The sequence below is a fragment of the Streptomyces sp. NPDC093586 genome, assembly GCF_044764905.1.
In the GTDB taxonomy this organism is placed as follows: Bacteria; Actinomycetota; Actinomycetes; order Streptomycetales; family Streptomycetaceae; genus Streptomyces.
The window spans coordinates 1-57,671 of sequence record NZ_JBIWJA010000041.1 but is presented as its reverse complement, the minus strand read 5'-3'; the positions used below and the strand labels follow the sequence as shown (position 1 = coordinate 57,671).

Genomic DNA, 57,671 nt, shown 5'->3' with positions numbered 1-57,671 from the left:
CCGCACAGGCGCCGCAGGCACCCCGCACCCCACCCACCCAGCACAGGCCGCCGCAGGCACGCCCGCCCACGCGCCGCAGGCACCCGCCCACGCGCCGCAGGACCCGCAGGCACCCGCAGGCACCCGCTCACAGCCAGGTGGCGAACTCCAGCAGCAGCTCCGCGTCCCGCTCGCGCCCGACCCGATGGGCCCGCACGCCCGACTCGACCGCGCGGAACAGCGTCCAGCCGCGCAGCCGTTCCTGGTCGACCTCCAGCGACTCGGCGAGCCGCTTCACCCTCCGCCGGGTCGTCGCGGCGCCGGACGGCTGGGCGATCAGGTCCTCCACCCGGTCCCGCACCAGCCGCGCCAGATCGAAGGCGCTCTCGCCGACCACCGGGTCCGGCCCCACGGCCAGCCACGGCATCCGGTCCCCGGCGAGCACCTTGCTCTGCCGGAACGTGCCGTGCAGCAGCCGCTGTTCGGGCGGCGCGGCCAGCAGCTCCTCGCGGGCCGCCAACGCCGCGTCCACCAGTGCGGCCACCCCAGGATCGGCCGCGGCACCCGCCCGCATGGCCTCGGCCTGCCGTCCGGTCCGCTCGGCCACGGTCTCGAAGGAGTGACCGGCGGGCGGCTCCACCCACAGCCGCCGCAGCGTGCCCGCGGCCTCCAGCAGTGCCTTCGACTCGGGCAGGGACCGCACCGAGACGTCCGGATGCAGCCGCTCCAGCAGCAGCACGCCCTCCGGCGTGTCCCCGTCGAGCAGTTGCACGGCGCCCAGCCCGCCCCAGTGGGCGAGCGCAGCCCGCTCGCTCCCGGGCCGGGCCCGGCGGGGGGCCAGCTTGAGCACCGCCGGCGTCCCGTCGGCCCGCCGCACCAGGAGCACCAGGCTGCTGCGTCCGCCGGGCACCTGCACCCGTTCGACGGTCACCCCGCACAGCGCCACGGCCTCCCGCGCCGTCTCCGGCAGCTTCTCCAGCCAGTCGTCCCCGACCGGTGCCGTCTCACCGAGCGCCCTGACCAGACGCGGCGGCGGTTCGAAAGCCATGCGCGAGCCGTTCCCTTCCCGTACGGGACCTGCCGTACGTGTTACGCAGTCGGTGTCGCCGAGGCCGACGGTGTGCCGGCCCGCTCGGCGAGCCCAGGGAAGGCTACGCTCCCGCCGCGCCAGCGCACGGCCCGGACCGCCGCCTCCCGCAGCGCCCCGGCCGCCGTGGCCCGCAGCTCGCCCCCGGCCGCCCGCACCAGGTCGGAGTAGACCCCGGCCGTCCGGCTCTCCAGCTCGGCCGCCAGCCGCACCGCGGCCGCCGCGTCCGGCACCGCGAAGGGCAGCGCGTACCCGGCCGCCGCGGCGACCGGCCTGCCGCCCAGATCGCCCACCTCGCGCACCAGCGCGTCCCGCCGCGCCCGGTGCGCGTCGTAGGCCGTCCGCGCCTCGGCGCGCCGCTCCTCGCCGATCCGCCCGCCGACGACCCCGTAGCCGTACACCGCGGCGTGCTCGGCCGCCAACGCCGCCTGGAGGGCGTCCAGCACCCGGTCCTTCGCCTCGCTCACCTGTCACCCTCCGTCAGCAGGAACACGTGCGCCGCCCCGGCCGCCGCCACCGACGCCAGCAGCCGTGCCGACTCGCCCGGTACCTCCAGCAGCGCCCCGGCCCGCCGGTCGGCCAGCTCGCGCTCGGCGGCGGCCAGCCCGGCCAGCGCGTCCTTCTCGTTCACCGGCACACCGGAGCCGTCCCCCGGCCCGGCGGCCCGCGCCGAGCCCGACGGCGACGCCTTCGGGGAGGCGGGGCGCGCGCCGCCGAACGCCTCCGCGTGCCGTACGACCTCGTCCCGCAGGGGCCGCAGCCGCGCGGCCAGCCCCGGATGCGCGGCGATCACCGCGTCGTACCGCGCGGCCAGCACCTCGCTGTCCCGCGCCGCACGCGCGCGTGCCCGTTCGTCGGCGGACGGCACGGCGCCCGTGGTGCCGGTACCGGAGCCGCCGGAACAGCCGGCGAGCAGGGCGGCCCCGGCGGCCGAGGCGAGCAGACTCCTTCGGCGCGGCCCCGTGGGCAGGCGCGGCGATGAGGGGAACGACACGGCAGACGTCCTCGGCAGACTCGTACGGAACCGACGGGTGAGCGAGGGCGCGCGGCGAAAGGAGCGGGGACCAGCGGCGCGGCACGCCCGTGATCACGGTACCCGGGCCTCGCCCGGGCACCACTCGGCGGCACCGCCGGTGCCGGGTGGACGGCAACACCCCCCGCGACCGGATACCCTTTGACCAGACACGCGACCCATCCCACAACAGCACACGCGGCCGAGGAGTCACCCGGATGAGCACCACCCAGAGCGAGAGGCTGCGAGAGCTGTTGGAGCCGCTCGTCACCTCCCAGGGTCTGGACCTCGAAGAGATCGCCGTGGACTCGGTCGGGCGCAAGCGCGTGCTGCGTGTCGTCGTCGACTCCGACACCGGTGCGGACCTCGACCGGATCGCCGATGTGAGCCGCGCGCTCTCGGCGAAGCTCGACGAGACGGACGCGATGGGCGACGCGGAGTACACCCTCGAGGTCGGAACGCCGGGCGCGGAACGCTCCCTGACGGAACACCGCCACTACGCGCGCGCCGTGGACCGCCTGGTGCGGTTCCAGCTCCACGAGGGCGGCGAACTGGTCGCCCGGATCCTCGGCGTGGACGACGACGGACTCGACCTCGAAGTACCCGGAGTGAAGGGCCGAAGGGCCACCACCCGCAGACTCGCCTTCGGCGACATCGACAAGGCGCGCGTCCAGGTCGAGTTCAACCGCAGGGACAAGCAGGACCAGAAGGACCAGAAGGACATGACGGAAGAGGAGGAGGCGTAGCCGTGGACATCGACATGAGCGCCCTGCGGGGCTTGGTACGGGAGAAGGAGATCTCCTTCGACCTGCTGGTCAAGGCGATCGAGTCGGCCCTCCTCATCGCCTATCACCGCACCGAGGGAAGCCGCCGGCACGCGCGCGTGGAGCTCAACCGGGAGACCGGGCATGTGACCGTGTGGGCGAAGGAGGACCCCGACGACCTCGAAGAGGGCCAGCAGCCCCGCGAGTTCGACGACACCCCGTCGGACTTCGGCCGTATCGCCGCCACCACCGCCAAGCAGGTCATCCTGCAGCGGCTGCGCGACGCCGAGGACGACGCGACGCTCGGCGAGTACGCGGGCCGCGAGGGCGACATCGTCACCGGAGTGGTCCAGCAGGGCCGCGACCCGAAGAACGTGCTCGTCGACATCGGCAAGCTGGAGGCCATCCTGCCGGTGCAGGAGCAGGTCCCCGGCGAGAGCTACCCGCACGGCACGCGGCTGCGCAGCTACGTCGTCCGGGTGGCGAAGGGCGTGCGCGGTCCGTCCGTGACCCTCTCGCGCACGCACCCCAACCTGGTGAAGAAGCTCTTCGCCCTGGAGGTGCCGGAGATCGCCGACGGTTCCGTCGAGATCGCCGCCATCGCCCGCGAGGCCGGCCACCGCACGAAGATCGCCGTGCGCTCCACCCGCTCGGGTCTGAACGCCAAGGGCGCCTGCATCGGCCCCATGGGCGGCCGGGTCCGCAACGTGATGGGCGAGCTGAACGGCGAGAAGATCGACATCGTCGACTGGTCGGACGACCCGGCCGAGATGGTGGCGAACGCGCTCTCCCCGGCCCGCGTCTCCAAGGTCGAGATCGTGGATCTGGGGGCCCGCTCCGCGCGGGTGATCGTGCCGGACTACCAGCTGTCGCTGGCGATCGGCAAGGAAGGCCAGAACGCCCGGCTCGCGGCCCGGCTGACCGGCTGGCGGATCGACATCCGGCCGGACACCGAGCAGCCCGCCGAGCGTCCCGCGGAGTAGGACGGCCCGGCCGCCCGGCCGGGAACGGGGAATAGATCCAAGCCGCCCGCCGCTGAGATCACGACAGGTTGGTGCACGGCATGTGTTCGATTCTTGCCCCAAAGGGGTGAGGTCGGCCCGGGGAGGTAGACTGAGGAGTGTCTGGCCGGACATCTGGCCGCGCACGCCCTGAGCGCACCTGCGTGGGGTGCCGGGAGCGAGCGGTCAAGAGCGAGCTGCTGCGGACCGTGGTGATCGAGGACGCGTGCGTCCCCGATGTACGCGGTACGCTGCCCGGCCGGGGTGCGTACGTGCACCCCGCCGCGGTCTGTGTCGACCAGGCGGTGCGCCGCAAGGCGTTCCCGCGGGCGCTCCGCGTCCCGGGTCCGCTCGACGTAAAGGCGTTGCGCCGCTACGTCGAGCAGGCACAAGGTTGCTGAAGGCACCATGTGAGCAACCTGGTAAGGAAGACGTGCCGCACGGAACCCCGTGCGGTCTGGTACCTCGCGAGTCGAAAGCAGGTCGAGATTGCGATGAGCACTCGATGAGTACGCGATGAGTACGCCCATGAACTAGCGACGGTCCGGACGCAACCCGGACCTCAGAGGAGCGAAGTGGCTAAGGTCCGGGTATACGAACTCGCCAAGGAGTTCGGTGTCGAGAGCAAGGTCGTCATGGCCAAGCTCCAGGAACTCGGTGAGTTCGTCCGTTCGGCGTCTTCGACCATCGAAGCGCCCGTAGTACGCAAGCTGACAGACGCCTTCCAGGGCGGTGGCAACGGCAAGACCGCCAAGCCCGCCCCGCGCAAGGCCGCCCCCAGGCCCGCCGCGCCCTCCCCGGCGCAGGCGGCCCGTCCGGCCGCACCCAAGCCCCCGGCCGCACCCAAGCCCGCGGCCGCGGAGCAGCCCGCGGCTCCGTCGGCGCCCGCGCCGGCGACCCCGGGGCCGCGTCCGACGCCGGGCCCCAAGCCGGCCCCGCGTCCGGCTCCGGCCGCGCCGGAGTTCACCGCGCCCCCGGCGGCCCCCGCCGCCCCGGCGCCGTCCGCTCCCCGACCCGCCGCCGCGCGTCCCGGCGCCCCGAAGCCCGGCGGTCGTCCCGCCGGTCCCGGCCAGGACCGCGGTCAGCAGGGCGGCCAGGGCCGTCCCGCCGGCCAGCGTCCCGGTGCCCCGGCACAGCGTCCCGGCGGCCGCCCCGGCGGTCCGCGTCCGGGCAACAACCCCTTCACCTCCGGCGGCAACGCCGGCATGGCGCGCCCGCAGGCGCCCCGCCCGCAGGGCGGCCCGCGTCCCGGTGGCCCCGGTGCCCCCGGCGCCGGTCCCCGTCCGCAGGCTCCCGGCCAGGGCGGCGGTCCGCGTCCCCAGGCTCCGGGCGGCAACCGCCCGACCCCGGGCTCGATGCCGCGTCCGCAGGGCGGCGCGGCCGGTCCCCGTCCCGGCGGCGGTCCGCGTCCGAACCCCGGCATGATGCCGCAGCGTCCCGCTGCCGGCCCGCGTCCCGGCCCCGGTGGCGGCGGTCGCGGTCCCGGTGGTGCCGGTCGTCCCGGCGGCGGCGGTCGCCCCGGTGGCGGCGGCTTCGCCGGTCGTCCCGCCGGCCCCGGCGGCGGCGGTCGTCCCGGTGGCGGCGGCGGCTTCGCCGGTCGTCCCGGCGGTGGCGGCGGCTTCGGCGGCGGCGGTGGCCGTCCCGGCTTCGGCGGTCGTCCCGGCGGTCCCGGTGGCCGTGGTGGCACGCAGGGCGCCTTCGGCCGTCCCGGCGGTCCCGCGCGTCGCGGTCGCAAGTCGAAGCGGCAGAGGCGCCAGGAGTACGAGGCCATGCAGGCCCCGTCGGTCGGCGGCGTGATGCTGCCTCGCGGCAACGGCGAGACCATTCGCCTGTCGCGCGGTGCGTCGCTCACCGACTTCGCGGAGAAGATCAACGCCAACCCGGCGTCGCTCGTCGCGGTCATGATGAACCTCGGCGAGATGGTCACCGCGACCCAGTCCGTCTCCGACGAGACGCTCCAGCTCCTCGCCGGCGAGATGAACTACGACGTTCAGATCGTCAGCCCGGAGGAGGAGGACCGCGAGCTGCTCGAGTCCTTCGACCTGGAGTTCGGCGAGGACGAGGGCTCCGAGGAGGACCTGGTCGTCCGTCCGCCGGTGGTGACCGTCATGGGTCACGTCGACCACGGTAAGACCCGACTGCTCGACGCCATCCGCAAGACGAACGTCATCGCGGGCGAGGCCGGCGGCATCACCCAGCACATCGGTGCCTACCAGGTCGCGACCGAGGTCAACGACGAAGAGCGCAGGATCACCTTCATCGACACCCCGGGTCACGAGGCGTTCACCGCCATGCGTGCCCGTGGTGCGCGCTCGACCGACATCGCGATCCTGGTCGTCGCGGCCAACGACGGCGTCATGCCGCAGACGGTCGAGGCGCTCAACCACGCCAAGGCGGCCGACGTCCCGATCGTCGTCGCGGTCAACAAGATCGACGTCGAGGGCGCCGACCCGACCAAGGTGCGCGGTCAGCTGACCGAGTACGGCCTGGTGGCCGAGGAGTACGGCGGCGACACCATGTTCGTCGACATCTCCGCCAAGCAGGGTCTGCACATCGACTCCCTGCTGGAGGCCGTGGTCCTCACCGCGGACGCCTCGCTCGACCTGCGGGCCAACCCGAACCAGGACGCGCAGGGCATCTCGATCGAGTCCCGTCTCGACCGCGGCCGCGGTGCCGTGGCGACGGTCCTCGTCCAGCGAGGCACGCTGCGGGTCGGCGACACGATGGTGGTGGGCGACGCCTACGGCCGCGTCCGCGCCATGCTCGACGACAACGGCAACAACGTCGCCGAGGCGGGTCCGTCGACGCCGGTCCAGGTCCTGGGCCTGACCAACGTCCCGGGCGCCGGTGACAACTTCATCGTGGTCGAGGAGGACCGTACGGCCCGCCAGATCGCGGAGAAGCGTGCCGCCCGCGAGCGGAACGCCGCGTTCGCCAAGCGCACGCGCCGCGTGTCGCTGGAGGACCTGGACAAGGTGCTCAAGGCCGGCGAGGTCCAGCAGCTGAACCTGATCATCAAGGGTGACGCCTCCGGTTCGGTCGAGGCCCTCGAGTCCTCGCTGCTCCAGCTGGACGTCGGCGAAGAGGTCGACATCCGCGTCCTGCACCGCGGCGTCGGTGCGGTCACGGAGTCCGACATCGACCTGGCGATGGGTTCCGACGCCATCGTGATCGGCTTCAACGTGCGCGCCGCCGGGCGTGCCGCGCAGATGGCCGAGCGCGAGGGTGTGGACGTCCGGTACTACTCGGTCATCTACCAGGCGATCGAGGAGATCGAGGCGGCCCTCAAGGGCATGCTCAAGCCGGAGTACGAAGAGGTCGAGCTCGGCACGGCGGAGATCCGCGAGGTCTTCCGCTCGTCCAAGCTGGGCAACATCGCGGGTGTTCTCATCCGCTCCGGCGAGGTCAAGCGCAACACCAAGGCGCGCCTCATCCGCGACGGCAAGGTCATCGCGGAGAACCTCAACATCGAGGGTCTGCGTCGCTTCAAGGACGACGTCACCGAGATCCGCGAAGGCTTCGAGGGCGGTATCAACCTCGGAAACTTCAACGACATCAAGGTCGACGACGTCATCGCGACGTACGAGATGCGCGAGAAGCCGCGGGTGTGACACCCGACTGCTCCGGCCGGCCGACGGGATCCGTCCCGTCGGCCGGCCGGCCGCTGTCTGCGGCACCCCGCGACGGCGCGCGGCCGGCGGGGAAACCCCGTCGAGCCACCGGCCGGATCGGGGTACCGTTCTTGATGTCCCCGCCCACACCTGTGGCGGGGCCATCGATCCCGTACCGGCGGGTCATCCGGATACACACATGTACGTGGGGACGCTGTCCTTCGACCTCCTCCTCGGCGACGTACGGTCGCTGAAGGAGAAGCGCTCCGTCGTCCGCCCGATCATCGCCGAGCTCCAGCGGAAGTACGCCGTGAGCGCGGCCGAGGTGGAGAACATGGATCTGCACCGGCGGGCCGGTATCGGTCTCGCCGTGGTCTCCGCGGACGCGGGGCACCTGACCGACGTGCTCGACCGGTGCGAACGGCTGGTCGCCGCCCGTCCCGAGGTGGAACTGCTGTCGGTCAGACGGCGCTTCCACGGCGAGGACGACTGACTTCCCCAGCCCAAGAACAGAGACAGGAAAGAACGGGAGACGGACCAGTGGCCGACAACGCGCGGGCGAAAAGGCTGGCGGACCTCATCCGAGAGGTGGTGGCCCAGAAGCTGCAGCGCGGGATCAAGGACCCGCGGCTCGGCTCGCACGTCACCATCACGGACACCCGGGTCACGGGTGACCTGCGGGAGGCGACCGTCTTCTACACGGTCTACGGGGACGACGAGGAGCGCCAGGCCGCCTCCGCCGGACTGGAGAGCGCCAAGGGCATCCTGCGCTCCGAGGTCGGCAAGGCGGCCGGCGTGAAGTTCACGCCCACCCTGACCTTCGTCATGGACGCCCTCCCGGACACCGCCCGGAACATCGAGGACCTCCTCGACAAGGCGCGCCAGTCCGACGCGAAGGTGCGCGAGGTGTCCGCGGGCGCCACGTACGCCGGTGAGCCGGACCCGTACAAGAAGCCGGGCGCCGAGGACGACGAGACGGACGACACCACCGAATGACCGCCAAGCACACCACGCCCGACGGCCTTGTCATCGTCGACAAGCCGTCGGGCTTCACTTCGCACGACGTCGTCGCCAAGATGCGGGGCATCGCCCGGACGCGGCGCGTCGGGCACGCCGGCACGCTCGACCCGATGGCGACGGGCGTCCTGGTCCTCGGCGTGGAGCGGGCCACCAAGCTCCTCGGGCACCTCGCCCTCACCGAGAAGGAGTACCTGGGCACCATCAGGCTCGGGCAGACGACGCTGACGGACGACGCCGAGGGCGAGATCACGAGGTCGCAGGACGCCTCGAAGGTCACCCGGGAGGCGATCGACGCCGGCGTCGCCGAGCTGACCGGCGAGATCATGCAGGTGCCGTCCAAGGTCAGCGCCATCAAGATCAACGGCGTGCGCTCCTACAAGCGGGCGCGCGAGGGCGAGGAGTTCGAGATCCCCGCCCGTCCCGTCACCGTCTCCTCCTTCGCGGTGTACGACGTCCGGGACGCCGTCGCCGAGGACGGCACCCCGGTGCTGGACCTGGTGGTCTCGGTGGTCTGCTCCTCCGGCACCTACATCCGCGCTCTGGCCCGCGACCTCGGCGCCGGCCTCGGCGTGGGCGGCCACCTGACCGCGCTGCGCCGCACCCGCGTCGGCCCGTACAAGCTGGACACCGCGAAGACGCTGGACCAGCTCCAGCAGGACCTCGCGGTCATGCCGGTCGCCGACGCGGCGGCCGCCGCCTTCCCGCGCTGGGACGTGGACGCCAAGCGGGCCCGGCTGCTCCTCAACGGGGTGCGGCTGGAGATGCCCGAGACCTACGCGGGCGCCGGTGCCGTGGCCGTCTTCGATCCCGAGGGCCGCTTCCTCGCGATCGTGGAGGAACACCGGGGCAAGGCGAAGAGCCTGGCCGTCTTCGGCTGACCCGACGCCTCGTCAACTCCCGTCCGTGGAGCGGCGGTCACGGGGACTGCCACCGCCGCCGCTCCACGGCCCCCCTCGGTTCCCCCACCCTCTAGGGTCTATCCAACCTCTCCCCTCTGTTCACCCGTCCGGGCAGGCGCTCGGAGTGAACCGGGGGAGTGGAAGGGGGCGCGTTCGCGTGGGGATCTGTCCCGCCGATCTTCACGTGCCTACCGTCGAGCAGAACAGGGGTGTACGGCGGTACGGCGGGGAGGTGCGGCGATGGCGTCGCGGAACCGGTCCCGGGAGGCGGGCGACAGCGCACGGCGGCTGTCGCGGAACGGCCTACCGGGCCCGCACGACGGCGCCCTGCCGTCCCCCGGCGACGCGGACGGCGTCCTCGTCCGCGTCCACGACCTGGCCGGCCGCCCCCGGGGCACCGGATTCGCCGCCGACCACCACGGCACGGTGATCACCAGCCACGAAGCGGTCGACGGCCTGAGCCGGCTCGTCCTGCGCACCGCCGGGGACCGCCGCCTGGTCGTGGCCGCCGCGGACGTGACCCCGCTGCCCGGTCTCGGCCTGGCCCTCGTACGCGCCGGGGGACTCGGCATCGACCCGCTGCCCGTCACCGTGCGGGACCGGATCGAGGCGGGGACCTACGTCCGGATCGCCGCAGGCTGCTGGCGCGAGGCCCGGGTCCTCGGCACCACCGACGTCACCTACACGGCCACCGACCGCTTCCACCGCGTCGGCGGCGCCCTGGAGCTGGCGGTCGGCACCTCCGGGCGGGACGCGCTGCGGCTCGGCGGCGGCGCGGCCGGCGGACCCGTGCTCGACGTCACGACCGGCGCCGTTCTCGGCGTCCTCGGCACCGCCCTGTCCTCCGGACACCGTGACGTCGGCTTCGCCGTGCCGCTGCGCGCGGCCTCCGGCCCGCTCGCCGACCTGCTCGCCGAGAACGCGGAGACGGTCCCGGCGTACGGCGCCGACCTCAATCCGGCGGGGGTTCTGGAGCTCACGGCGACGGCGGTGCGCGGATACGGTCCGGGACCGGCTCCGTCGGACCTCGCGGTGACGGTCCGGCGAGCCGAGGCCGCCCGCGAGCTGGCCGCGTTCACCGCCCGCACGGGCGGACCGACCCACGTCCTCGGGCTCGTCGGCGCGCCCGGGACGGGCCGCACGACCGAGCTGGCGGGCCTCACCGCCCGCCGCTTCCGGGGGCCGGACCCCGCCCCCACGCTGTGGCTGCGCGGCGCCGACCTGCGCGACGACGACGCGTCGGTGGCCGACGCGGCACGCAGGACGCTGGCCCGCGCCGCGCGCCTCGTGGCCGCCTCGGACCGGCCCCGCCCGGCGGCCGGGCTCGGCGACGTCACCCCGGAGCGCCTCGCCCGCCTCGCCGGCTCCGCCGGCCGCCCCCTGCTGATCGTCCTCGACGGCCCCGAGGAGATGCCGCCGGTCCTGGCCCACCGCCTCGCCGAGTGGACCGAGGGCACGACGGCCTGGCTGCGGGAGACGGGGACGCGGCTGATCGTGGCGTGCCGGGCGGAGTACTGGGAGCGGGCGGGGGCGGAGTTCCCACGGGAGGCGCTGCACGGGGCCGGGCGCACGGGGCCGACGGCTCTCCCCGGGGCGGGGGAGCGGCCGGTGCTTCGGCGGGTGCCGGGCGGGGGAGCGGAGCGCTCCGCGGCCGGGAACGCCCCGGTGGTCCTCGGGCGGGAGGCCGCCGAGCGGCTCGCGGGGGGCGGTGCCGGGCGCTGCGAGGAGTTCGGGCACTCCGGCGAAGGGACGGCGGGAGCCGGGGCCCGGCTCGTCCCGGCGGGGATCCCCGCGGGCGCGGACGCGGTGCCCCGCGCGGACACCCGCACGGGGAGCGACCCCCTCCCGCCCTGCGTACGTCTCGGGGACCTGCGCGACGACGAGGCGACGGAGGCCCGGGCGCGGTACGGCGTGGCGGACGGGGTCCTGCCGGACGGCGACGGACGCCACCCCCTCACCCTCCGTCTGCTCTCCGAGGTCCAGGCGGCCCTCCAAGGTCCCTTGTCGGCCGTCCGCATCGACCGGGACGCGGTCTTCGGGGCCTACCTGGACCTGATGTGCCTGCGCGTCGCCACCCGGCTGGCCGCGCAGAACGGCCTGCGCGGCACCGCCGTGCGCCGGCTCGCGGCACGAGTCCAGGGGCAGGTCCACGAGGCCGCCCGGCGCAGCCTCGGCCCCGGGCAGGGAGAGCTGGACCAGGAGGCCTTCGCCGCCGTGTTCTCCTGGGGCCCGGCGCCGGCCCGGCTCGGCGGCGGCACCGGCTGGGCGCACGCCGTACTCGCCGAAGGCCTCCTCGTACCCGCCGGCGACGGCTACCGCTTCGCCCACGAGGAGCTCGCCGACTGGCTCCAGGGCACCCACCTCGACCTGCACGAGGCCCTGCGCGTCCTCGTCCACGGCCGCCACGCCCCGCACGACACCCGCACCCTCCCCGTCCCGCACCACCGCATCGGCCCCGTCGTCGAGGCACTGCTGCACCTCGGGCGCCAGCACGGCATTCCCCAGCTCGCCCTGACGCTGGAGGAGCTGGTGCACGCCCTGGACACCGATCCGCGCTCCTGGTGGGCCGGCCGGCTCCTCGCCGGGACGCTGACGCGCGTGCCCGACGCGACGCCGTACACACAGGTGCTGCGCCTGCTCGCCGACGGCATCGCGGAGCGGCGGGAGGAGGGGCACCCCGTGCCCGCGGAGTTCGGGCCCGCCTTCTGGACGGCCCTGCGGCTGCCGCAGGCCACGCGCCTCGACCTGCTGCGCCGCCTGCTCCTCGCCGACGGCGCCCCGCACGAGCCGGGCCCCCGCCACCTCGACACCGTCGCCCGCCTGCTCACCGCCGCCCCCGCGACCGTACAGCCGCTCCTGGTCCGCTGGTTCGACGACGAACGGCCGCTGCCCGCCACCCCGCACGCCACTGTGGCGACCGCCGCCCAGGCGCTGCTGCACACCCACCGCCACCGTGACCCGGACGGCCTCACCGACGTGCTCGCCGACAGCACGCACCGACGGGCCGACGAACTGCTCGCCGTCCTGGCCGAGGAGGAGCCGTCCGCCGTCTGCCGGGCCGTCGACCGGTGGGCGCGCGACGAGCGGCCGGCCCGGCACACGGCGGCCGTGATCCACGGGCTGCGCGTCGCGCCCCACGCACGCACCGCCGCCGACCGCACCCTGCTGCGCCACGCCGCCCTCGTCCTGCTCACCCGCCCCGCCGACGGCCCCCTGCACGGCGGCGCCCTCGCCCTGCTCGTCCAGGACCCGGGCAGCCGTGACCGGCACCTGGCGCGGGCGCTGGCCCGCTTCGCCGCGGGCGACCCGTATCTGCCGCCGAGCGCGGTGGCCGCCGCCCTGCCGACCCACCCCGACCCGGTCCTCGACGCCTTCCGGGCCCGGCTGCACGGCCCCGACGCCGGGGAGGCGCTGCGCAGACTCGTCGACGCCACCACACCCCGGCTGGCCCGCCGGGTCGCCGCACTGATCGGGGAGGCCGTGGAGGAACGGCCGGAGACCGCCGGACACGTCGCCGCGTACACCGACCGGCGCCTCGACCAGGGCCCCGCAGCCCGCGACGTACTCCTCCCGCTGGTCACCGGACTGCTGGACGGCGGACCCGAGCCGGTGCGGGCCGCGCTGGCCGGCGTCCTCGCCGGCGACGGAGCCCCTGCCTCCGGTTCTCTGCGCCGGGAGCTGCGCGAACACCTCCTGGCCCACGAGGACGACCCCGCCGTCCTGGACGCGCTGCTGCGCGCCGCCGCCTCCCAGGACGATGACGGCCGGCGGACCCTCGTCCACCGCACCGCCCTGCTCCTGGTCCGCACCCCGGACGGCGCCACCCGCCTCGACCGCGCCCTGGTCGATCTGGCCCGCCACCTCCCCGGGTTCGCCGGGCGGGTGGCCGGCTGGCTGGTGGACGCCCCCGAACAGTGGGCGGCGCTGGTCGGCCCGAGCGCACGCCGCACGATCGAGGGCCTGGCGGGCACCCGCGTTCCCGCCTGATCACGGCCGGGGCACGGGAGCGGGGTGCGGCCGGTCACAGCACCCATGCCGATGCGGGCGCCCGGCGCCCGGCATGGCACCCTTAGACCTGCATCACAGGCTTCGACTCCGACGAGTGTGCGACAAGGAGCAGACACAGTGCAGCGCTGGCGTGGCTTGGAGGACATCCCCGAGGACTGGGGGCGCAGCGTCGTCACCATCGGCTCCTACGACGGAGTCCACCGCGGACACCAGCTGATCATCAAGCACGCCGTGGACCGCGCCCGCGAGCTGGGCGTCCCCGCCGTCCTCGTCACCTTCGACCCGCACCCCAGCGAGGTCGTCCGCCCCGGCAGCCACCCGCCGCTGCTCGCCCCGCACCACCGCCGCGCCGAACTCTGCGCCGAGCTGGGCGTGGACGCGGTCCTGATCCTTCCGTTCACGAAGGAGTTCTCGAAGCTGTCCGCGGCCGACTTCGTGGTCAAGGTCCTGGTCGACAAGCTGCACGCCAAGGCGGTCGTCGAGGGCCCCAACTTCCGCTTCGGCCACAAGGCCGCCGGGAACGTGGACTTCCTCGCCGAGCAGGGCCGGATCTACGACTTCGAGGTCGAGGTCGTCGACCTGTACGTGTCCGGCGAGGCGGGCGGCGGCGAGCCGTTCTCCTCCACTCTGACCCGCCGCCTGGTCGCCGAGGGCGACGTCCGGGGCGCCGCCGAGATCCTGGGCCGCCCGCACCGGGTGGAGGGCGTGGTCGTCCGCGGCGCCCAACGCGGCCGGGAACTGGGCTTCCCCACGGCCAACGTCGAGACCCTGCCGCACACCGCGATCCCCGCCGACGGCGTCTACGCCGGCCGGCTGCACGCCCAGGGCGAGGCGATGCCGGCCGCGATCTCCGTCGGCACCAACCCGCAGTTCGAGGGCACCGAGCGCACGGTGGAGGCGTACGCCATCGACCGCGTCGGCCTCGACCTGTACGGACTGCACGTCGCCGTGGACTTCCTGGCCTTCGTGCGGGGCCAGGCGAAGTTCGAGACGCTGGACGCGCTCCTGGAGCGGATGGCGGAGGACGTCAAGGAGTGCCGCGAGATCATCGCGGCGGACGACAAGCGGGCCTGACCGGCAGGCCGACGACCGGCGGCCACCCCACCAGGGCGACGGCGCTCCGGGCGGCCGTGCGGCCCGCAGCCGCTTCCACGGCCGACGGCCCACCTTTCCCGTACGGGCCGCCCGGCGGAGACCATGGACACCTTGCCGGTGAGAGTGCGGCGTGTCCCCACCGGTTCTGACCGTGAACGCGCGAAGGCCCGCGCCGTCGGGTGACGGCGCGGGCCCGGTGGCCGTCGGCCTACTGCTGCGGCGGGAGCGGGGCCTGGCCCTGCTGGGGCTGGGGCTGCTGCGGGTACGGCTGCCCGGGCGCCTGGGGGTACGGCTGTCCCGGCTGTTGCGCGGGCTGCCCGTACGGCTGTGGCTGCGGCTGTCCCGGCTGGGGCGCGTACTGCCCAGGTCCGGGCTGCCCCGGGTGAGGCTGTCCCGGATAGGGCGGCTGACCGGGCACGGGCTGACCGGGCATCCCCTGACCAGCGAAGTCGTGGCCCGGCATGGGCGGCGCGGCGACCGGCGGCGGGTTGCCGTCGGACGTCCACAGGCCGTGGGACTGCTGGTGGCGGACGAAGTCCTCGGCGACCATCGCCGCGAGGTTGAAGTACGCCTCCCGCACCTTCGGCCGCATCATGTCGAGGTCGACCTCGGCACCGGCCGCCAGGTGCTCGTCGAACGGCACGACGACGACGCCCCGGCACCGCGTCTGGAAGTGGCTGACGATGTCCTCCACCTTGATCATCTTGCCGGTCTCGCGGACCCCCGAGATGACGGTGATGGACCGGGAGACCAGGTCGGCGTACCCGTGCGCGGACAGCCAGTCCAGGGTCGTACTGGCGCTGCTCGCACCGTCCACGGACGGCGTCGAGATGATGATCAGCTGGTCGGCGAGGTCGAGGACCCCGCGCATGGCGCTGTACAGCAGACCGGTGCCCGAGTCGGTCAGGATGACCGGGTACTGCCTGCCCAGGACGTCGATCGCGCGCCGGTAGTCCTCGTCGTTGAAGGTCGTGGACACGGCCGGGTCGACGTCGTTGGCGATGATCTCGAGCCCGGACGGCGCCTGGGACGTGAACCGCCGGATGTCCATGTACGAGTTGAGGTACGGGATCGCCTGGACGAGGTCACGGATGGTGGCCCCGGTCTCGCGGCGCACCCGGCGGCCGAGCGTACCGGCGTCCGGGTTCGCGTCGATCGCGAGGATCTTGTCCTGCCGCTCGGTGGCGAGCGTCGAACCCAGCGCGGTGGTCGTGGTCGTCTTGCCGACACCGCCCTTGAGGCTGATGACGGCGATGCGGTAGCAGGACAGCACCGGCGTGCGGATCAGCTCGAGCTTCCGCTGCCGCTCGGCCTCCTCCTTCTTCCCGCCCAGCTTGAACCGCGAACCGCCGGCCGCGGGGCGGCTGCTCTTGGCCTTCTGCTTCTTGTTGTTGAGCAGCCGGTCCGACGAGAGCTCCACGGCCGCCGTGTAACCGAGCGGTGCCGCACCGGGGTTGGTGGGCTGCCGCTGGTCGTGCTGGATGGGCTGCGGCCAGGCGGTACCGAGCCGGGGGTCGACCGGCTGCTGGGGATGTGCCTGTGCCTGTGCCTGGGGCTGGTGGGGCGGCTGCTGGTGCTGCGCGGCGTGCGGCGGCTGCGGTTGCGGCATCTGACCGGGGTGCGCCTGCGGCTGCGCCTGGTGCGGCACGCCGGGGACCGGCTGACCCTGGGGGAAGCCGTAACCGCCCTGGGGAGAGGGAGAGTTGGGCTGAGGCTGAGGCTGAGGCTGAGGCTGTGCCTGGGGTTGGGGCTGAGGGAAGCCGTAACCCGCGGCGGGAGCACCACCCGGCTGCGGTCCCGGAGCCTGGGGCACGGCCGGGGGAGTGGCTCCCTGCGGAGGGAAGCCGTAACCGGCCTGGGCGGGAGCCTGGTCCGGCGTCACCGGTGAGCCGGCCTGCGCGGCCCACGCGGCGGGCGCCGGCTGAGGTGCCTGCGGCTGGAAGGGCGGCTGCTGCGCCGGAACGCCCGGCTGCCCCGGCACACCGGGCATCGGCTGCGGCTCGGCGGGCCACTGACTCGCCGGCGCGGGCGCGGCCGGAGGGTACGAGGGAGGCAGCGGCGGTACCGGGCCCTGGGCGGCGGGGGGCGCACCGGCGGGCGGGGCGTCCTGGGGCTCGGTGGCGGCAGCCGGTCCGGGTTCGGCGGCGGGTGCCGACTCGACGTCGTCGTCGGCGTCCGGGGCATCGGCGGAAGGGACTTCGCCGGCCGCCGCCGACTCACCTTCGTCCTCGCCGCCCTCGGTCTCGCCGGCGTCGAGGTCCGCGTCGTCGTTCTCCGCCGAGACGTCATCGGCGTCGGCGGCCGCGTCGGAGGGGACCGCGCCGGCGTCATCCGCCTCCCCGGCGGAACCCTCGGACTCGTCGGCGGCGGACTCGGGCCGTTCCTCGGCCGAGGGCCCCCGCCGCACCTCGTCGGCGGCGGCGGCGAGCTCCGCGAACTCCCGCTTCAGGGCGGCGGCCGAGAACCGCATGGTGGCACCGCTCTCGAGGTCACCGTTGTCACTCTCGGGCTCGACGCGCGACTCCGAGGGCACCGACGGCTGCTCGGGTTCCGCCTCGGGCCGGGGCTCTGCCGCCGCCGACGGCTGCTGAGGCTCGAAACCGCTCCCCACGGGCAGACGGGGCACCTCGGCGTCCGGAGGCGTGGTCGGGACGGAGGAAGCGTACGGCGAAGTCGTCATCGACGGAGGCGGCGGCGTGAAGGGTGCCGCGGGAGCCGGGGGCCGAGGAGCGGAAGGGGAGGGAACGGTCCCCGCCGAACCGGTGTCCTGCCCGGAATCCCCGGACGCGTTCTGCGTGTACCAGGCGGGCGGCGCGTAGTCGATGGTGAACTCGCCCGTCGTCTCGATTGCGGACTCCGCGTCGGGCTGGTCATCGCCGGGTGTCGCCCAGCCCCCGCGGTTCCCGTCCCGATCGCTGTTCACAATTCCTCCTGGTGTGGTCGAGCACCCTCATGCCGTGCTGGGGCGACCCTTGCTCGTCGTTCGCCGTTGTCCGGGGCCGTTCGAGGTCGTCCGATCCACCGGCTCTCCCCCCGGGACGCCGGCACCCCGTCCACGGGGTCCTGGCGTCGCGCCGGGGCCCAGCCTAATCACCACAGGCACCACCCCGGCAGCCCCGCCCACCACTCCGCGTCCGTCACATGCCTCACAGCCTGCCCCCGAACTGCCGTGCACGACCCCCGCATCCACGCATGCTCCCCAGGACTTCCCTGAACAAGCCGGGTGGAGCACCGGTGAAATGCGTCGGAACCCGGCGTTTCCACCAGCGCTTCGCGCAGTGCTCCTGCCGGCGCCGAGCGGCCACCTCCGTGGGTGATCATGGAACAAGGCATAGTGGCGGTGATCTCCGTCATCCACTCCCGCAGAGAATCCCCGGAAAGAGGACCCACGCGTGAGCTTCGGCCCACCCCCCGCCATGCCTCCTCAGTTCCCGCCGACCGCGAAGGGCGGGAAGGGAAGGCGCTCCCGGAACGTGCTCCTGTGCCTCCTTGCGCTCGTCGTGCTCGCGGCGCTGGGCGTCGGGGGTTGGCTCTATCGGGACGGCGGGGGCGAGGAGGGGAACGTCTCGGGCAAACCACAGGCGGAAGAGGGGCCGGGCCCGCTCGATGTCCGCGAGACGGTCGAGAAGCGACCCGCGAGCGCCGTCGGACAGCGTGCCTTCCGGTTCTCCGTGGACGACATGAACCCCGGGGACCACTTCGAGATGCCGGGCATGTGGGCCACCGACCGGATCCTCGCCAAGGGCATCAACAAGACGATCGTCGGCCTGCGCATCGGCACCGACGCGTCCCCGGGCGACGAGAAGTGGGCGCTCGGACTCGACGGCCCGATCTGCGGCTACACACGCCACGTGACCGGCGACAACCGCACAGCGGTCCTCTTCCGCGCGAACGACCGGGAGAAGGACGCCTACTGCAACCAGGTCGGCCTCGTCGACCTCGACGACGGCCGCCTGGTCTGGTCGGCCCGCTTCCCCAACTCCCCGGCCGGCCCCGCGACCGGCTTCACCGAGGGCGCCACCGGCTCGGACAGGCCCGGCGTGACCCTGACGCACGGCACTGTCGCCGTGACCTGGGGCGGCGGCACCATCGGGTACGACATGGAGAAGGGCGCGAGCCGCTGGTCCAGCAAGGCCACCGCCCCCTGCCAGGACCTCGGCGCCGCCGGCGGACGCGCGCTGATCATCCGTCAGAAGTGCGGGGGCGCCGACGACAGCGTGCCGGACGCATCCTCGCGGGACGTCACGTACAAGGTGCGCAAGGTGGACCCGGAGACGGGCCGGACCTTGTGGACGTATTCCGCGGCCGACGACGTACGCGACCTCACCGTGCCGTCCACCGACCCGGCCGTCGTCGCCGTCGCCGAGGGCGCCACCGAGCTCACCGGTCTGATCTCCCTCGACGACAAGGGCGCCACGCGCGCCACCATCGGACTGGGCGGCGGCGCGTACATCGCTGACTGCCCCACCACCGACTATCTCGTCGTCGACGACTGTCCGACCATCGCCGTCGGCGCGGACCAGGTCTATGTGCGCAGCGCGAACCAGCCCACGAAGCACCTTTCCAACCGGATCACCGGCTTCGACCTGGCGACGGGCAGGGCCACCAAGGAATTCCGCTCCGGTGAGGGCTCGCTGCTCCGCCCGGTGCGGATGAGCGGGGACCAGCTCCTCGCCCTGAGCCTGAGCAACGACCACGTCGCCCCGAACGCGCTGGTCGGTCTGGACCCGGCGACGGGCAGGGAGATCCCGTACCTCTACTTCGACCTGCCGAGTGAGGCCGAGACGCTGACGACGGTGTACGAGAACGACGTCGTCGTACAGAACGGCCGCGTCTTCTTCGGCACCAAGGCCGCGACCCGTCCGGCCGAGGACAAGGGGAAGCGACTGATCCACCTGGTCCTCGGCGTGGAGAGCAACGCGAAGGACAAGCCGTGACGCGGGTCCGCCGCAGCCGCTCCCGATGCGGTACGGAGCGTCCGCACGACGGGTGAGTCAGTCCATGCGACGCGGTGCTCCCAGCAACCCCGTCTCCGCGTCGGTGGGCTGAGCCATCACGTACTGATGGTCCCGGTCGGCACACCAGAGGGTCATGCCGTCCGGGAGCGTCGGCAACGACTCCACCTCGGCCGGAGACAGGGCCATGACGCGCCCCAACTCCCTCGCCTCGTCCGGGGAGACACGCTGGATGCCCGTGAGCCCCGCCTGCCGCATGAGCCGGGGAGCGACCGGGCTGAGATACGGCAGCAGGGTGAGCACCGACTGCCAGGGCGCCGACGTCACCCGTCCACGCGGCGGACGCATACCGCAGTCCCGGATCACCAGGACCGGGCTCATGGCCGAGGCGCCCTGCGGCGGCACCCGGCCCACGTCGTGCACGGTCATCCCCGACTGGCCGCCACCGACCGCCTGGACGACCTGGGCCCAGTGGCCCGGCCGGCCGGTCTCCACCGTGACCCGCGCACCGGTCGCAGCCGCCCGCAGCGCCATCACCTGCGCCGTCCACAGACCGCCGATGAACAGGATGTCGAACGGCGTCGGACGGTTCACCCCGAGAACGGCGGGCCGGCCCCCGGCGTCCACGCCCACCACGACACCGTCGTCCCCGACGGGCAGGGCGAGCGCGTCGACCTGGGAGAGGGACAGCGTGTGCCGGGGATGCCGGGGTCCCAGCAGTCCGAAACCGGCGCGCAGCCGCTCCCGGAGCCCGGCGGCCGACCGCGTACCGGCCTCCGGACCGGTGGGCCCGGTCGATGTGGTCACGGCCATCAGCGGGCACCTCCGAGCGGCAGAGTGGCGAGCACACCGGGCAGTTGTTCACGGTCGAGGCGCACGATCCCGGTCCGTGCCTGCCGCGCGGCGCGCTCCAGGGCCCGGCGCGCGTCGGACAGTTCGGTGCTGCTGCGACCGGTGACCCGCAGATGCCCGGTGACCGACACGTCCTGCTGCCCGCTGCGGGCCAGCGTCAGACTGAACGTCGTCGCGAGCGCCGGCACCGCCGTCAACTGGGCCACCAACTGCGGCAGCCCGGGGTGGGAGCCACCGAGCTGGGGCCAGCGCCGCACCCAGTACGTGGTGTGCCGCCGGTTGTCGCAGCGCCAGCTGCGGCTGGACTCCTCGGTCCGGCGCCGGGGCGCGTCGCCCTGCCCCTGCTGGGAGGTCACCATCGGGTTGGCACACGCCGAGGTGGCGAGCGCCGCGGACAGCTCCTCCTCCGTGAGCACGTTCGCCCGGAACCCGGCACCGGTCAGCCTGCTGGCCAGATGCCCCGCCGAGCGCACCAGGCACTTCTGCGCGCCGAGGAGCCCGCCGCCGCGCGCGGCCACCGCCTCCGGGCACAGCTCGGGGTCGAGCTTCAGCGCGATCCACATGATGCGGACCGCGGGGGAGACCGTATCCGCCTGGAGCTGCGCGTAGTTCGTCACCACGACCGACTGCTGCGGCAGATGGGGTGCGGGCGCGGGCTGCGTGTGCACCACGACCTGGGCCGACTCCAGCCGGATCCCGTCGACGTCGAGGACGTCCCGCACCAGGGCGAGCGGCAGCGGTGTGCGCCCGCGCTCAGCGCGCAGGGCACCGGCACCGGCCTCCACCTGGAGGACGGCGGTGAGGAAGCCCCCGTCGCCCACCATGCCCACCGGGCGCCGGTCGTGGTCGTCGCGGTGGCTGTACTGGTACGTCCGCAGGTTCGGCTCGCACTCCACGGCGGGGACCAGGCTGGAGTCCACTCCCGGCGGCAGGGGCGTCTCCGGGGCCCTGCGCAGTCGGGCACGCAGCGCCAGCTGACTGCCCAGCCACTCCGGCAGGGAACGCCCCCGCCGGCGTACGACGGCGAGCAGTACCAGGACGCCGGCGACCACCCCCACCGGCACCAGGGCGGCGGGACCGACGAGCCAGCCGCACACCACCAGCGCGGCGGCCAGCTCCAGCATCACCAGCCGTTGCAAAGCGAAGGAGCCGCCACGACCCGAACGCGCCTGGAGGTGCGGCGTGACGGAACCGCGAGCGGTCGAGGAACCGCGTGCCCTCGCGGCACCGCGAGAAGCCGCGGAACCATCAGTGGTCGGCGCCGCGTCGGCCCGCCGCGTCGCGGATTGCGATCGCGACCGGGTTCGCGGTGCGGAAGCCATCACTGCAAAACCCCCGAACTATCCCGAAAAACACCGCACTCAGCAGGCGGCGAGGCTTCAGCACCCTACCCGTGCCGCGCGCACCACGGTGCAACAGGCATAGTAGGTGCGGGTCTGACAGCCGAGGTTCCAGAGGCGACCGGGACGGGGCGGACACCAGTGGCCCGCATCACCGTTCCGCCGGTCTCCATGGCTTCGTACGGGGAGAGAACGAACACAGATGGCATCACGGCGCGATGAACTGAACGCCTACACCTTCGCGAAGCGCCGCACTCTCGCGTCCTTCCTGCAACCCTCTCCGTCGGGCTCGGAGGAGGGGGCCCCCAAGCCGCTCAGAGCGGTCGTGCCGAGCCTCGTCGTCGGGGTGGTCGTCCTCGCCGTCTTCGGCGCGATCGGCATGTTCAGCCCGACGGCCCCGAAGGGGTGGGACGAGCCGGGGGCGCACGTGATCGTGGCCAGCAAGTCCACGACCCGGTACGTCGTACTGAAGACGGGCGGGGAGAAGCAGCTGCATCCGGTCCTCAACATGGCGTCCGCCAAACTCCTCCTGGACCCCGAGAAGGACAGCGTCATCACCGTCGCCGAGGACGTGCTGGACAGCGGCGAGCCCCCGCACGGCGCCACGATCGGCATCCCCTACGCACCCGACCGCCTGCCCTCGCCCGAAGAGGCGGAGAAGGCCATGCGGTGGGCGGTCTGCGAGCGTCCCGGACCGGGCGGCCGGGCCATCCAGAAGGCGGCGTTCGTCCTCGCCCAGAAGGAGTGGTCCAGGACCGAGGGCGCGGACAGGCTCACCGGAGGTGAGCTGATGTACGTCGTCGGCCCGGACGGCAAGAGCCAGTACGTGGTCGACTCGCGCGGATACGCCTACCCGCTGGCGGATCCGACCGACAAGGAACTCCTCAAGGCCCTCGACACCCAGGGGCGCGCCCCCCAACGCGTCTCCCAGGACTGGCTCGACACCCTCCACAAGGGCGACCCGGTCGCCATCCCCGACATCAAGGGCACCCCGGGCGCGGACGCGGGAGCCTCCGACATGCTCGGGCAGTACGACAAGGTCGGCATGGTCATCAAGGCCTACGACGGCCGGCGCATGCAGTACTACGTGGTCCTGCAGGGCAGCGTGGCGCGCATCTCGGAGTTCACCGCCACCCTGCTGCTCAACAGCGGCGACCTCGTCCGTGTCGGGCAGGCCGGTGAGGCGCAGCAGGTCAGTCCCGGCGCGGTCGTCGACAGCACCGACTTCGACGGACAGCGGACCTGGCCGTCGTACCGGCCCAAGACCGTCAACGACGGCTCCTCCGCCACCGCCGGCCGCAACACCGTCTGCAACGTGCTGCGCTCGGTGAACGCCAAGAACGGTACGACGACCCTGTCCACCTGGGTGGGCGAGGACTTCCCCGCCAAGCTGCCCACAGGTTCCTCCAGCGCGTACGTCACCCCGGGCTCCGGTCAGCTCTACCGGCAGTTCCAGGGCACCGAGACCAAGGCGGGCGGCGTCTTCCTGGTCACCGACACGGGACTGCGGTACGCGCTGCAGTCCAACAGCGACAGCGCCACGGACGACAAGGGCATCGGAACCTCCGACAAGCAGCGTGAGCAGCAACTCAGTGAGGCCCGCATCGCACAGACCCGCCTCGGTTACGAGAAGGTGGACCCGTCCCCCGTTCCGGTGAACTGGTCGACGTTCCTGCCCACCGGCCCCCGCCTGTCGGAAGCGGCGGCCCGGCAGCCGCAGGGCTCGTAGCGGTCGTGGCCCCCCAGGAGAACGAGAACATGCTGCACGAAAGCCGCTTCGGCGGGATCCCCCGTACGGCGACGACCGTCCTCGCGGCGGCGCTCCTCGCGGGGACGGCGGTGTGTGCCCTCCCGGCGCCCGAGGCCAGGGCCGAGGACGGCGGACAGTGCACGTTCCCGTCGAAGAAGTACGAAGGCCGGCCGTGGTCGCTGCAACGCGTCAACCTGGACGAACTGTGGGAGCAGTCGAAGGGCGCCGGCGTCCGGGTCGCGGTGATCGACACGGGCGTCGACGTCAAGAACCCCCAACTCACCGGCGCCGTCGACGCGTCCAAGGGCAGGAACTACCTGCCCGCCAAGAACGGCAAGGGCGAGGAGATCGACCGGGGCAACGCGCAGGGCACCACCGACACCGTCGGCCACGGCACCCGCGTGGCCGGCATCATCGCCGCCCGCCCCGCCAAGGGAACCGGCTTCGTGGGCCTGGCCCCCGAGGCCACGATCATCCCCGTCAAGCAGAACGACGCGGAGGGCAACGGCACCGCCAAGACCCTCGCCTCATCGATCCGGTACGCCGTCGACGCGGGTGCCGACGTCATCAACATCTCCCAGGACACGGCCAACGCCGTCAGGCCCGCCCAGAGCCTGGAGGCCGCGGTGGACTACGCCCTGTCCCGTCAGGTCGTGGTCGTGGCCTCGGCCGGCAACGACGGCCTCGGCGGCAAGGAGCAGATCACCTACCCGGCCTCCTACGACGGCGTCCTGGCCGTGGCGTCCTCCGACCGCAACAACGAACGCGCGCCCTTCTCCCAGTCCGGCGAGTTCGTCGGCGTGGCGGCCCCCGGCGTCGACATGATCTCCACGGTCCCCGGCGGCGGCCACTGCTCGGACAACGGCACGAGCTTCTCCGCGCCGTACGTGGCGGGGGTGGCGGCCCTTCTGAAGGCCAAGTACCCCAAGTGGACGGCCGCCCAGATCGTCGCCCAGATCGAGCAGACGGCCGAACGCTCCATCCCCGGCCACGACCGCCTCGTCGGCTGGGGCGTCATCGACCCGGTCAAGGCCCTCACGGACGTCGACCCGGCCCACCCCGTGCAGTCCCCGGCCCCCGACAAGGGCGTCGTCCCGGCCGAGGCCCCCTCAGTCCCCCCGGTCCACTTCGGCGAAACGGCCCAGGAACGCAACACCCGCGTGGGCACGTACGTGGTGGTCGGCGGCCTGGTCCTGGCGGCGGGCCTGGGCGGCACGGCAGTGGCGGTGAGGGACGCGCGGCGACGGGGCGGGGGGCGGTGAGGCCTTGGCGGGCGCCTTCAGCGTGCGGTTCCGCGTGTCCGCGAGTGCGGTCACGGAGCCCTTTCAGCGTGGCCACTGACCGGGTGACGGGCCGGTGCCCACAACACACGAGGCTCCTGTGCCGACGAGAGAGATCTTCGGTGCCTCAACTCATCAGCACAGGAGCCTCATTGGTCCCCTGTCCTGCCGCACTCGACCTGCCTCACGCCCTGGTCGAGTGGGTCACCATCCTCATCGCCACCCGTGAGGGCGACCGCCGCTGCAAACTCCCGCCGCACCAGCAAGCTCTCGTCGGCCTGCCCTACCTCCGCCGACGCGACCCACTTGCGTAGACCGCCGCCGACTTCGGCATATCCGGCGGCACCGCCCACGCCTGCGCCACCGCCGTCGTCGACCACCGTCCCGTCGGGTGCCCGGACTGCTGCGGGCCCTGCGGGAGACGGATCCCGACCAGGTCCTGCTCGAGAGCACACTTGCCGAGTGCGACCGGGTCGGCGACAGCGGACGGTCGACCGAGTCCTGTCGGCAGCTCGAGCGCCGGTCGATCACCACCGTCCTTACCCTGGAACGTCAGCACTGAAAAGGATCATTCAGTAGTTCCCTCGACTTCTTCAGTACAGGACGTGATACGACGCTTCATGGCGTCGGATGCGTCTGGTGGGAATCAGCATGAGGATGACTGCTGGACTGAGGCTGTGTACTCAGTGATCAGCTTCTTCATGCTGTCCGCGTTGTGATGCTCCGAGCCGGGGAATTGGATGGCAGTGTAGAGAACCTGACCTCGGTGGTCCTTGTTGTCGCATCCCGTTGTCTTGCCGAAAGCCTGATTTTCTGAATAGGCGTACAGGCCGTCTTCCGTCTGGCGCTTCGGGGAATCCAGGGACAGGCCTCGAGAAAATTCGAGAATACCCATGCTGTCCCACCACTCCTGAGAAACCTGGGCGACCAGCTTACCGTCGACGGAAACCCCACATTTGGTGACATTTGGTGATGGGGTGGAAGATTTAGTGGTCAGTTTGTCGCCAGGAGGAAGGAACGGAGAGAAAAGCGCCGCGTTGATTTTAGTTCCGCAAATCGAATGTGGTACCGAGTAGTCTTGATCGTGCTCCTCCTCGCCGCATGCCGAAAGCGTGAGCAGCAGCACAGTTACTACGGCAGCGGGAAAGCGCTGCCGCCGTCTGGCAGTGCGTGAAAATTCCATGCCCTTCACCGGGATCTCATACTTGTTATCCGACGTTGGTTGTGCTGCCTGGGGCCTGCCCCTCCAACAGGGCCTGTGCGTTGATAAATCCTTGGCGTGCACCCCCGCGAGCCCAAGTTTCAACGTCCTGTGAATTTTTCAGGCCGTATTCCTCGGCTGCGGTCCTTGCTCCTACGCCGACATAGTTGTTGTTCTGCATGAGAGCTGCCTGCCAGCGGTCTCCCATTTCGTCGGAAGCCTCCTCCAGAGCATGGCCCTCGGCATCCTTGAAAACTTCTTCCAGTACGACGCTTGTCACAGTTCCGGCTGCGCCGCCCGCTAGTGCGCCGACCCAGGGCGTCGCGACAAATGCGGTACCGACTCCGACAGCTGTTCCGGTGACACCTGAAATGCCGTTCTTGTACTGAGCGATTGAGTGATCGTAGGATTTATCCTTCTCGTCTGCTGCCGGCCCGGCAACCTCCTCCTGTCGACCGAGCCCAAGCGTTCCGGAGATCTCCCCGGACCGTTCCGTGATGGTGCTCACCGTTGTTTCCAAGCTTTGTGAGAAGCGCTGGTCAGCGGGGAGGCTGGGATCAAGGTGATGGGCCATCAACTTAGCCATGTAAGATTGCTGGCCGACTTCTACTGCGGCATACCCTTCCTCGTTCTGCCCCACAGCGAACAGGAACTTCGTGGCGTCTGGATGATTCAGTTCTGCTTCAGTCCCTTGGACCGGGAAGAGCTTTTCGATGGCGTCCCAACTCTTTGAGTCGTCATCCCTTGGAACGTCGCTCATGGCCCGGTTGATGTCGGGTAGGTATTCCGATGCAATCTGCCCCATACTGTCGGACATGTAACTGTTGTCGGTGAGGCGTTCGGGTTTGTCTGCGATTGAGGCCACCAGGCTCTCCATCAGCTTCGCCTGTTGTGCGTTGTGGGCCGGTGTGTCGGCCGTGGGCATCTCACCTGCCGGATGACCTGTCGTCGCAGCTTCCAAGGCCAGCGCCAGGTTGTTCTGCCCAGTGTGCAGGTCATCACCTTTGGAGTTGGACTCCTGCGGCCACTCCCGTTCCTCGAAGAGATACTGGAAGTTGGAAAGAGAGACCTTCTCGTTCTTTCCTTTGCCGTCCGGGTCTCGCTCGAACGGGTTGTCCGAGTCGTCCTTCGAGACAAATTGCTGGTTGAAGAAGTCGGTGGCCGCGTCCGGGCTATTGGACAGGCCCTTCAGATAGCCCGTGAGCGGATCTGAACCGCTGTCGTCTCCGATCCGGTTCAACAGCGGATTCCCCGCTTCCAGGGTCCATGCGCGGTTGGGATACTCCCCGTTGCCGGTCAGCTTGCGCTCGGTGGCCATGAGCTTCGTGCCGTAGTCCGTAAGGAACCGGTCGTCGTAGTCACCGGTCCGCATGAGGTTGCTCATGACCTGGAAGCCCATCGGTCCGCCGTGGTTGCCGTACAGCGGCTTGTCGCCGATGTCCACCATCGTGCGCTTCCAGTCGGCCATCGCCATCGAGTCACTCTGTGTGGCGTTGGCGAGTGCCATGCCCAGACTGCGTTGCAGGTCGTCGAACTGATCGCGACGCTCGCGGTCCAAGTCCCAGTTCCCACGCTGTGGGTCAGCGACTCCGGCCCAGAACTCCAGTGTCTTCTTCGGCCCGAGCGCAGTGGCGAACCGCTCGGCGAACAGTTCGTCGCCGGCGTACTTCTTCAGCCCCGCGTTGAGCTTGTCGAAGTCCTTGACGCTCAGGTCGTCAGGGTCCTTCTTCGCGAGGGCGGCCAGCTCGTCGGCCTGCTTGAGAGCGTTGGCCGCGGTGTCCCGGTCCTGGTAACTGGCGTCGGAGAATCCCACCTTGCTCTGGTCGGCGATGGCTTGGAGAACGGCCGAGGCGGAGGTGTCGCTTTCGGTGGCGTTCTTGAGGATGCCCTGGATCTCGTCACGGAGCGCGGTGATGTCCCCCTTGTTGTCCTGGTCCATCGTGCTGCGTGCTTCCGGGGGAGCATCCGTGGTGACCGTGAAGCTGCCCTCGTACCCGATGACCTTGAGGTTTTTCTTCCGGCCGCGGTCTATGGCCTCGACGAGCTGCTTGTGGTAGCTCTTCAGTTCACCCAGCGTGTCGCTGAGGATCTTGTGGATGCTGTCGGCCTGAGCGTGGGCATCGGCGAACTCGCCAGCCGTTTTGCCGATGAACTCCTTGGAAACCTTGGCGTTCACCCCCACCCAGTCGGCCTTGTTGGCGCCCTTGTGCAGGTTGTCCTCGGCATCCTTCTTCAGCTCTTCGAGGTTTTTGACAAGTGTCGACCAGTCCTTGACGGCGTCGTCGAGCAGCTTGAAGTTGGCATCGCGGAGAGTGTCGAGTTCCATGGATCACGTCCTTGCGGGAAGCGGGCAGCGAGTCGGAGCAGCCGTCGTGACAGGGCGGATCCTTACTTGTCCTTCTTCTTGCTCGGCTCTCCGTAGATCGGGTTCTTCTCGCCAGGCGCACCGCCCCGCTCGTCGAAGCCGGCGTCCAGCGTGGCAATACTGCTCATCTGCCGCTGGATGTAGCCCTCGTCCCCGTCGTGCACCTTCTTGGTGACCCGCATGTGGTTCGAGATGTGGGCGCACGCGTCCAACAGGGACTTCAACTGCTCGTCCCAACGGGTCGACACGTGTGCGAGTCCCGCGCCCAGTGCGAAACCCTGCTTGGACAGGTCGGCGGCCGCGGACTCACTGCTGGGCACGGAGACCCGGGCCTTCTTCCACAACTGGTCGTAGAGCTCGAACGCGGCAGTACCGATCTTGGTGAGGCCGTCATTCGCGACCTTGAGATCCCCGTACTGAACAGGCTTCGAAGGACCGCCGCCGTCCACCTGGTTCAGCTGCATGTGCACAGACCCCTGTTGGCGTCGCAGCGTGTCGGCCTTGAGCTGTTCCCACTCGTTCCATGCCATGGGCAGCAACCCTCCCCGTGGGCAGGATTGCCTGCGGCCTGTGCCGACCGGTAGGCGCCCTGCGGTGTCCGGACTCCGCCACAAGTTAGCAACTGATAACGGAAGGGCAACCGGCTGCGTCCGGCGTGAGGTGATTGCGGAGGTGAAGCTTTCGGAGAGAAACGTCGCTCGGCGGAGGGCGGAGCAGGCCTCATGCGCGATACGGCGGTCGCGTGCTCGCAACGCACCCCGGCGGGGGACCTCGGGCAACACTGCGCGAGTGCACTACTTCGAGTGACGACGGTCCGCGCTCGAGCGTCCGACGCAGTGACGCACCGTTCACGTTTTAACCACATGACTGCAGACGTGGTGCGCCTCAGCTGTTGCCGATCTGCCTCGGTGCGAGTATGGCCCGACACTGACCAGCAGATCGGTCAAAGTGTCATGTCCGGGGTGCATTTGTAACTGGGCTAGCACACATCACGGTTGGCCCTGTCGTACCGGGTGACTACAGTGGTGATCGCGCAACGCGTGCGACTCGCTTTGCGATCGCGGGGGCGAGTGGCCGGTCGGCCACAGTGATGAAGCTACGGGGAACGGGGAGGGAGCGACGTGCTTCCAGTGGACATGGTGGGGGGCGTGTCGGCAGCCAGGGCGGCGAATCTGGAGGTCACCGGCGAGGCGCTGAGCACGTTCGTGAAGAGGGTGGACGCGGTCCTGACCAACCTCGAGGGATCGCCCGGCAACCCGACTCGAGTCGGCGCCCAGACGATCAAGCCGACATCGCTGGCGACGGACCCGGCCGCCTTCCCCGAGGCGCATGCCCTGTACCTGCAGTACAACCAGGTGCACGAGAAGCTCACCTCTCTGTCCAAGACCCTGCACCTCCAGATCGAGGCGATCGGCATCGCCGTCCGGGGTGCGCACGTGGGCTTCGACAACCTTGAAGAGGAGCAGCGGCGCCGCTTCTATGCGATCCAGATGCAGATCAAGGACCTGCAGGGCGCGGGAGACGGCAAGCAGCGCATTGAGGGCGACAAGACCACCGGAGGCCTGCGGTGACCGACAAGAAGCACGAGCAGGATCTGGAGCGGGTCTCCGCGCAGAATACGTTCACGGACTTCACGCGGCATGCCGAGCACCCGGGTAAAGGTGGCGGCTTCCTCCGTCAAGCGATCGACAGCATGGTGCGTGAGGCGGCGAAGAAGGGGCCGTACGTAAACGCGGTACACGGTCGCACCCACTTCGAAGAGCACTCCCTGAACGCCATGATCGACCTGGTGGAACAGACCAACCCGGAGGACCTCGAGTCTTCCGGCAAGGCCCTGTGGGACGCGCGGGACGCTATCGCGGAGGCCGCCAAGGAGTTGGACGGCCACATCGAGAACGTCCACTGGGTCGGTGAGTCGGGCGAGGCCTTTCGTAAGTGGGGGCGCTCGCTGGTCACCAGCACGTATGGGCTGAGCGACTTCGCCGGCGGGGCGGGGGACCAGATCACGGCTGCTGCCGTGGGCCTGGCGGCAGTACGCAAGGCCATGCCGCCCCGCGACACGAGGCCGCCCGGTAAGGAGGACGTGCGTCCCAAGGCTATTCCGATGCCCATGCAGGTCGAGGGCAACGCCGAGTACGCCGAAGCGGTGCGCGTGGAGAAGAACCGGCAAGAGGCGATCAACCAGATGAATCGGTTGTCGTCCTACTATGCGGTGGCCAACCTGCAACTCCAGGAGCTGCCGCTCCCCGAGTTCAAGACCATGCCGGACGTGGGCGTCCCGAAGCCCTCACCCAGCTTCGGTGACAACATCTACGTTGGGGAGGGCGGTGCGTCGGCGGCACACCAGTCGAGTGTGAGGACGGTCGGCCTTGGTCACCAACCGCCGATCGTCACAGAGGGCCGCGCCGAGACGGGCGGCTCAGCTGACGTACCACTGCGTCCGACTGACACGGCGCGGCCCCCTGTGGAGCCTGGCATCGCCGTCGGAACAACTATCGACAGCATCGGGACCTTGCCTTCCGTAACGCCCATTGCCCATGGGGAGATTGCTCCGGCCGTCGGTGTTCCTGGTGGGAGTAACAGTACGAACAACGGGCCCAGTAATCCCTATGGGCCGATCAATAACCTGCTCCCGAAGAAGGGTACGAGCGGGCCAGGTGGTCTCAGGGGCCCAATCACCGCAAACGGGCGAGCCGGTACGACCGGCATGACCAACGGAGGGCCGGGACGCACAGGCAATGGTCCCCTCAGCCAGATGGGTCGTACGGCGGCGACCGGCCAGCCGATCGCCAAGGGCGCCTCTCCAGGAGCGAAGTCCCTGCCCATGGGCCCGGGAGTCACCGGTGGTACAGCGAAGCCGGCTGGAACGTTCGCTTCAAAGTCACAGGGTGGCAGGGCGACTGGTGCAGGCCATGCGAATGGCGTGGTCGGGGGACGGCCCGTGACCGGAGCAGCAACACCAGCGAAGAACGGGCCAAAGGTTCCTCGAGGCACGGTGATCGGTGCTGAGGCTGCATCCGGCTCCCGGTCAGCCGAGCGGCGTCCTGGGCAGAGCGGTGTCTTTGGCGGACCGACCTCCGCCGGGAAGGCGGGTTCCGCTACCGGGAACAGGACTCGAGTCGGCCCGACCACGTCCAAGTCCATCACTGGCAGTCCCACCGCACGCAATTCCGCAGCCAATGCCGAGCGGAACGGTATGACTCGTGGAGGCGCCGGCCTCGTGCGTGGGCCGGGCGGCCGCGCAAAGTCGGGCGACAAGGACGCGGGCAGCGACAAGGAAGGGACGCCGCGAGCTACCCATGTCACCGAAGACGAAGAGACCCACCTGCCCGATCAGCAACGGCGCGGCGTGCCGCCGGTCGTCAACTAAGTGCTAGCGAGGACTCACAACGTCATGAAGCCAGGGACCAGCCGACTGGCCGAGCGGAAAGGCATCCACGGGAGCCACTGCAAGCGACGCGTGCGTGCCGTTAGCGCGGTGGCTGGCGCCTTGGCGGCTGCGAGCGTGGGATTCGCTCCGCATGCTATGGCGTCCGACGTTCAGCCGGAACAGTGGTATCTGCAGCCGATGCAGGCAGAGCAGATGTGGAAAGACAGTACGGGCAAGGGCGTCAAGGTAGCTGTCATCGACACGGGAGTGAATCCCCATACCGATGCGCTTGAGGGGCAGGTTTTGGTGGACGATGTCCCTAAAGCTGTCGCGTACGGTGCTTCCGACGACTACACAGGTCACGGCACGAGCATGGCGGAGCTCATCGCAGGCACGGGCGCCAATGGCAGTGTGCAGGGTCTCGCGCCTGGCGCGAAGATCGTTCCGTACCGCATTCATCTGAATGGCCTGACGGGGGCCGAGGACAAGAAGAAGACTGCCCTACCTGCCGAGGCGATCAGAGCCGCGGCTGATACTGATGCGAAGATCATCAGCATGTCTTTCAGCCTCCCCTACCTCGATCTGGACGTGGAGGAAGCGGTCACCTACGCCGCTTCGAAAGGCAAGATGCTGATCGCTGGCGTTGGAAACGACGGCACTACCGGCGAGAACAACATTGGCTACCCGGCTGCGGCTCCGTATGTACTGGGTATCTCGTCGATGGACAAAGACAACAACATCTCGGAGTTCTCCTCGCACGGAAACTACGTCGACCTCGTAGCACCAGGTGAGGGCATGCCTGGCTACTGCCGACCCAGCTTCGAGTCGTACTGCCATGGCCTGAAGGGAACCAGCGCCTCCACGGCCATCGCCTCGGCCTCCGCCGCCCTCATCTGGTCCGCCCACCCCGACTGGACGGCGAACCAAGTCACCCGGGCACTCATCGACACCGCAAGCCGCCACTGGCCGAAGGACGACCCGACCCAGTACGCCGGTTACGGCACCGTTCGCCCCTACAAAGTGCTCGAGAACCCGAACTTCGACGCCGGCCCCGCCTACTCCGATCCCCTCGCCAAGTGGAACAAGGAGAAGGGGAAGAAGTTGGTCACGGAGATCCCGCCTGCTTCCGCGGCTTCCCCCTCCGCAACAGGCTCGTCACAAGCACCGGGAGACTCTTCAGGTACCGACAAGGCCGCAGCAGGATCAAAGGCGGACAAGACGGAGAACGTGGCAGCCGAGTCCTCGAATGACGACAACAGCACGCTGTGGATCGCCCTCGGCGCTGCCGCCGCCGTCGTCGTGATCGGAGGCGGAGCCTTCGTCGTCCTGCGATCGCGTCGCTCCGCGTGACGTCGGCCGCCCGGGCCCTGAGCCGCTAGGGCAGGACATGGAGAACGTGCTCATCGCCGCAGGGCATTGAGCCGCACAGTTGGACCCCGAAACGAAAAGGGAGGGCAGGCGGAACATGGCCGTCGACCAGAAGCTCGAAGATGCAGCGGTAATCAAGCTGCAGAAGGACATGTACGAGAAGTTCGACAGCATCCGCGCGCGGGTGCACAGCCTGCAGGGTGTCATCGACAGCCTCGAGGGCCAGTGGCAGGGCATCGGCCGTGCCGCGTTCGACACCAAGCAGTACGAGATCAACACGTCGCTGAAGAACATGGGCGGCATCCTCGCTGAGGTCATCGAGGCGATGACCGCGACGCGCAACATCAAGGACACCAAGGAAGACGAAGTCCGCGCGGCCGTGAACAAGATCAACGTCAAGGACGGTGCCCCCACGGTGTCGCCGTTCAGCTCGATGTCATAACGAGATCCAAGGCGCGGACAACCAGCACAGGCGGAAAGGGATGAGGTAGGCGGATATGGGCACTAATGCGGACGGCCTGCAGGTAACTTACGACGGGCTCGACATCGCGGCGACGAACATCGCCAACCAGGCGAAGCAGCTCGACGAGGACATCCAGCAGCTCCGGAAGATGGTGGAGGCCAGCAAGCAGTACTGGGTGGGCAAGGCCCAGGACACCTTCAAGGAGAAGCTGGACCGCTGGGACGCGGAGTCCAGGGACATCCACCAGGCTCTGATGGGCATCGGCCACGTCGTGGGTCAGTCGGGTGGTACCTACATGGAAGGTGACCTGGCCGCGTCCAGGTACCTGCAGTAGTCACCGGCGGCCGAGGCCGCGGCAGTAACGAGGGTGGGCGTGCACGGGAGACGCCCACCCTGCTGCTGTGTGCCACCTGACACAACGACGGACAATGCGAGGACACACATGACGGGGGCTGAGAGCGGCGCACGGGCGCCCCGTTGCCCCTACACGCCTCTCACTCGGCTCGACGCGCGCGGTCTCGTCGCGGGCACCTCCGCCTCCTGCCCCGTTCCGATGACGCGCTTCATCGCACGCAGCGCCGACGGCGAACGCACCGTCTTCCTCAGCAAGCCCCTGGAGGCCGTCCAGCCGGCGGCGTTTCTCGCCGAGGCCGAATTCTCTCGCTACCTCCTGGGTCCCTGGATCCTGCCGGTCGTCGAGGTGGCCGCTCCCGGAACCGCGGCATGGGCCGCCCACGCCTACGTGCCCGCTCTTCCTCTTCCTGCAGTGCTGGCCCTCCATGGTGGTCCCCTCCCCGAGCGCACCGTCAGGGCCCTCGCCGTTGCCCTGGCCGAGACCCTCGCCGTGCTGCACGGACAGAACGTCACGCACGCGGGAGTGTCCCCCTCGGCGGTACTGATCGCCGCCGACGGTCCCCGGCTCTCCTGCTTTGGCGCGGTGCGCGCCGCAGCGCAGGACGGTGTTCCCCGACACGACGCACCGGGACTGGACACTGGGAGTCTGCCGCCCGAACAGGCGGCGGGCGGTCGGCCCCGCCCGTTGGGCGACGTCTACGCGCTCGGCGCGACACTGGCCTACGCGGCCACCGGGTACACGGCGCCCGAGCTGGACGAACTGCCGCCCTTCCTACGGTCACTCATCGGCCGGAGCCTGTCCAAGGACCCGGCACGCCGCCCGTCGATCGCCGAGATGATCCGTGTGCTGGCCGACGACCCCGCACTACCGAGCCCTACGGGGTTCGGCCCCGTCACGCGTGCCGAGGCCTTCCTCGGTCCTGGCTGGCTGCCCCCTCGGGTCATAGCCGCCATCGCCCACCAGTCGGCGTCCGTCCTGGCCGCAGAAGTGGCGGCGGCGACATAGAGCCACGAGCCGTCCGAACCTGCACGACTGCCCGGTGTTCCGCACGACTTCGATGACGAGAAACCATGCCGACCCCCCTCACCCACGACGACCCCATCGCCCTCGGCCCTTACCGGCTCATCGCCCGGCTGGGCAGCGGAGGCATGGGCACGGTGTACGTGGCGCGCTCGGGCGGCGGGCGCACCGTGGCACTCAAGACGATGCACGCGGCCATCGCCGCGGACCCGGCCGCCCGCACCCGTTTCCGGCTGGAGGTCGATGCCGCCCGGGTCATCGGCGACCGGTTCGGCGCGCGGGTGGTGGACGCGGATCCGCTCGCGGAGACGCCTTGGATGGCCACAGAGTACGTGCTGGGACCGTCGCTCGACGAGGCAGTCGGGATCGCCGGACCGCTGCCCGAGGTCTCTGTGCGGGCGCTGGGTGCCGCGCTGTGCGGTGCGCTCGGCCAGTTGCACCGTAGCGACGTGGTCCATCGCGACCTCAAACCGTCCAACATCCTCGTCGCCGGGTACGGCCCCAAGCTCATCGACTTCGGCATCGCGAGGGCCATCGACGACGATCGCCTGACGCGCGCCGGTGCGGCCGTGGGCACACCGGCGTTCATGTCGCCGGAACAGGCCACGGGGCAGGACCACGAAGCGGCCGGTGACGTGTTCGCGCTCGCTGGAGTGCTGGTGTTCGCAGCGACAGGCCGCGCCCCGTTCGGCTACGGGCAGGCCGCGGATCTCCTGTATCGGGTCCGGTACGCGGAAGCCGACCTCGACGGAGTGCCGGCTTCGCTGGCGCAGGTGCTTACCCCGTGCCTGTCCAAGAATCCGCAGGAGCGTCCCCGCACCGAAGACTTGGCGGCTCGACTCCACGACGGGTCGGGCGAGTTCGCCGACCACCTGCCGGACGTGCTGCTCGCGGACATCGGCCGGCGTGCGGCCGACGTGTGGCAGCCGATGCCGCAGCGCGCGGCTCCGCCGGCGGTCCCGGACACGTACGAGGCGGCTTCCGGAGAAGCACGGCGTGCACCGTCCCGTCGTCGGTTCCTGATGTGGGGCGGAGCCGTGGCAGCGAGCGGCGCGGCCGTGGCCGGAGGGGTGTGGTGGGGGAGCAGGGACACCGACGGGCGTCAGGGCGCGATCGCCGCCGTGCCGACGCGCAACCTCGACCCGTTGTGGCAGTACGAGAGATCGAACCTGATGAAGCGCGAGTGGGGTCTGATTATCCCCCACTCGGCCAACGGTCACATCTACCTCACCATGCATGCCCAGACCGTGCGTATCAACTCCTCCACCGGTCAGCGGCAGGAGACGATGGTGGGGGACTGGGGGGACTGGTGGCAGGTGTCTGCCGTGGAGGACACCCTCTATCGACTCTCGAGCGACTTCGAGCACATAGTCGGGCAGAGGAATCCGGTCGAGGTCGCCACCTTTGACGAAGAGCAGCAATACATCAAACCCACCGGGACCTACTTCGCGGACACCAACTACGATCTACGCGGCCATCAACTCCTCAGCGTCACCGGGACCACCGCGTACGTGGTGCTGGGGCAAGGGCCCTCGAACTACAACGGGTCCTTCCTCGCCTCGCAGACCTGGACACTCCGCGCCGCGGACCTCTCCACCGGCCGGACCCTGTGGAAACAGCCCCTGCCGAAGAGGCCGGACAAGAGCACCCGCCTGTACATCCTCTCCGCGGCGGTCGTCGGCACACGCCTCGTGACGTTCCAGGAGGCGGACGACAAGAAGGCGCGCCTCGTCGTCCGTGACACCCGTACCGGAGCCGTCCTCTGGGACAAGCCCCACGACGTCGAGGACCCCGAGCCCCTGCGCAGTCCGATCGCTGTCGACCAGGAGCGTGTCTACGTCGGAGGCACGGGGCTCAGGGCGCTCCGGCTGAGCGACGGGGCGCAGGCGTGGGCGAGCGGGCAGGGGCGTCGGTACAGCCCGCCGACCGTGAAGGAGAGCGTGGTGTACGCCGTCGCCGAAGAAGGCGGGATCGAAGCGGTGGACGCCGTCCGAGGCAAAACACTCTGGACCGAGAAGACGGACCAGGCACAAGGCGCGTACACCGCCTGGCGTCCCCTGATTGGCGACCAGCGGGCGTACTACCGCAACGGCGTCCACCTGCGGGCCGTGGGCCTGTCGTCCCACACCACGGAGCGCACCTACAAGACGAGCGGCGAGCAGTTCCACGTAGACGCGCGCCTGGGGCTGATCCTCGCCGTGGACGCCGATCACCTGACCGCCTACCGGCTCCTCTAGCCGGCCACACCCCCACGCAGATACCTCCCGCCTCCCACAGCAGAAAGACCTCGCATGGACCCCCTCGGTACCGGAGACCCGATCCGTCTCGGTCCCTACCGCCTCCTCGGTGTCCTCGGAGCAGGCGGCATGGGCAAGGTGTACGTGGGACAGGACGCCGCCGGAGGTCTGGCCGCCGTCAAAGTCCTGCGGCCCGAACTCGCCCACGACACCGACCTCGCCCAGCGCTTCGTCCGTGAGGCCCAGGCCGCACAGGCGGTGCGCAGCCCCGGTGTCGCGGCCGTGCTGGGCGCCCGGACCGAGGCGGCACGGCCGTGGATCGCCACCGAGTTCCTCGCGGGCCTCACACTCGACCACGCGGTGGACACGTACGGCCCCCTCGACGAACCCGCACTCAGAGCGCTCGCGGCCTCCCTCGCCCGCACCCTCGGCGACATCCACGCAGCGGGCTTCATCCACCGGGACCTGAAACCCCCGAACATCGTCCTCACCTCGGCCGGACCACGCGTCATCGACTTCGGTATCGCCCGGCCCGAACACGGACTCACCCTCACCAGCACCGGCCAGGTGCCCGTCACCCCCGGATACGGAGCGCCGGAGCAGGTACTCGGGCGGCGCGTCGCCCCGTCGGCCGACGTGTTCTCGCTGGGCGCGGTGCTCGTGTACGCGGCCACCGGGCAACGGGCCTTCGACGGCGGGCACGTCGCGGAACTCCAGTACCGCGTCGTCCACGGCGAGCCTGTGCTCGACGGCATCGAACCACGGCTGCGGGAACTGATCGCGCCCTGCCTGGCCAAGGATCCGGCCGCGCGCCCCACCCCTCCCCAGATCGCCCAGGCCATGGCGGCATCCAAGGGAGCCGACCGGGTGTGGCGCAAGGGCAAGCTCGCCGACGCCATCAAGCAGCGCGAGGCCGACACGCGTGAGCTGACCAGTCAGGCAGCACTGACGAGCAGTGGTGCCACGCCTTCCGTCTCCCGGCGTCGCCTGCTCACCGGCCTCGTCACGACGGGCGCGGTGCTGGCCGCGGGTGGCGGCGCGACCGCCTGGTGGTTCGGTAGCCGGGAGGGAGCCAACACGACCGACCCCTTCGACATCCCACCCGCCGTGCCGACCCCCGAGGAACCGCTCCTCACGGTCGACCCGGAGGCCACCGATGTGAGCAAGCCCGCGACCATCTGGTCGCTTCAGGAGGAAGCCGACCCCTTCTCACCGAAGCTCCTGCCGGTGCGGGACGTCATCGTCTTCGGCGCCGCCAGCGGCGGCATCGCGGCCTACGACGTCAAGGACGGCACACGACGCTGGAGCGCGCCGGTCATCCGGCTGAAGAGCGGGTATCTGTCGCTCTCGGACCGCCTGGTCGCGGGGGCCGACGACAAAGGCGCGCTGCGCACCTACGTGCCCTCCACCGGGGAAGCACGATGGACCTGCCCCGAGGCCGAGGCGAAATCGCTGCTCGCCGCCGACGACGAGGCGGTGTACGTCGTCACGCAGGACGACAGGCTGCGCAGTGTGCGACGTACGGACGGCAAGGTCGCCTGGACGGTCACCCTGCCCGGCGACTTCCGCAAGAAGCTCAACGAGTCCGCCGTCGTCGGGCGCGGCCGGCTGGTCCTCCCGACGACGGACGGCAACGTTCTCGTCGTGCGCACGAGCGACGGCCGTCCGATGTGGCGCCGTACCGACCGTGTCGGCGTCTCGATACGCCCCGCCATCGAGAACGACGTCGTGTACCTCAACGGCAGAACACTGGACGCGTGCCGCCTCAGCGACGGGACGGTGCTCTGGAGGACGAAGCTCGGCCCGGACGTGGACGCCGCGGACCAGTGGGGACAGCCGGTGGTCACCGATGAGGCCGTGTACGCGGTCGGGGACGCTTATCCGAGACGGCTCGACAAGAGCAACGGCGAGGAGTTCTGGCGGGGAGAGCACGGCGCCTACGTGGCGAGCCCTCTGCTGGTGCAGGGGAACAGTGTCTGGTCGGTCGTGGCGGAAGGCACCCCGGAGGAACTGGTCATCGCCGCCGTCACGGCCGCCGACGGCACATGGGTGTGGCGTTACATCGTGTCGCCCCTGTACCAGTACCGCCTGCGCATGGCCGCCGACGGCAACCGCGTCTTCTACATGAGCGACAGCGCGGTCTACGCCCTCACCTGCTTCTGAGCGACACGGCCTCAGCCCGGCAGCCGAACCCCCGTGCACCCGTGCCGTGCCGCCGACCGCTCGGCGAACGTGCGCAGGGCCGAGCGGAGGAACTCCTGCGTCGGAGCGGCGTAGACCGTCGCGTGGATGCTGAACACGGCCGGGACGGCACTGTCCGGGCAGGACGCCGTCGCCCTCGCGCTGTCGTGCGTCAGGCCTGGCTGCGGCCAGTGCTCGTCATGACCGACGTTCGGCCGCAGCCGTTGGGCGTAGGGGCCGAACGCCGCCTCCAGGGAGTAGAGGACCTCGTCGCGTTCCTTCGTCTCGCCCATGAGGCAGCGTTCCAGCGGGGCGCTGTCCGACGTCTCGGTCTCCATGATCCAGTGGACCCACTGGGCCTCCGGAATCCGTATGCCCGCGCAAGTGCCCGACGCGTTCCCGGGGCCGGTATGTCCCTTCGGAGCCGCGAGCTTCGGTATGCGGCCGCCGAAGTCCGCCTCGCACGAGTGCCGGTCGGCCGCCTTGCGGGCGACGGCGGTGGCGAGCTGTCCCACCGCGCGGCTCCCCTCGGCGCTCCCGTGGGATCCGTCGCCGGCGATGCTCACCACCAGGGACGCGTCCTTGTCGGTGCACGGCAGGACGACGCCCGTGTTCCGCAGATCCGTGTAACCGCGCCAGCCGCCGCCCAGAGACATGGGCAGGTGGTCCGACGATTCGCTGTCCAGCGTCCCCAGCATCTCGAAGCCTGAGCCATGGCGGACCGCGTCGGCGGGGATCAGCCCGACGGACACGATGAGGTCCGCCATCCGGCAGGAGCGGAAGCGGTCCTCTCCGTACCCGTACTCCTCGTCCCGGGCGAGGCCGGCCTCGGTGTCGAGGCCGGTGAGGACCGCCGACTCGTCGTAGGGGATCAGGCCGCCGCAGTAGGTCGCGAGCTTGCCCTCGTAGCGCCATTCCCGGCCCGTGTCGCTCACCCGGTACCAGGTGTAAGCGGCTGTGAGCGCGAGCACCAGCGGCAGTACGCAGAACAGCCCGATCCTCCGGGCGACCTTCACCGCCCGCTCCCGTCCTCCACCAACCCCACCTGAACCAGCGGCTTCCCCCGCCGCCGCGACACGAACACGCCCCGCCCGGGAGGCATCTGGCGCGGGCGCACCCCGCCCAGCAGGTCGCCCTCGGCCGGGTCGCCGCTGAGGACGACGCCCTGGGCGCCGAGTTCCTTGACGCGCTGCATGAAGGCCTCGTAGCCGGCGCGGCCCGCGCCCGCGGTGGAGCGGGCGATGATGAAGCGCACGCCGACGTCCCGGGCGAAGGGCAGCATCTCGGTCAAGGTCGCCAGCGGGTTGCCGCTCGACGTGGCCACCAGGTCGTAGTCGTCGACGATGACGAAGATCGTCGGCCCGTTCCACCAGCTGCGGTCGCGCAACTGCTCCGGCGTGACGTCGGAGGTCGGAGTGCGGCGCTGCATCAGCTCGGCCAGCGCGTCCATGTGGTGCTGCATCTGGTTCGACATCGGCACGTACTCGGCCAGGTGCGAAGACGGCGTCACGCCCAGCAGGGAGCGCCGGTTGTCGACGACGAACAGCTTGCACCGGTCCCCGTCGTAGCGCTCGGTGATGCGCTGGATGAGGAGCTTCAGCAGGTTCGACTTGCCGGACTCGCTCTCGCCGAACACCAGCAGGAACGGGTCCTGGTCGAAGTCCACGAACACCGGCTCGAGGTTGTCCTCGTCGAGCGCGAAGGAGACGCCGAGCCGGGGGAACCGGTCGCCGGGCGGAAGCTGGTGCGCCGGGAACTCCCTCGGCAGCAGCCGCACCGCCGGGGCACCGGGCTGCTGCCAGTGCCGGGAGACCTCCGCACCGAGCGCCTGCGTCGCCTCCGCCAGGTCCGTGTCGGACGACAGGCCGTCGATGCGCGGCACCGCCGCCATGAAGTGCTGCTTCTGCGGCGTCTGGCCCCGGCCGGGCACGCCCGTCGGCACGTTGGCCGCGACCTTGCGGTCGAACTCGGAGTCCATGGGATCGCCGAGCCGCAGCTCCAGCCGGTTCATCAGCTGGTCCTTGAGGTTGCTGCGGACCTCCATGGAACGGGACGCCGTGAGGATCAGGTGGATGCCGTAGCCGAGACCGCGCGCCGCGATGTCCAGGACGTACGGCTCCAGGGCCTCGTAGTCCGTGCGGAAGCTCCCCCAGCCGTCGATGACCAGGAAGACGTCGCCCCAGGGCTGGTCGGTCACGGAGATGTCGCCTCGCGCGCGGCGGCTGCGGAACTCCGCGATGGAGGAGATGCCCGCGCTGCGGAAGTACTCCTCGCGGCGGGTCATGACGCCGTACACCTCGGCCGCCGTGCGCCGCACCTTCTCGGGGTCGAGGCGTGAGGCCACACCACCCACGTGCGGCAGACCCGTCACGGCCGACAGGCCGCCGCCACCGAAGTCCAGGCCGTAGAACTGCACCTCGTGCGGGGTGTGGGTGAGGGCGAACGAGGCGATGATCGAGCGGAGCAGCGTCGACTTGCCGGACTGCGGTCCGCCGAGGATCTGCATGTGGCCGGCCGCGCCGCTGAAGTCCACCCACAGCGGATCACGGCGCTGCTCGTACGGCTTGTCGACGAGACCGACGGGCACCACCAGCCGGCCCGCGCCCTCGTAACCGGGCTGGGTCAGGCCACGGCCCGGCACCTCCGCGAGGCCCGGCAGCAGCGTGTCCAGCGACGGCGGGCTGTCCAGCGGCGGCAGCCACACCTGGTGGGCTGCCGGCCCCTGCGCCTCCAGACGCCGCACGATGACGTCGAGCACGGTGTCGGCGAGCGCCTCGTCCGTCTCGTCCCGCGTCTCCTCGCGCTGCGCGGGCACCGCCAGGTACCGCACCGGCACCTGGGCGGCGGTGAACAGCACGGGCCGGCGGTCGACCGGGAGCGGGCCCCCGTAGGACGCCGCCTGGTGGGCGCTCGTGCGGTACACGCCCGAGACGTACGCGGCCTTGAAGCGGATCATCTCGTCCGTACCGAACTTCAGGAAACCGGAGCCGGGGACGTTCGGCAGTTCGTAGGCGTCGGGGACGCCGAGTGCGGCCCGCGACTCGGCCGCCGAGAAGGTGCGCAGGCCGATCCGGTACGACAGGTAGGTCTCCAGTCCCCGCAGGCGGCCCTCCTCCAGCCGCTGCGAGGCGAGCAGCAGGTGCACGCCCAGCGACCGGCCGATGCGGCCGATCTGCACGAACATCTCGATGAAGTCCGGCTTGGCCGTCAGCAGTTCGCTGAACTCGTCGATCACCAGGACGAGGGACGGAATGGGCTGCAGCGGGGCGCCGGCGGCGCGGGCCTTCTCGTACGCGTGGATGTTGGCGTAGTTGCCCGCGTCGCGGAGCATCTCCTGACGGCGGTTGAGCTCACCGCGGATCGAGTCGCCCATGCGGTCGACGAGGGTCAGGTCGTCCGCGAGGTTGGTGATGACGGCCGCCACGTGCGGCATCTGCGCCATGCCCGCGAAGGTGGCACCGCCCTTGAAGTCCGCCAGCACGAAGTTGAGGGTCTCGGAGGAGTGGGTGACGGCGAGGCCGAGGACCAGGGTGCGCAGCAGCTCGGACTTGCCGGAACCGGTCGCGCCGACGCACAGGCCGTGCGGGCCCATGCCCTCCTGCGCCGCCTCCTTCAGGTCGAGCATCACGGGCCGGCCGTCCTCGCCGACGCCGATCGGCACCCGCAGCCGCTCCGACTGCGAGCGGGGCCGCCAGGTGCGCCGGGTGTCGACGGAGGCCGCGTCCCCGAGGTTCAGCAGGTCGGTGAACTCCAGGTTGGCGAGCAGCGGTTCGTCGTCGTCTCCGCCCGACGCCATGCGCAGTGGCGCGAGCTGCCGCGCCAGGGCCTCGGCGGCCTCGTACGACAGGCCGTCGGGCGTGCCCTCGTAGACCATGCCGTGGGCCGACTCCAGGCGCAGTTCCTTCGGGTGGACGACGATCGAGAGATCACCGCGCCCGCTGGTGAGGCTGCCGGGCACGATCTCCAGCACCGTGACGCCCTGCAGGCCCTCCGGGCTCGCCAGCAGCGACGTCGGCGGCAGCGAGACGCCGTCGAGCACGACGACCAGGTGCGGCTGGTCGGGTACGGGCTGCCCGTCCGGGTGGAAGCGGGGACGCCCCTGGAGCCGGTCGGCGAGCAGGTCCTCCAGCTCGATCGGGTCGGCCGTGATCAGGCGGATGCTGCCCGCGCCGTCCGCGGCGCCCCGGGACTGCACGTGCGGCAGCCACTTGCTCCACTCCCACTCCCCGGCGGTCTCCCGGCCGGTGGCGACGGCGATGACCAGGTCGTCGGGGGAGTGCAGCGAGGCGAGCGAGGCGGTGACGGCGCGGGCGGTGGCGCGCACGGTGCCGGGTTCCCCGCTGACGGTGACGTGGTAGAAGGCGCGCAGCGAGATCGCCATCGGCAGGTCGTCGAGGGTGCTGTGCGTGGCCAGGAAGCGCTGCATGGCGCCCGCGGTCAGCGGCTCCAACTCGTCGACCGGTGCCGTCTCCGGGGGAATCAGGGGAGTGGCCAGGGCCTGCGGGCCGAGGCCCACCCGTACCTGGCCGAAGTCCTCGTCACCGGCGCGCCGCTCCCACACCCGGCTGCCCTCGGCGACCAGTGCCCACAGTTGCTCCGGTGAAGGATGCAGGTAGTACTGGGCGTCGCGCTGTGCCCGCGCGGTCTTCTGGGCGGACTTCCGGGTCTGGGACAGATAGCGCAGGTAGTCCCGGCGCATGTCGGCCATCTGCCCCTGGTTGCCCCGGCGGTAGCGGACCAGCATCGCGATGCCCATGGCGATCGTCGAGGCCACCATCACCATGCCCATGATCTTCATGAAGGGCTGGGCCTGCGGGTTGAAGAAGAAGACCACGGACCCGCCCATGCCGAGCATGGGCAGGATCTGCATCAAGGCGCCTTCCTGCTGCCCCCGCGGGAGTTCGGGCGGTGGCTGCAGCACGACTTCTTGCGTGGGCACGTCCTTCGGCAGCGCCCGCGGTGGGCGCTTGACGACGATGTGGCTCACTTCGCACCAATTCCCTTGCCCGGCTGATCCGTTCCGCCCGCCGCCCCGTGTCCGGCGCACGTCGATCGCGAAGGGCGATCCTACTGACTCCCGTCGGCGACGGCGGACGATAGGGTGCCCGGGAGACGTGTGAACAGTTGCGAATCGGCCGGGGATCGCGGAGGCGCGGAACGGCCGAGCACGATGGCTACCGGCGGGTGAGGCGCAACGCTACCGCGCCCAGCCCGTATTACCGACGAGGGGGAACAGCAGGTGAGCATGACGGCCTCCGCGCCGGCCGGCGGACCGGGCAGCACGGTCCCGGCGGGGTCAGGTACGGGACTCGGCTTCTGCCGGGTCACCATCGTGGCCCCCGACAGCCGCATCGACGTGGCGCTGCCCGACGACGTACCGGTCGCCGACCTCTACCCGGAGATCCTGCGGTTCTCCCAGCAGAGCCCCGCCGAGGGCGCACCGGTCGGCTACCACCTCGTACGCCGTGACGGCACCGTCCTCGACAGCGCGCGGTCCTTCGCGGCCCAGCGCGTCCTGGACGGGGAACTGCTCACCCTGCGGCCCTTCGCGGAATCGCTGCCCCCTGCCGTCATCGACGACGTCTCGGAGGCGGTCGCCTCGGCCGTCACCCGCGACCGCGCCCTCTGGGACGGCGAGCTCACGCGCACCGCCGGCCTGGTCGGGGCGGGCGTCCTCCCCGTACTGCTCGCCTTCGTGGCGTGGAGTTCCCAGGTCCGTCACGACATGCACGGCCTCCAGGGCATCATCGCCGCGGTCACCGGTGTCCTGCTGACCACGTTCGCGTGTGTCCGCGCCCGTGTGTACGACGACCGCGGCTCCGCGGTCGCCCTGGGACTGGGGGCTCTCCCGAACATCGCCGTGGCGGGCTCGGGCCTGGTCCCGCTCGCCGGCGGCCAGGGCATCGGGCGGCTCCAGTTCCTGCTCGCCTGCGCGGCGGTGCTGATCGCCTCCCTGGTGCTGACGCTGGTGTCCCCGGGCGGCGACAGCCCCTTCGTGGCGTTCGTCTTCGCCGCCACGATCGGCCTGCTCACGACGTTCATCGCGATGCTGACCCATCTCGAGCCCATGGAGACGGCCGCGATCTGCGCCCCCCTGTCGGTGTGCGCCCTGGCCTTCCTGCCCGGTCTGTCCATGCGCTTCGCCCGACTGCCCATCGGCTTCGAACTGCCCAACGGCTCGCGCGGCACCTACACGACGGACGAGACGGTCTCCCCGGAACCCGTCGACCCGGAGCGCATCGCGGCCCAGGCCCGCCGCGGCCACGAACTCCTCGCCGGGCTGGTCGGCGGCTGCGCGCTCGTCTCCGTCGGCGCGGCGATCGTCCTCAGCTTCTCCACCGACGTGTGGGCCCAGCTCCTCGCTCTGGCCACCGGGATCGCGATGCTGATGCGCGCCCACCTGTTCCGTTACACCGTGCAGGTCGCCGCGACGCTGGCCGCCGGACTCGGCTCGCTCGTCTTCCTCGGGCTCGGGCTCGCCATGAACCCGCCGGCGGAGTACTGGCGCGACGCGCTGCAGGGGGACAGCGCGGCCCTCGACATCCGCAGCGTCTGGCTGGCGGCGGCCGTCGGCGTGGCCGTCGTCCTGGTCACGGCCATCGGCCTGATCACCTCACGGCGCGGTGTCACGCCCTTCTGGGGCCGCTTCACGGAGATCGCGGAGGCCTTCGTCCTGCTGACCTTGATTCCCCTGGCGCTGGCCGTCTTCGACGTGTACGCGACCGTGCGGTCGATGACGGGCTGACGCGCGATGTCCCGGCGGGCGCGCGTTCCCCACCGTACGCCCGCCGTCTTCACGGGGCCGGGAGACCTGCTCCCTCGGCCGTGCACGAGGCAGGCGGTCGTGGCTTGTCTGCGTGCCCGGCCGGCACCACGGCTCTCCGCCTCTCCGGCGGGAAGACATGGGTACGAGCTTCGGGCCACCCCCGTCCGTGCGACCGCGGACCGCCCCACCGGCTCCGCCCGGACGGAGGTGTTCGACGCCGGGCGCTGCTCGCGCTGACGGCCGTCGTCCTCGCGGCGGCCGTCGGCGCGGGTGGCCGGCCGGTGCGGGGCGGCGGGGACGGGACGGACCGGGACTCCACCGAGCCGGCCGCCGTCGCCGTGGCCTCCGGCGAGACCGGACACCGGCGACATCGTCGCCCGGGACGGGCGGATCTTCTTCGGCGCCAGGCCGCGAACGGCCCCAGCGGCACCGACAAGCAGGGGATCTATCCCGTCCTGGGCATGGGCATCGGCGGCGACGCCGCGAAGAAACCCCGAGGGGCCTCCCGCGTCATCCCGCCCCCTCGCCAGGCGCCGGCTCCAGGTCGAACTCCCCGTCCCGCGCCCCCAGCACGAAGGCCCGCCACTCCGCCTCCGTGTACCGCAGCACGGTGTCCGGGTCGAGCGACGACCGCATGGCCACGGCGCCGGCGGGAAGGTAGGCGATCTCGACGCGCTCCTCGTGCTCCTCGGTGCCGGGCGCGCTGTGCCATTCGACGCCGGAGATGTCGAGGGAGTACAGCTCGTCCCTCTCCCGCTCCTTGCGCGCCTTCAGTTCGGCGTTCTCGGCGTTCTGGGCGTTCTCGGCCTCGGCCATCGGGGCTCGGTCCTTCCTGCGGTGCCAACGGGATGCGCGGCCACCCTACTTCCCGGGGTTCTCCCAGCTCAGCGGTTTGCCGATGTCCGTACCGGCACGAGTGACGACGCGGTCGCCGAGCCCGCGGACAGAGGCGTCCGCCCAGGCTGGTACGCTGTGTGACGGCCGTTTGTGTACGCGCCCCCGGAGCCCAGTGCCCTGGAGGCCGCGCCCAGCGGATCCCCGCCTTCCGAGTCACGGAAGATCCCCCGAGACGCAGACCGGGGGCACTCGAAGGCCAGTCACAGACCAAAGAGGAGTACGCGTGTCGCTCGACGCCGCCGTCAAGAAGCAGATCATCTCCGAGTTCGGTACCAAGGAGGGCGACACCGGCTCCCCCGAGGTCCAGGTCGCGCTGCTGTCCCGTCGGATCTCCGACCTGACGGAGCACCTCAAGACGCACAAGCACGACCACCACTCGCGCCGCGGCCTGCTGATCCTGGTCGGTCAGCGCCGCCGGCTGCTGCAGTACCTCGCCAAGAAGGACATCCAGCGCTTCCGTGCGCTGGTCGAGCGCCTCGGCATCCGCCGCGGTGCGGCGGGCGCCAAGTAAGACGCCGTGGAGGGAGCGGTTCCCATCGTTCGGGGGCCGCTCCCTTTGCTGTACGTGCGCGGTGTCACCGCCGCTTTGTAGTGTGGTAGCACAACACAGGACGTACGACACAGCGTGATGGGTACCGTCCGTAGAGGGCGGGGCACACCACGCACACCGAACGAAACGAGGAGAAGCGCGCCTCGCCGCCGCCGGTCCTCGGTAGTGGCCCCCGGGGAAAGAGACCCGGGTGCTTCGATCGAAGACCGGCCCGCACAGGACGGAGCGCTTCTCCGCCACCGTCCCCCCGCCACACGGGCGAGGAGGGACGAAGACGAGGAGAAAACACTAGTGGAGAACGAGACCCACTACGCCGAAGCCGTGATCGACAACGGCGCATTCGGCACCCGCACCATCCGCTTCGAGACGGGCCGCCTGGCCAAGCAGGCCGCCGGCTCCGCCGTGGCCTACCTGGACGACGACACCATGGTGCTGTCGGCCACCAGCGCCTCCAAGAACCCCAAGGACCAGCTCGACTTCTTCCCGCTCACGGTGGACGTCGAGGAGCGGATGTACGCCGCCGGCAAGATCCCCGGCAGCTTCTTCCGCCGTGAGGGCCGGCCGTCCGAGGACGCCGTCCTCACCTGCCGCCTCATCGACCGCCCGCTGCGCCCGTCCTTCAAGAAGGGCCTGCGCAACGAGATCCAGGTCGTCGCCACGGTCATGGCGCTCAACCCCGACCACCTGTACGACGTCGTGGCGATCAACGCCGCCTCCGCGTCGACGCAGCTGGCCGGCCTGCCCTTCTCCGGCCCGATCGGCGGCGTCCGCGTCGCGCTGATCCGCGGCCAGTGGGTGGCCTTCCCGACGCACACCGAGCTCGAGGACGCCGTCTTCGACATGGTCGTCGCGGGCCGCGTCCTGGAGGACGGCGACGTCGCGATCATGATGGTCGAGGCCGAGGCCACCGAGAAGACCATCAAGCTGATCGAGGGCGGCGCCGAGGCGCCCACCGAGGAGGTCGTCGCCGCCGGTCTCGAGGCCGCGAAGCCCTTCATCAAGGTGCTGTGCCGGGCCCAGGCCGACCTCGCCGCGAAGGCCGCCAAGCCGACCGGCGAGTTCCCGATCTTCCTGGACTACCAGGACGACGTCCTGGAGGCGCTGACCGCCGCGGTCAAGCCCGAGCTGGCCCAGGCGCTCACCATCGCCGGCAAGCAGGACCGCGAGGCCGAGCTGGACCGCGTCAAGGCGCTCGCCGCCGAGAAGCTCCTGCCGGAGTTCGAGGGCCGCGAGAAGGAGATCTCCGCCGCGTACCGCGCGCTGACCAAGTCCCTGGTCCGTGAGCGTGTCATCAAGGAGAAGACCCGCATCGACGGCCGCGGTGTCACCGACATCCGCACCCTGGCCGCCGAGGTCGAGGCCATCCCGCGCGTGCACGGCTCGGCGCTGTTCGAGCGTGGCGAGACCCAGATCCTGGGCGTCACCACCCTGAACATGCTCCGCATGGAGCAGCAGCTGGACACCCTCTCCCCGGTGACCCGCAAGCGCTACATGCACAACTACAACTTCCCGCCGTACTCCGTCGGCGAGACCGGCCGCGTCGGCTCCCCGAAGCGCCGCGAGATCGGCCACGGCGCCCTCGCCGAGCGCGCCATCGTGCCGGTGCTGCCGACGCGCGAGGAGTTCCCGTACGCGATCCGTCAGGTGTCCGAGGCCCTCGGCTCCAACGGCTCGACGTCCATGGGTTCGGTCTGCGCCTCCACCATGTCGCTGCTGAACGCCGGTGTGCCGCTGAAGGCCCCCGTCGCCGGTATCGCCATGGGCCTGATCTCCCAGGAGATCAACGGCGAGACGCACTACGTCGCCCTCACCGACATCCTCGGTGCGGAGGACGCCTTCGGCGACATGGACTTCAAGGTCGCCGGCACCAAGGAGTTCGTGACCGCCCTCCAGCTCGACACCAAGCTGGACGGCATCCCCGCCTCCGTCCTGGCCGCCGCTCTCAAGCAGGCCCGCGACGCCCGCCTCCACATCCTCGACGTGATGATGGAAGCGATCGACACGCCGGACGAGATGTCCCCGAACGCGCCGCGGATCATCACCGTGAAGATCCCCGTCGACAAGATCGGTGAGGTCATCGGCCCCAAGGGCAAGATGATCAACCAGATCCAGGAGGACACGGGCGCCGAGATCACGATCGAGGACGACGGCACGATCTACATCGGTGCCGCCGACGGCCCGGCCGCCGAGGCCGCCCGCGCCACGATCAACGGCATCGCCAACCCGACGATGCCCGAGGTCGGCGAGCGCTACCTGGGCACCGTCGTGAAGACGACGACCTTCGGCGCGTTCGTCTCCCTGCTGCCCGGCAAGGACGGTCTGCTGCACATCTCGCAGATCCGCAAGCTCGCCGGCGGCAAGCGCGTGGAGAACGTCGAGGACGTCCTCGGCGTGGGCCAGAAGGTCCAGGTCGAGATCGCCGAGATCGACTCCCGCGGCAAGCTCTCCCTGATCCCCGTGATCGAGGGCGAAGAGGGCTCCGACGAGACGAAGAAGGACGACGCCGACCAGTGACGTCCCGTGGCTCCAAGGCGACGGCCCGCTCCTCCTCGGAGGCGCGGGCCGTCGCCCGTACCCAAACCCTGATCAAGGGCGCGAACGGCATCGGCACGGTCCGCAAGACCACCCTCCCCGGCGGTCTGCGCATCGTCACCGAGACCCTCCCCTCGGTCCGCTCGGCGACCTTCGGCATCTGGGCGCACGTCGGCTCCCGCGACGAGACCCCGGCCCTGAACGGCGCCACCCACTACCTGGAGCACCTGCTCTTCAAGGGCACGTCCCGCAGGTCCGCCCTGGACATCTCCTCCGCCGTCGACGCGGTCGGCGGCGAGATGAACGCGTTCACGGCGAAGGAGTACACGTGCTACTACGCGCGCGTGCTCGACACCGACCTGCCGCTCGCCATCGACGTCGTCTGCGACATGCTGACCGGCTCCCTGATCCGCGAGGAGGACGTCGACGTCGAGCGCGGCGCCATCCTCGAAGAGATCGCGATGACCGAGGACGACCCCGGCGACTGCGTGCACGACCTGTTCGCGCACACGATGTTCGGCGACAACGCCCTCGGCCGCCCCGTCCTCGGCACGGTCGACACGGTCAACGCGCTCACCGCCGACCGCATCCGCCGCTTCTACAAGAAGCACTACGACCCGACCCACCTGGTGGTCGCCGCCGCCGGCAACGTCGACCACAACAAGGTCGTACGCCAGGTCCGCGCCGCCTTCGAGAAGGCCGGCGCCTTCAAGGACCCCGTGGCCGCGCCCATCGGCCCGCGCGAGGGCCGGCGCACCCTGCGCACCGCGGGCCGCGTCGAGCTGATCGGCCGCAAGACCGAGCAGGCGCACGTCATCCTCGGCATGCCGGGCCTGGCCCGCACCGACGAACGCCGCTGGGCCATGGGCGTCCTCAACACCGCCCTCGGCGGCGGCATGTCCTCCCGCCTGTTCCAGGAGGTCCGCGAGAAGCGCGGTCTGGCCTACAGCGTGTACTCGTACACCTCGGGCTTCGCCGACTGCGGCCTGTTCGGCGTGTACGCGGGCTGCAGGCCCTCCCAGGTCCACGACGTGCTCAAGATCTGCCGCGACGAGCTCGACCACGTCGCCGAGAACGGGCTGTCCGACGACGAGATCGGCCGTGCCGTCGGCCAGCTCCAGGGCTCCACCGTCCTCGGCCTGGAGGACACGGGCGCGCTGATGAACCGTATCGGCAAGAGCGAACTGTGCTGGGGCGAGCAGATGTCCGTCGACGACATGCTGGCCCGGATAGCCTCGGTCACGCCGGACGACGTCCGCGCCGTCGCCCGCGACGTCCTGGGACGGCGGCCCTCGCTGTCGGTCATCGGCCCGCTGAAGGACAAGCAGGCGTCCCGGCTGCACGACGCCGTCGCCTAACCCCTCCGGTAAGGAAGCAACAGACATGAGCAAGCTGCGCGTGGCCGTCCTCGGCGCCAAGGGCCGTATCGGCTCCGAGGCGGTGCGGGCGGTCGAAGCCGCCGAGGACATGGAACTGGTCGCCGCCCTGGGCCGCGGCGACTCGCTGGACGTGCTGACCGACAGCGGCGCCCAGGTCGCGGTCGAGCTGACCACCCCGGCGTCGGTCATGGACAACCTCGAGTTCTGCGTAGGCCACGGCATCCACGCCGTCGTCGGCACCACGGGCTGGACCGACGAGCGCCTCGCGCGGCTGAACGGCTGGCTCGAGGCCTCCCCGGAGACGGGCGTGCTCATCGCGCCCAACTTCTCCATCGGGGCCGTGCTCACCATGAAGTTCGCGCAGATCGCCGCCCCGTACTTCGAGTCCGTCGAGGTCGTGGAACTGCACCACCCGAACAAGGTGGACGCCCCCAGCGGCACCGCCACCCGCACCGCCCAGCTCATCGCCGAGGCCCGGCAGAAGGCAGGCGTCGCTCCGGCGCCCGACGCCACTGCCACCGCCCTGGACGGTGCCCGCGGCGCGAACGTGGACGGCGTCCCGGTGCACGCGGTCCGCCTGCGCGGCCTGCTCGCGCACCAGGAGGTCCTGCTCGGCGGCGAGGGCGAGACCCTCACCGTCCGGCACGACTCGCTGCACCACAGCAGCTTCATGCCGGGCATCCTGCTCGGCGCCCGGCGCGTGGTGACCGCTCCCGGCCTCACCTTCGGCCTGGAACACTTCCTGGACCTGGGCTGAGCCATGCGCGCGAAGATCTCCTACGTCATCACGGCCGCCGTCCTGGTCTTCTACTTCGTCCTGGTCGGCAGCCGCGGTGTGATGCTCATCGAGGCCGGCACGCCCCTCACCGTCACCCTCGGCGTGGCGGTGCTGGTGCTGCCGGTGATCGGCCTGTGGTTCCTGTGGAAGAACACCCAGTTCGTCCGCCGCGCCAACCAGCTCGCCGCCGAACTCGACGCCGAGGGCGGGCTGCCCGTCGACGAGCTGAAGCGCACCCCCAGCGGACGCATCGACCGTGACTCGGCCGACGAGGTCTTCGCCCGCCGCAAGGCCGAGACGGAGGCGGCTCCCGACGACTGGCGCAGCTGGTTCCGGCTCGCCGTCGCCTACCAGGACGCCCGCGACACCCCGCGCGCCCGCAAGGCGATGCAGCGGGCGATCGCCCTGCACGACCACAGGCAGGTAGAGACGGCCTGAGCAGCGCGAAATGCCGGTGGCCCGGTCCGCGGCTCGCGGACCGGGCCACCGGCATTTCGCTCCGGCTCAGCCCCGCCGGTACTCGTCCGCCCACGCCTCCATGGTGTCGGCGGCCCGGTCGAAGGCCTCCGGCCGGGCGAGGAAGTCCGCGTTGTGGCTGGTCATCAGCGTCGGCTCGGAGTCCCCGGACCGGCCCTGCCGGACGAGGAGCAACGCCTGGCCCTGCACCGTGCGCGGCAGGCCCAGCCACCGGACCGGCTGCTGGACCGTCCGCATGCCGGCGACCTGCTGCCAGGCCACCGTGCGGGTGGTGAGGAACCCCACCTGACGCACTCCGTGCGTGCTCACCCAGACGCCCACGCGCAGCAGTCGCAGGGCGCAGGCGATCATGAAGAGGGCGAAGCCGAAGACCACGGCCGCCGAGGACGGCGCGTCCGTCACCGCGATGACGACCGCCGCGAACAGTACGAACGAGGCGAGCAGCAGCGTCAGCGCCGCCGTTCCCACCCGCCACGGCCCCGGCCGGTAGGGCCGACGCCACCGGTCGCGGTCGTCGTGCGGCAACGGGACGTCCTCGGCCGCGTCGAAGGCGCGGTCGGCCGTCAGGAAGGGCAGGGGCACGGCTGGTCCTCACTCGTTCCATGGGGTGTGCTGTGCCCGGTGAGGCTACCGATCTGTGTGCCCGGTCACCACCTTCGGGTCCCCGGATGGAGTCAGGACCGGTCGGACACCGTCTCAGCGCCCGTCGGACGCCTGCGACTGCTGCTGCTGTTGCGAGGGCTGGTCGGCCGACAGGGCGGGCATCCCGATCACCAGGGATCCCACGAGCCCGGCGACCACGGTGAGTCCCAACAGCCAGCGCCCGGCCAACTGGCCGAAGGACGCCCGCTCGCGGGGCGGAGGAGTGACATTGCTGCGGAACCTGTCGGCTTCGGCGACGAAGGCGAACGGCACGGGTTCACGCCGGCGGATCATCGGAGGTGCGTCTCCCTTCAGGGATCAAGCGAATCGCTGTTACTCATACAGACGAACGAACGCCCTCGCAGGTGCCCAGTTTCACCGACTTCATCGTGGCACGGCACCGAACGCCCCGTTTGGCGGGCCGTAGAGTGGCCTCGCCAAGCGACACAAGGGAAGGCCCTCCACCCGTGACCGACACCCCCGCCGACGATTTCAAGATCGACCTGCGCAGCGACATCACCGTCGAGCTGGTCAAGAGCAGCGCGACCGACTCCGACGTGCTGTTCGCCGCCCGCGTCTCGACCGTCGGGGAGCAGTCCCTGGACGAGTTGAAGAAGGACCCGGAACGCTCGAAGGGTCTGATCAACTACCTGATGCGGGACCGGCACGGCAGCCCGTTCGAGCACAACTCGATGACCTTCTTCGTCAGCGCGCCGATCTTCGTCTTCCGCGAGTTCATGCGGCACCGCGTCGGCTGGTCCTACAACGAGGAGTCCGGCCGCTACCGGGAGCTCCAGCCGGTCTTCTACGTGCCGGGCGCCGAGCGCAAGCTGGTCCAGCAGGGCCGTCCGGGCAAGTACGTCTTCGTCGAGGGCACCACCGAACAGCACGAGCTGGTGAGCCGGTCGATGGAGGACTCCTACCGCCAGGCCTACCGGACGTACCAGGAGATGCTCGCCGCCGGCATCGCCCGCGAGGTGGCCCGCTCGGTCCTCCCCGTCGGCCTGTACTCCTCGATGTACGCCACCTGCAACGCGCGCTCGCTGATGCACTTCCTCGGCCTGCGCACCCAGCACGAGCTGGCGAAGGTGCCCTCCTTCCCGCAGCGGGAGATCGAGATGGTGGGCGAGCGGATGGAGGAGGAGTGGGCACGGCTCATGCCGCTCACCTACGCCGCCTTCAACGCGAACGGACGCGTGGCGCCGTAACGCGCTCCGAGCGCCCTGGGCGCCCCGATCGGGCACAGATGTGCGCATCAGCCGCCCGAAGTGTCCCGATTGCGGCGTTTGGAGAAGTTCATCTAGCCTGATCAAAGGGACCCGGCACTGCTTGAACCCCCGAGCAGGCAGTGCCGGGCTCCACCTCCGTGCCGATCTGCCGCCTGCCCCGAGGGCAGACCCCGCCCTGAGCAACGAGTAGCGTGTAACCCATGGCTCCGACCTCCACTCCGCAGACCCCCTTCGGGCGGGTCCTCACCGCCATGGTCACGCCCTTCGCGGCGGACGGCGCACTCGACCTCGACGGCGCGCAGCGGCTCGCCGCCCACCTGGTGGACGCAGGCAACGACGGCCTGATCATCAATGGCACCACCGGCGAGTCCCCCACCACCAGCGACGCGGAGAAAGCGGACCTCGTACGAGCCGTCCTGGAGGCCGTCGGCGACCGTGCCCACGTCGTCGCCGGGGTCGGCACGAACAACACCCAGCACAGCATCGAGCTGGCCCGCACCGCCGAGCGCGTCGGCGCCCACGGCCTGCTGCTCGTCACGCCGTACTACAACAAGCCCCCGCAGGAGGGCCTGTACCGCCACTTCACGGCCATCGCCGATGCCACCGAGCTGCCGGTCATGCTCTACGACATCCCCGGCCGCAGCGGCGTCCCGATCAACACCGAGACGCTCGTCCGCCTCGCCGAGCACCCGCAGATCATCGCCAACAAGGACGCCAAGGGCGACCTCGGCCGCGCGAGCTGGGCCATCGCGCGCTCCGGCCTCGCCTGGTACTCCGGCGACGACATGCTGAACCTCCCGCTGCTCTCGGTCGGCGCGGTCGGCTTCGTCTCGGTCGTCGGCCACGTCGTCACCCCCGAGCTGCGCACCATGGTGGACGCCTTCGTCGCGGGTGACGTGCAGAAGGCACTGGAGATCCACCAGAAGCTGCTCCCCGTCTACACCGGCATGTTCCGCACCCAGGGCGTCATGACCACCAAGGCCGCGCTCGCGCTCCAGGGCCTGCCCGCGGGCCCCCTGCGCGCGCCCATGGTCGAGCTCACGGCGGAGGAGACCGAGCAGCTCAAGATCGATCTTGCTGCCGGCGGGGTACAGCTCTGACAACGGACTTCGCACCACCGCACCGCCAGGTGCCACAACGACTTCACAACTGAATAGGCAGGCCACCGGTGCCTGCATCCCACAACGACAACTGCTTCTGCACGAACGTCACGCGCGCCACGTGCCCACCGGTACGTGGCGTGTGTGGTTGAGGAGAGTCTTTTGAGTCATCCGCATCCTGAACTGGGCCGGCCCCCGGCGCTCCCCGCAGGCGGCCTCCGGGTCACCCCGCTGGGAGGCCTCGGCGAGATCGGCCGCAACATGACGGTCTTCGAGTACGGCGGCCGCCTGCTGATCGTCGACTGCGGAGTGCTCTTCCCCGAGGAGGAGCAGCCCGGAATCGACCTGATCCTGCCGGACTTCACGTCCATCCGGGACCGCCTCGACGACATCGAGGGCATCGTCCTGACCCACGGCCACGAGGACCACATCGGCGGCGTCCCCTACCTCCTCCGCGAGAAGCCGGACATCCCGCTGATCGGCTCCAAGCTGACCCTCGCCCTGATCGAGGCCAAGCTCCAGGAGCACCGCATCCGCCCCTACACCCTCGAGGTGACGGAGGGGAACCGTGAACGCGTCGGCCCCTTCGACTGCGAGTTCGTGGCGGTCAACCACTCCATCCCGGACGCGCTGGCCGTCGCCATCCGCACCCCGGCGGGCATGGTCGTCCACACCGGCGACTTCAAGATGGACCAGCTCCCGCTGGACAACCGCCTAACGGACCTGCACGCCTTCGCGCGCCTGAGCGAGGAGGGCATCGACCTTCTCCTCGCCGACTCGACGAACGCCGAGGTCCCGGGCTTCGTCCCGCCCGAGCGTGACATCTCCAACGTCCTGCGCCAGGTCTTCGCCGGCGCCCGCAAGCGCATCATCGTGGCGAGCTTCGCCAGCCACGTGCACCGCATCCAGCAGATCCTGGACGCCGCGTACGAGTACGGCCGCCGGGTCGCGTTCGTCGGCCGCTCCATGGTCCGCAACATGGGCATCGCCCGCGACCTCGGCTACCTGAAGGTCCCGCCGGGCCTGGTCGTGGACGTCAAGACCCTCGACGACCTGCCGGACAGCGAGGTCGTCCTGGTCTGCACGGGCTCCCAGGGCGAACCGATGGCGGCCCTGTCCCGCATGGCCAACCGGGACCACCAGATCCGCATCGTCGAGGGCGACACGGTGATCCTGGCGTCCTCCCTCATCCCGGGCAACGAGAACGCGGTCTACCGCGTGATCAACGGCCTGACCCGCTGGGGCGCCAACGTCGTCCACAAGGGCAACGCCAAGGTCCACGTCTCGGGCCACGCCTCGGCCGGCGAGCTGCTGTACTTCTACAACATCTGTCGCCCGAAGAACCTGATGCCGGTCCACGGCGAATGGCGCCACCTGCGGGCCAACGCCGAACTGGGCGCCCTTACCGGCGTCCCGCACGACCGCATCGTCATCGCAGAGGACGGCGTCGTCGTCGACCTCGTCGAGGGCAAGGCGAAGATCTCCGGCAAGGTCCAGGCGGGATACGTGTACGTCGACGGTCTCTCCGTCGGCGACGTCGGCGAACCGGCCCTCAAGGACCGCAAGATCCTCGGCGACGAGGGCATCATCTCGGTCTTCGTCGTCATCGACGCCTCCACCGGCAAGATCACCGGTGGCCCCCACGTCCAGGCGCGCGGCTCGGGCATCGAGGACTCGGCCTTCGGTGACGTCCTGCCCAGGATCACGGAGGTCCTGGAACGCTCGGCCCAGGACGGGGTCGTCGAACCCCACCAGCTCCAGCAGCTGATCCGCAGGACCCTCGGCAAGTGGGTCTCGGACAAGTACCGACGCCGGCCGATGATCCTCCCTGTGGTCGTGGAGGTCTGACGGCCCGTCGGCTCTCCGGCCGAGCGAACCTGGAGCGGGGCGCCCGATTTGCATCGGGGCGCCCCGCTCCAGTACGTTTACAACTCCGCTCGGACGGGCACCCGACCACTTCGTGGTTCGGAGTCGCCCCGGAGGGCGGGAAATCCGGCTCAGAACTTCTGATAAAGTCGGAACCGCCGGAAAGGGAAACGCGGAAGCGGGAACCTGGAAAGCACCGAGGAAATCGGATCGGAAAAGGATCTGATAGAGTCGGAAACGCA

General features: G+C 70.7%; 43 protein-coding genes and 1 pseudogene. 30 read left to right on the top strand and 14 right to left on the bottom strand.

Features of this window, described 5'->3' with window-relative positions:
- Positions 1 to 127: 127 nt before the first annotated feature.
- From ACIRFH_RS30605 to ACIRFH_RS30595, 3 genes are read right to left on the bottom strand one after another with little or no spacing between them, the layout of a single operon-like run.
- Positions 128 to 1,027 carry an aminoglycoside phosphotransferase family protein gene (locus ACIRFH_RS30605; protein ID WP_403527826.1) on the bottom strand — a complete coding sequence of 300 codons (900 nt, stop codon included), beginning with the start codon at positions 1,025 to 1,027 and terminating at the stop codon, positions 128 to 130.
- Positions 1,028 to 1,068: 41 nt separating this feature from the next.
- Positions 1,069 to 1,533, bottom strand: a complete 465-nt coding sequence (locus ACIRFH_RS30600) for a ferritin-like domain-containing protein (protein ID WP_403527823.1) — start codon at positions 1,531 to 1,533, stop codon at positions 1,069 to 1,071.
- Positions 1,530 to 2,060, bottom strand: a complete 531-nt coding sequence (locus tag ACIRFH_RS30595) for a hypothetical protein (protein ID WP_403527820.1) — start codon at positions 2,058 to 2,060, stop codon at positions 1,530 to 1,532. The genes ACIRFH_RS30600 and ACIRFH_RS30595 overlap by 4 nt, the downstream gene beginning before the upstream one ends.
- 236 nt (positions 2,061 to 2,296) lie before the next feature.
- Here ACIRFH_RS30595 and rimP point away from each other — a divergent pair, with 236 nt between their 5' ends.
- From rimP to ACIRFH_RS30550, 9 genes are all read left to right on the top strand, one after another.
- Entirely contained in the window at positions 2,297 to 2,824 is a 528-nt protein-coding gene (gene rimP, locus ACIRFH_RS30590; RefSeq protein ID WP_403527817.1) for a ribosome maturation factor RimP, read from the top strand.
- A 2-nt stretch (positions 2,825 to 2,826) separates the two neighbouring features.
- Complete coding sequence (gene nusA / locus ACIRFH_RS30585; protein WP_403527815.1) at positions 2,827 to 3,825, top strand: transcription termination factor NusA; 999 nt, start codon at positions 2,827 to 2,829, stop codon at positions 3,823 to 3,825.
- A gap of 137 nt (positions 3,826 to 3,962) precedes the next feature.
- Positions 3,963 to 4,244 (top strand): YlxR family protein, encoded by a 282-nt coding sequence (locus tag ACIRFH_RS30580; RefSeq protein ID WP_403527812.1) that lies wholly within the window; start codon positions 3,963 to 3,965, stop codon positions 4,242 to 4,244.
- A gap of 174 nt (positions 4,245 to 4,418) precedes the next feature.
- A complete protein-coding gene (infB, locus tag ACIRFH_RS30575) occupies positions 4,419 to 7,454 on the top strand; it encodes a translation initiation factor IF-2 (protein ID WP_403527810.1) in 3,036 nt (1,011 codons plus the stop codon).
- Between the two features lie 199 nt (positions 7,455 to 7,653).
- Positions 7,654 to 7,947 (top strand): DUF503 domain-containing protein, encoded by a 294-nt coding sequence (locus ACIRFH_RS30570; protein WP_403527807.1) that lies wholly within the window; start codon positions 7,654 to 7,656, stop codon positions 7,945 to 7,947.
- A gap of 47 nt (positions 7,948 to 7,994) precedes the next feature.
- Positions 7,995 to 8,450 carry a 30S ribosome-binding factor RbfA gene (gene rbfA / locus ACIRFH_RS30565; protein ID WP_403527804.1) on the top strand — a complete coding sequence of 152 codons (456 nt, stop codon included), beginning with the start codon at positions 7,995 to 7,997 and terminating at the stop codon, positions 8,448 to 8,450.
- Complete coding sequence (truB, locus tag ACIRFH_RS30560; RefSeq protein ID WP_403527801.1) at positions 8,447 to 9,352, top strand: tRNA pseudouridine(55) synthase TruB; 906 nt, start codon at positions 8,447 to 8,449, stop codon at positions 9,350 to 9,352. The genes rbfA and truB overlap by 4 nt, the downstream gene beginning before the upstream one ends.
- A gap of 261 nt (positions 9,353 to 9,613) precedes the next feature.
- Positions 9,614 to 13,360 carry a trypsin-like peptidase domain-containing protein gene (locus ACIRFH_RS30555; RefSeq protein WP_403527798.1) on the top strand — a complete coding sequence of 1,249 codons (3,747 nt, stop codon included), beginning with the start codon at positions 9,614 to 9,616 and terminating at the stop codon, positions 13,358 to 13,360.
- 138 nt (positions 13,361 to 13,498) lie between these two features.
- On the top strand, positions 13,499 to 14,455 hold the full coding sequence (locus tag ACIRFH_RS30550; protein ID WP_403527795.1) for a bifunctional riboflavin kinase/FAD synthetase: 957 nt from the start codon (positions 13,499 to 13,501) through the stop codon (positions 14,453 to 14,455).
- A 229-nt stretch (positions 14,456 to 14,684) separates the two neighbouring features.
- Here the strand turns inward: ACIRFH_RS30550 and ACIRFH_RS30545 are convergent, their stop codons facing one another.
- Positions 14,685 to 17,399, bottom strand: coding sequence for an SCO5717 family growth-regulating ATPase (locus tag ACIRFH_RS30545; RefSeq protein WP_403527792.1), 2,715 nt, complete (start codon positions 17,397 to 17,399; stop codon positions 14,685 to 14,687).
- Between the two features lie 550 nt (positions 17,400 to 17,949).
- On the opposite strand from ACIRFH_RS30545, the gene ACIRFH_RS30540 reads away from it, so the two are divergent.
- Complete coding sequence (locus ACIRFH_RS30540) at positions 17,950 to 19,413, top strand: PQQ-binding-like beta-propeller repeat protein (protein WP_403527789.1); 1,464 nt, start codon at positions 17,950 to 17,952, stop codon at positions 19,411 to 19,413.
- 57 nt (positions 19,414 to 19,470) lie between these two features.
- Here the strand turns inward: ACIRFH_RS30540 and ACIRFH_RS30535 are convergent, their stop codons facing one another.
- Positions 19,471 to 20,244 (bottom strand): hypothetical protein, encoded by a 774-nt coding sequence (locus ACIRFH_RS30535; RefSeq protein WP_403527786.1) that lies wholly within the window; start codon positions 20,242 to 20,244, stop codon positions 19,471 to 19,473.
- Positions 20,244 to 21,605, bottom strand: a complete 1,362-nt coding sequence (eccE, locus tag ACIRFH_RS30530) for a type VII secretion protein EccE (RefSeq protein ID WP_403527783.1) — start codon at positions 21,603 to 21,605, stop codon at positions 20,244 to 20,246. The genes ACIRFH_RS30535 and eccE overlap by 1 nt, the downstream gene beginning before the upstream one ends.
- A gap of 220 nt (positions 21,606 to 21,825) precedes the next feature.
- Between eccE and eccB the strand changes: the two genes are divergently transcribed.
- The 3 genes and pseudogenes from eccB to ACIRFH_RS30515 form a co-directional block, all read left to right on the top strand.
- A complete protein-coding gene (eccB, locus tag ACIRFH_RS30525; protein ID WP_403527780.1) occupies positions 21,826 to 23,352 on the top strand; it encodes a type VII secretion protein EccB in 1,527 nt (508 codons plus the stop codon).
- Positions 23,353 to 23,381: 29 nt separating this feature from the next.
- Positions 23,382 to 24,635 (top strand): type VII secretion-associated serine protease mycosin, encoded by a 1,254-nt coding sequence (mycP, locus tag ACIRFH_RS30520; protein WP_403527777.1) that lies wholly within the window; start codon positions 23,382 to 23,384, stop codon positions 24,633 to 24,635.
- 170 nt (positions 24,636 to 24,805) lie between these two features.
- A pseudogene (locus tag ACIRFH_RS30515) lies at positions 24,806 to 25,137 on the top strand (transposase family protein); the annotation flags it as partial.
- Between the two features lie 162 nt (positions 25,138 to 25,299).
- On the opposite strand, the gene ACIRFH_RS30510 reads toward ACIRFH_RS30515, so the two are convergent.
- The 3 genes from ACIRFH_RS30510 to ACIRFH_RS30500 all read right to left on the bottom strand — a co-directional run bounded on the left by ACIRFH_RS30510 (position 25,300) and on the right by ACIRFH_RS30500 (position 28,749).
- The gene (locus ACIRFH_RS30510) at positions 25,300 to 25,845 is read right to left on the bottom strand and encodes a hypothetical protein (RefSeq protein WP_403527774.1); all 546 of its coding nucleotides are present in this window, start codon (positions 25,843 to 25,845) and stop codon (positions 25,300 to 25,302) included.
- 16 nt (positions 25,846 to 25,861) lie between these two features.
- On the bottom strand, positions 25,862 to 28,180 hold the full coding sequence (locus ACIRFH_RS30505) for a hypothetical protein (RefSeq protein WP_403527771.1): 2,319 nt from the start codon (positions 28,178 to 28,180) through the stop codon (positions 25,862 to 25,864).
- A 62-nt stretch (positions 28,181 to 28,242) separates the two neighbouring features.
- Positions 28,243 to 28,749, bottom strand: a complete 507-nt coding sequence (locus ACIRFH_RS30500; RefSeq protein WP_403527769.1) for a hypothetical protein — start codon at positions 28,747 to 28,749, stop codon at positions 28,243 to 28,245.
- 591 nt (positions 28,750 to 29,340) lie between these two features.
- Here ACIRFH_RS30500 and ACIRFH_RS30495 point away from each other — a divergent pair.
- The 8 genes from ACIRFH_RS30495 (at position 29,341) to ACIRFH_RS30460 (ending at position 39,195) form a co-directional block, all read left to right on the top strand.
- Complete coding sequence (locus ACIRFH_RS30495; protein ID WP_403527766.1) at positions 29,341 to 29,790, top strand: hypothetical protein; 450 nt, start codon at positions 29,341 to 29,343, stop codon at positions 29,788 to 29,790.
- On the top strand, positions 29,787 to 31,589 hold the full coding sequence (locus ACIRFH_RS30490) for a hypothetical protein (protein WP_403527763.1): 1,803 nt from the start codon (positions 29,787 to 29,789) through the stop codon (positions 31,587 to 31,589). Before ACIRFH_RS30495 ends, ACIRFH_RS30490 begins: the two co-directional genes overlap by 4 nt.
- Positions 31,590 to 31,679: 90 nt before the next feature.
- Positions 31,680 to 32,939, top strand: a complete 1,260-nt coding sequence (locus ACIRFH_RS30485; RefSeq protein ID WP_403527840.1) for a S8 family serine peptidase — start codon at positions 31,680 to 31,682, stop codon at positions 32,937 to 32,939.
- A gap of 115 nt (positions 32,940 to 33,054) precedes the next feature.
- Positions 33,055 to 33,399: a WXG100 family type VII secretion target gene (locus ACIRFH_RS30480; RefSeq protein WP_403527760.1), complete on the top strand. Its 345-nt coding sequence runs from the start codon at positions 33,055 to 33,057 to the stop codon at positions 33,397 to 33,399.
- Between the two features lie 55 nt (positions 33,400 to 33,454).
- Complete coding sequence (locus ACIRFH_RS30475) at positions 33,455 to 33,754, top strand: WXG100 family type VII secretion target (RefSeq protein ID WP_403527757.1); 300 nt, start codon at positions 33,455 to 33,457, stop codon at positions 33,752 to 33,754.
- A 108-nt stretch (positions 33,755 to 33,862) separates the two neighbouring features.
- Entirely contained in the window at positions 33,863 to 34,780 is a 918-nt protein-coding gene (locus tag ACIRFH_RS30470; protein ID WP_403527754.1) for a serine/threonine protein kinase, read from the top strand.
- A 65-nt stretch (positions 34,781 to 34,845) separates the two neighbouring features.
- On the top strand, positions 34,846 to 37,032 hold the full coding sequence (locus ACIRFH_RS30465) for a protein kinase (RefSeq protein WP_403527751.1): 2,187 nt from the start codon (positions 34,846 to 34,848) through the stop codon (positions 37,030 to 37,032).
- A 54-nt stretch (positions 37,033 to 37,086) separates the two neighbouring features.
- On the top strand, positions 37,087 to 39,195 hold the full coding sequence (locus ACIRFH_RS30460) for a PQQ-binding-like beta-propeller repeat protein (RefSeq protein ID WP_403527748.1): 2,109 nt from the start codon (positions 37,087 to 37,089) through the stop codon (positions 39,193 to 39,195).
- An 11-nt stretch (positions 39,196 to 39,206) separates the two neighbouring features.
- Here the strand turns inward: ACIRFH_RS30460 and ACIRFH_RS30455 are convergent, their stop codons facing one another.
- A complete protein-coding gene (locus ACIRFH_RS30455) occupies positions 39,207 to 40,229 on the bottom strand; it encodes a hypothetical protein (RefSeq protein ID WP_403527745.1) in 1,023 nt (340 codons plus the stop codon).
- A complete protein-coding gene (gene eccCa / locus ACIRFH_RS30450; protein ID WP_403527742.1) occupies positions 40,226 to 44,200 on the bottom strand; it encodes a type VII secretion protein EccCa in 3,975 nt (1,324 codons plus the stop codon). The genes ACIRFH_RS30455 and eccCa overlap by 4 nt, the downstream gene beginning before the upstream one ends.
- Before the next feature lie 258 nt (positions 44,201 to 44,458).
- Between eccCa and eccD the strand changes: the two genes are divergently transcribed.
- Positions 44,459 to 45,958: a type VII secretion integral membrane protein EccD gene (eccD, locus tag ACIRFH_RS30445; protein WP_403527837.1), complete on the top strand. Its 1,500-nt coding sequence runs from the start codon at positions 44,459 to 44,461 to the stop codon at positions 45,956 to 45,958.
- A gap of 531 nt (positions 45,959 to 46,489) precedes the next feature.
- On the opposite strand, the gene ACIRFH_RS30440 is transcribed toward eccD, so the two are convergent.
- The gene (locus ACIRFH_RS30440; RefSeq protein ID WP_403527740.1) at positions 46,490 to 46,795 is read right to left on the bottom strand and encodes a DUF397 domain-containing protein; all 306 of its coding nucleotides are present in this window, start codon (positions 46,793 to 46,795) and stop codon (positions 46,490 to 46,492) included.
- A gap of 304 nt (positions 46,796 to 47,099) precedes the next feature.
- Between ACIRFH_RS30440 and rpsO the strand changes: the two genes are divergently transcribed.
- From rpsO to ACIRFH_RS30415, 5 genes are all read left to right on the top strand, one after another.
- Entirely contained in the window at positions 47,100 to 47,387 is a 288-nt protein-coding gene (gene rpsO, locus ACIRFH_RS30435) for a 30S ribosomal protein S15 (protein WP_006130415.1), read from the top strand.
- A 330-nt stretch (positions 47,388 to 47,717) separates the two neighbouring features.
- Entirely contained in the window at positions 47,718 to 49,940 is a 2,223-nt protein-coding gene (locus ACIRFH_RS30430) for a polyribonucleotide nucleotidyltransferase (RefSeq protein ID WP_403527737.1), read from the top strand.
- Positions 49,937 to 51,316: a M16 family metallopeptidase gene (locus ACIRFH_RS30425; RefSeq protein WP_403527734.1), complete on the top strand. Its 1,380-nt coding sequence runs from the start codon at positions 49,937 to 49,939 to the stop codon at positions 51,314 to 51,316. The genes ACIRFH_RS30430 and ACIRFH_RS30425 overlap by 4 nt, the downstream gene beginning before the upstream one ends.
- Positions 51,317 to 51,341: 25 nt before the next feature.
- Positions 51,342 to 52,094, top strand: coding sequence for a 4-hydroxy-tetrahydrodipicolinate reductase (gene dapB, locus ACIRFH_RS30420; protein ID WP_403527731.1), 753 nt, complete (start codon positions 51,342 to 51,344; stop codon positions 52,092 to 52,094).
- A gap of 3 nt (positions 52,095 to 52,097) precedes the next feature.
- A complete protein-coding gene (locus ACIRFH_RS30415; RefSeq protein ID WP_403527728.1) occupies positions 52,098 to 52,553 on the top strand; it encodes a hypothetical protein in 456 nt (151 codons plus the stop codon).
- 66 nt (positions 52,554 to 52,619) lie between these two features.
- On the opposite strand, the gene ACIRFH_RS30410 is transcribed toward ACIRFH_RS30415, so the two are convergent.
- Positions 52,620 to 53,174, bottom strand: coding sequence for a hypothetical protein (locus ACIRFH_RS30410; protein ID WP_403527725.1), 555 nt, complete (start codon positions 53,172 to 53,174; stop codon positions 52,620 to 52,622).
- 114 nt (positions 53,175 to 53,288) lie between these two features.
- Entirely contained in the window at positions 53,289 to 53,528 is a 240-nt protein-coding gene (locus ACIRFH_RS30405) for a hypothetical protein (RefSeq protein ID WP_403527722.1), read from the bottom strand.
- A gap of 173 nt (positions 53,529 to 53,701) precedes the next feature.
- Between ACIRFH_RS30405 and thyX the strand changes: the two genes are divergently transcribed.
- The 3 genes from thyX (at position 53,702) to ACIRFH_RS30390 (ending at position 57,411) form a co-directional block, all read left to right on the top strand.
- Positions 53,702 to 54,442 carry an FAD-dependent thymidylate synthase gene (thyX, locus tag ACIRFH_RS30400; protein ID WP_403527720.1) on the top strand — a complete coding sequence of 247 codons (741 nt, stop codon included), beginning with the start codon at positions 53,702 to 53,704 and terminating at the stop codon, positions 54,440 to 54,442.
- Positions 54,443 to 54,663: 221 nt separating this feature from the next.
- On the top strand, positions 54,664 to 55,563 hold the full coding sequence (dapA, locus tag ACIRFH_RS30395) for a 4-hydroxy-tetrahydrodipicolinate synthase (protein WP_403527717.1): 900 nt from the start codon (positions 54,664 to 54,666) through the stop codon (positions 55,561 to 55,563).
- A 162-nt stretch (positions 55,564 to 55,725) separates the two neighbouring features.
- Positions 55,726 to 57,411 carry a ribonuclease J gene (locus tag ACIRFH_RS30390; protein ID WP_403527713.1) on the top strand — a complete coding sequence of 562 codons (1,686 nt, stop codon included), beginning with the start codon at positions 55,726 to 55,728 and terminating at the stop codon, positions 57,409 to 57,411.
- Positions 57,412 to 57,671 lie beyond the last annotated feature (260 nt).

Coding starts and splice junctions, on each gene's coding strand:
- ACIRFH_RS30555 (WP_403527798.1), top strand. CDS start 9,614: ATGGCGTCGCGGAACCGGTCCCGGGAGGCGGGCGACAGCGCACGGCGG.
- ACIRFH_RS30415 (WP_403527728.1), top strand. CDS start 52,098: ATGCGCGCGAAGATCTCCTACGTCATCACGGCCGCCGTCCTGGTCTTC.
- ACIRFH_RS30440 (WP_403527740.1), bottom strand. CDS start 46,795: ATGGCCGAGGCCGAGAACGCCCAGAACGCCGAGAACGCCGAACTGAAG.
- ACIRFH_RS30470 (WP_403527754.1), top strand. CDS start 33,863: ATGACGGGGGCTGAGAGCGGCGCACGGGCGCCCCGTTGCCCCTACACG.
- mycP (WP_403527777.1), top strand. CDS start 23,382: ATGCTGCACGAAAGCCGCTTCGGCGGGATCCCCCGTACGGCGACGACC.
- ACIRFH_RS30460 (WP_403527748.1), top strand. CDS start 37,087: ATGGACCCCCTCGGTACCGGAGACCCGATCCGTCTCGGTCCCTACCGC.
- rimP (WP_403527817.1), top strand. CDS start 2,297: ATGAGCACCACCCAGAGCGAGAGGCTGCGAGAGCTGTTGGAGCCGCTC.
- eccB (WP_403527780.1), top strand. CDS start 21,826: ATGGCATCACGGCGCGATGAACTGAACGCCTACACCTTCGCGAAGCGC.
- eccE (WP_403527783.1), bottom strand. CDS start 21,605: ATGGCTTCCGCACCGCGAACCCGGTCGCGATCGCAATCCGCGACGCGG.
- ACIRFH_RS30480 (WP_403527760.1), top strand. CDS start 33,055: ATGGCCGTCGACCAGAAGCTCGAAGATGCAGCGGTAATCAAGCTGCAG.
- truB (WP_403527801.1), top strand. CDS start 8,447: ATGACCGCCAAGCACACCACGCCCGACGGCCTTGTCATCGTCGACAAG.
- ACIRFH_RS30535 (WP_403527786.1), bottom strand. CDS start 20,244: ATGGCCGTGACCACATCGACCGGGCCCACCGGTCCGGAGGCCGGTACG.
- dapA (WP_403527717.1), top strand. CDS start 54,664: ATGGCTCCGACCTCCACTCCGCAGACCCCCTTCGGGCGGGTCCTCACC.
- ACIRFH_RS30570 (WP_403527807.1), top strand. CDS start 7,654: ATGTACGTGGGGACGCTGTCCTTCGACCTCCTCCTCGGCGACGTACGG.
- ACIRFH_RS30505 (WP_403527771.1), bottom strand. CDS start 28,180: ATGGAACTCGACACTCTCCGCGATGCCAACTTCAAGCTGCTCGACGAC.
- ACIRFH_RS30605 (WP_403527826.1), bottom strand. CDS start 1,027: ATGGCTTTCGAACCGCCGCCGCGTCTGGTCAGGGCGCTCGGTGAGACG.
- ACIRFH_RS30475 (WP_403527757.1), top strand. CDS start 33,455: ATGGGCACTAATGCGGACGGCCTGCAGGTAACTTACGACGGGCTCGAC.
- ACIRFH_RS30500 (WP_403527769.1), bottom strand. CDS start 28,749: ATGGCATGGAACGAGTGGGAACAGCTCAAGGCCGACACGCTGCGACGC.
- dapB (WP_403527731.1), top strand. CDS start 51,342: ATGAGCAAGCTGCGCGTGGCCGTCCTCGGCGCCAAGGGCCGTATCGGC.
- eccD (WP_403527837.1), top strand. CDS start 44,459: ATGACGGCCTCCGCGCCGGCCGGCGGACCGGGCAGCACGGTCCCGGCG.
- ACIRFH_RS30465 (WP_403527751.1), top strand. CDS start 34,846: ATGCCGACCCCCCTCACCCACGACGACCCCATCGCCCTCGGCCCTTAC.
- ACIRFH_RS30405 (WP_403527722.1), bottom strand. CDS start 53,528: ATGATCCGCCGGCGTGAACCCGTGCCGTTCGCCTTCGTCGCCGAAGCC.